The organism is Nonomuraea sp. NPDC048882 (genome assembly GCF_040649755.1).
Lineage (GTDB): Bacteria > Actinomycetota > Actinomycetes > Streptosporangiales > Streptosporangiaceae > Nonomuraea > Nonomuraea maheshkhaliensis.
Window position 1 is genome coordinate 113,253 of the sequence record NZ_JBEZGB010000014.1, and the last position, 54,878, is coordinate 168,130.

Annotated in this window: 61 protein-coding genes (2 of these 61 cut by a window edge); 40 read left to right on the plus strand and 21 right to left on the minus strand. The window is 71.0% G+C overall.

The window, feature by feature from the left end:
• A protein-coding gene (locus AB0C27_RS40180) for a helix-turn-helix domain-containing protein (RefSeq protein ID WP_357855826.1) crosses the window boundary here: on the plus strand, positions 1-188 show its 3' portion. It extends 193 nt beyond the left edge of the window; 188 of the gene's 381 nt are visible here — the last part of the coding sequence; the start codon falls outside the window, past its left edge; the stop codon is at positions 186-188.
• An 88-nt stretch (positions 189-276) separates the two neighbouring features.
• Here the strand turns inward: AB0C27_RS40180 and AB0C27_RS40185 are convergent, their stop codons facing one another.
• From AB0C27_RS40185 to AB0C27_RS40210, 6 genes are read right to left on the minus strand one after another with little or no spacing between them, the layout of a single operon-like run.
• Entirely contained in the window at positions 277-1,908 is a 1,632-nt protein-coding gene (locus AB0C27_RS40185; RefSeq protein WP_357855829.1) for a serine/threonine-protein kinase, read from the minus strand.
• Positions 1,909-1,965: 57 nt separating this feature from the next.
• Positions 1,966-2,622: an HAD family phosphatase gene (locus AB0C27_RS40190; RefSeq protein ID WP_357855832.1), complete on the minus strand. Its 657-nt coding sequence runs from the start codon at positions 2,620-2,622 to the stop codon at positions 1,966-1,968.
• Positions 2,612-3,685, minus strand: a complete 1,074-nt coding sequence (locus AB0C27_RS40195) for an ABC transporter ATP-binding protein (protein WP_357855835.1) — start codon at positions 3,683-3,685, stop codon at positions 2,612-2,614. Before AB0C27_RS40195 ends, AB0C27_RS40190 begins: the two co-directional genes overlap by 11 nt.
• The gene (locus AB0C27_RS40200; protein ID WP_357855838.1) at positions 3,682-4,530 is read right to left on the minus strand and encodes an ABC transporter permease subunit; all 849 of its coding nucleotides are present in this window, start codon (positions 4,528-4,530) and stop codon (positions 3,682-3,684) included. Before AB0C27_RS40200 ends, AB0C27_RS40195 begins: the two co-directional genes overlap by 4 nt.
• A complete protein-coding gene (locus AB0C27_RS40205) occupies positions 4,518-5,342 on the minus strand; it encodes an ABC transporter permease subunit (protein ID WP_357855842.1) in 825 nt (274 codons plus the stop codon). The genes AB0C27_RS40200 and AB0C27_RS40205 overlap by 13 nt, the downstream gene beginning before the upstream one ends.
• A complete protein-coding gene (locus AB0C27_RS40210; RefSeq protein WP_357855845.1) occupies positions 5,339-6,379 on the minus strand; it encodes an extracellular solute-binding protein in 1,041 nt (346 codons plus the stop codon). The genes AB0C27_RS40205 and AB0C27_RS40210 overlap by 4 nt, the downstream gene beginning before the upstream one ends.
• Positions 6,380-6,602: 223 nt before the next feature.
• Between AB0C27_RS40210 and AB0C27_RS40215 the strand changes: the two genes are divergently transcribed.
• From AB0C27_RS40215 to dnaE, 3 genes are read left to right on the plus strand one after another with little or no spacing between them, the layout of a single operon-like run.
• A complete protein-coding gene (locus AB0C27_RS40215; protein WP_357855848.1) occupies positions 6,603-7,370 on the plus strand; it encodes a GntR family transcriptional regulator in 768 nt (255 codons plus the stop codon).
• A gap of 60 nt (positions 7,371-7,430) precedes the next feature.
• Complete coding sequence (locus AB0C27_RS40220) at positions 7,431-7,697, plus strand: DUF6504 family protein (protein ID WP_346105731.1); 267 nt, start codon at positions 7,431-7,433, stop codon at positions 7,695-7,697.
• Entirely contained in the window at positions 7,697-11,353 is a 3,657-nt protein-coding gene (dnaE, locus tag AB0C27_RS40225; RefSeq protein WP_357855852.1) for a DNA polymerase III subunit alpha, read from the plus strand. Before AB0C27_RS40220 ends, dnaE begins: the two co-directional genes overlap by 1 nt.
• Positions 11,354-11,375: 22 nt before the next feature.
• Here dnaE and AB0C27_RS40230 read toward each other — a convergent pair whose 3' ends face one another.
• A complete protein-coding gene (locus tag AB0C27_RS40230) occupies positions 11,376-12,173 on the minus strand; it encodes a DUF4328 domain-containing protein (protein ID WP_357855855.1) in 798 nt (265 codons plus the stop codon).
• 46 nt (positions 12,174-12,219) lie between these two features.
• Positions 12,220-12,867 (minus strand): response regulator transcription factor, encoded by a 648-nt coding sequence (locus AB0C27_RS40235; protein ID WP_346105724.1) that lies wholly within the window; start codon positions 12,865-12,867, stop codon positions 12,220-12,222.
• A gap of 92 nt (positions 12,868-12,959) precedes the next feature.
• Here AB0C27_RS40235 and AB0C27_RS40240 point away from each other — a divergent pair, with 92 nt between their 5' ends.
• The gene (locus AB0C27_RS40240) at positions 12,960-13,637 is read left to right on the plus strand and encodes an ABC transporter ATP-binding protein (protein WP_357855859.1); all 678 of its coding nucleotides are present in this window, start codon (positions 12,960-12,962) and stop codon (positions 13,635-13,637) included.
• 115 nt (positions 13,638-13,752) lie between these two features.
• Complete coding sequence (locus AB0C27_RS40245; protein WP_357855862.1) at positions 13,753-15,693, plus strand: FtsX-like permease family protein; 1,941 nt, start codon at positions 13,753-13,755, stop codon at positions 15,691-15,693.
• A 39-nt stretch (positions 15,694-15,732) separates the two neighbouring features.
• On the opposite strand, the gene AB0C27_RS40250 is transcribed toward AB0C27_RS40245, so the two are convergent.
• The gene (locus AB0C27_RS40250; RefSeq protein ID WP_357855865.1) at positions 15,733-16,734 is read right to left on the minus strand and encodes an LLM class F420-dependent oxidoreductase; all 1,002 of its coding nucleotides are present in this window, start codon (positions 16,732-16,734) and stop codon (positions 15,733-15,735) included.
• Between the two features lie 82 nt (positions 16,735-16,816).
• Here AB0C27_RS40250 and AB0C27_RS40255 point away from each other — a divergent pair, with 82 nt between their 5' ends.
• Positions 16,817-18,247 carry a sulfatase gene (locus tag AB0C27_RS40255; RefSeq protein ID WP_357855868.1) on the plus strand — a complete coding sequence of 477 codons (1,431 nt, stop codon included), beginning with the start codon at positions 16,817-16,819 and terminating at the stop codon, positions 18,245-18,247.
• Between the two features lie 42 nt (positions 18,248-18,289).
• On the opposite strand, the gene AB0C27_RS40260 is transcribed toward AB0C27_RS40255, so the two are convergent.
• Positions 18,290-18,988, minus strand: a complete 699-nt coding sequence (locus tag AB0C27_RS40260) for an FCD domain-containing protein (RefSeq protein ID WP_357855871.1) — start codon at positions 18,986-18,988, stop codon at positions 18,290-18,292.
• A gap of 97 nt (positions 18,989-19,085) precedes the next feature.
• On the opposite strand from AB0C27_RS40260, the gene AB0C27_RS40265 reads away from it, so the two are divergent.
• From AB0C27_RS40265 to AB0C27_RS40275, 3 genes are read left to right on the plus strand one after another with little or no spacing between them, the layout of a single operon-like run.
• Positions 19,086-19,817 carry a (Fe-S)-binding protein gene (locus AB0C27_RS40265; protein ID WP_357855874.1) on the plus strand — a complete coding sequence of 244 codons (732 nt, stop codon included), beginning with the start codon at positions 19,086-19,088 and terminating at the stop codon, positions 19,815-19,817.
• On the plus strand, positions 19,814-21,205 hold the full coding sequence (locus AB0C27_RS40270; protein WP_357855877.1) for a lactate utilization protein B: 1,392 nt from the start codon (positions 19,814-19,816) through the stop codon (positions 21,203-21,205). Before AB0C27_RS40265 ends, AB0C27_RS40270 begins: the two co-directional genes overlap by 4 nt.
• The gene (locus tag AB0C27_RS40275; RefSeq protein ID WP_346105710.1) at positions 21,192-21,749 is read left to right on the plus strand and encodes an LUD domain-containing protein; all 558 of its coding nucleotides are present in this window, start codon (positions 21,192-21,194) and stop codon (positions 21,747-21,749) included. Before AB0C27_RS40270 ends, AB0C27_RS40275 begins: the two co-directional genes overlap by 14 nt.
• Before the next feature lie 62 nt (positions 21,750-21,811).
• On the opposite strand, the gene AB0C27_RS40280 is transcribed toward AB0C27_RS40275, so the two are convergent.
• Positions 21,812-22,822 (minus strand): Vms1/Ankzf1 family peptidyl-tRNA hydrolase, encoded by a 1,011-nt coding sequence (locus AB0C27_RS40280; RefSeq protein ID WP_357855881.1) that lies wholly within the window; start codon positions 22,820-22,822, stop codon positions 21,812-21,814.
• Positions 22,823-23,024: 202 nt separating this feature from the next.
• Between AB0C27_RS40280 and AB0C27_RS40285 the strand changes: the two genes are divergently transcribed.
• The 6 genes from AB0C27_RS40285 (at position 23,025) to cobA (ending at position 29,818) form a co-directional block, all read left to right on the plus strand.
• Positions 23,025-24,104, plus strand: a complete 1,080-nt coding sequence (locus tag AB0C27_RS40285) for a GNAT family N-acetyltransferase (protein WP_357855884.1) — start codon at positions 23,025-23,027, stop codon at positions 24,102-24,104.
• Positions 24,105-24,250: 146 nt separating this feature from the next.
• Positions 24,251-25,426 (plus strand): precorrin-6y C5,15-methyltransferase (decarboxylating) subunit CbiE, encoded by a 1,176-nt coding sequence (cbiE, locus tag AB0C27_RS40290; RefSeq protein WP_357855887.1) that lies wholly within the window; start codon positions 24,251-24,253, stop codon positions 25,424-25,426.
• Between the two features lie 70 nt (positions 25,427-25,496).
• Entirely contained in the window at positions 25,497-26,342 is an 846-nt protein-coding gene (locus AB0C27_RS40295; protein ID WP_357855890.1) for a sirohydrochlorin chelatase, read from the plus strand.
• A gap of 56 nt (positions 26,343-26,398) precedes the next feature.
• Positions 26,399-27,469 carry a nicotinate-nucleotide--dimethylbenzimidazole phosphoribosyltransferase gene (gene cobT / locus AB0C27_RS40300; protein WP_357855894.1) on the plus strand — a complete coding sequence of 357 codons (1,071 nt, stop codon included), beginning with the start codon at positions 26,399-26,401 and terminating at the stop codon, positions 27,467-27,469.
• A 24-nt stretch (positions 27,470-27,493) separates the two neighbouring features.
• A complete protein-coding gene (gene speB, locus AB0C27_RS40305; protein WP_357855897.1) occupies positions 27,494-28,507 on the plus strand; it encodes an agmatinase in 1,014 nt (337 codons plus the stop codon).
• Positions 28,508-28,585: 78 nt separating this feature from the next.
• Entirely contained in the window at positions 28,586-29,818 is a 1,233-nt protein-coding gene (gene cobA / locus AB0C27_RS40310; RefSeq protein WP_357855900.1) for a uroporphyrinogen-III C-methyltransferase, read from the plus strand.
• An 842-nt stretch (positions 29,819-30,660) separates the two neighbouring features.
• Here the strand turns inward: cobA and AB0C27_RS40315 are convergent.
• Complete coding sequence (locus AB0C27_RS40315; RefSeq protein WP_357855903.1) at positions 30,661-31,326, minus strand: hypothetical protein; 666 nt, start codon at positions 31,324-31,326, stop codon at positions 30,661-30,663.
• Between the two features lie 51 nt (positions 31,327-31,377).
• Between AB0C27_RS40315 and AB0C27_RS40320 the strand changes: the two genes are divergently transcribed.
• The 20 genes from AB0C27_RS40320 (at position 31,378) to AB0C27_RS40415 (ending at position 45,799) form a co-directional block, all read left to right on the plus strand.
• The gene (locus tag AB0C27_RS40320; protein ID WP_357855906.1) at positions 31,378-33,327 is read left to right on the plus strand and encodes a dynamin family protein; all 1,950 of its coding nucleotides are present in this window, start codon (positions 31,378-31,380) and stop codon (positions 33,325-33,327) included.
• Between the two features lie 5 nt (positions 33,328-33,332).
• Entirely contained in the window at positions 33,333-34,946 is a 1,614-nt protein-coding gene (locus AB0C27_RS40325) for a YfjP family GTPase (protein WP_357855910.1), read from the plus strand.
• A gap of 872 nt (positions 34,947-35,818) precedes the next feature.
• A complete protein-coding gene (locus AB0C27_RS40330) occupies positions 35,819-36,361 on the plus strand; it encodes a hypothetical protein (protein WP_357855913.1) in 543 nt (180 codons plus the stop codon).
• 225 nt (positions 36,362-36,586) lie between these two features.
• Entirely contained in the window at positions 36,587-36,979 is a 393-nt protein-coding gene (locus AB0C27_RS40335; RefSeq protein WP_357855916.1) for a helix-turn-helix domain-containing protein, read from the plus strand.
• 30 nt (positions 36,980-37,009) lie between these two features.
• Positions 37,010-37,234, plus strand: coding sequence for a hypothetical protein (locus AB0C27_RS40340; RefSeq protein WP_357855919.1), 225 nt, complete (start codon positions 37,010-37,012; stop codon positions 37,232-37,234).
• Positions 37,235-37,255: 21 nt separating this feature from the next.
• Positions 37,256-37,417, plus strand: a complete 162-nt coding sequence (locus AB0C27_RS40345; protein WP_357855922.1) for a hypothetical protein — start codon at positions 37,256-37,258, stop codon at positions 37,415-37,417.
• Positions 37,418-37,505: 88 nt separating this feature from the next.
• Positions 37,506-37,658 (plus strand): hypothetical protein, encoded by a 153-nt coding sequence (locus tag AB0C27_RS40350; RefSeq protein ID WP_357855925.1) that lies wholly within the window; start codon positions 37,506-37,508, stop codon positions 37,656-37,658.
• 140 nt (positions 37,659-37,798) lie between these two features.
• Positions 37,799-37,927 carry a hypothetical protein gene (locus AB0C27_RS40355; protein WP_357855928.1) on the plus strand — a complete coding sequence of 43 codons (129 nt, stop codon included), beginning with the start codon at positions 37,799-37,801 and terminating at the stop codon, positions 37,925-37,927.
• Entirely contained in the window at positions 37,924-39,447 is a 1,524-nt protein-coding gene (locus tag AB0C27_RS40360; protein WP_357855931.1) for a hypothetical protein, read from the plus strand. Before AB0C27_RS40355 ends, AB0C27_RS40360 begins: the two co-directional genes overlap by 4 nt.
• Positions 39,444-39,914 (plus strand): DUF3307 domain-containing protein, encoded by a 471-nt coding sequence (locus AB0C27_RS40365; protein ID WP_357855935.1) that lies wholly within the window; start codon positions 39,444-39,446, stop codon positions 39,912-39,914. Before AB0C27_RS40360 ends, AB0C27_RS40365 begins: the two co-directional genes overlap by 4 nt.
• A complete protein-coding gene (locus AB0C27_RS40370; protein WP_357855938.1) occupies positions 39,914-40,213 on the plus strand; it encodes a hypothetical protein in 300 nt (99 codons plus the stop codon). Before AB0C27_RS40365 ends, AB0C27_RS40370 begins: the two co-directional genes overlap by 1 nt.
• Entirely contained in the window at positions 40,210-42,327 is a 2,118-nt protein-coding gene (locus tag AB0C27_RS40375) for a hypothetical protein (protein ID WP_357855941.1), read from the plus strand. Before AB0C27_RS40370 ends, AB0C27_RS40375 begins: the two co-directional genes overlap by 4 nt.
• Positions 42,328-42,596: 269 nt before the next feature.
• On the plus strand, positions 42,597-42,869 hold the full coding sequence (locus AB0C27_RS40380; protein WP_357855945.1) for a hypothetical protein: 273 nt from the start codon (positions 42,597-42,599) through the stop codon (positions 42,867-42,869).
• A complete protein-coding gene (locus AB0C27_RS40385) occupies positions 42,869-43,081 on the plus strand; it encodes a hypothetical protein (protein ID WP_357855948.1) in 213 nt (70 codons plus the stop codon). The genes AB0C27_RS40380 and AB0C27_RS40385 overlap by 1 nt, the downstream gene beginning before the upstream one ends.
• Positions 43,082-43,165: 84 nt before the next feature.
• Complete coding sequence (locus tag AB0C27_RS40390) at positions 43,166-43,354, plus strand: hypothetical protein (RefSeq protein ID WP_357855951.1); 189 nt, start codon at positions 43,166-43,168, stop codon at positions 43,352-43,354.
• 449 nt (positions 43,355-43,803) lie between these two features.
• Complete coding sequence (locus AB0C27_RS40395; protein WP_357855954.1) at positions 43,804-44,028, plus strand: hypothetical protein; 225 nt, start codon at positions 43,804-43,806, stop codon at positions 44,026-44,028.
• A 13-nt stretch (positions 44,029-44,041) separates the two neighbouring features.
• Positions 44,042-44,203, plus strand: coding sequence for a hypothetical protein (locus AB0C27_RS40400; RefSeq protein ID WP_357855957.1), 162 nt, complete (start codon positions 44,042-44,044; stop codon positions 44,201-44,203).
• Positions 44,204-44,358: 155 nt separating this feature from the next.
• Entirely contained in the window at positions 44,359-45,396 is a 1,038-nt protein-coding gene (locus tag AB0C27_RS40405) for a tyrosine-type recombinase/integrase (protein WP_357855959.1), read from the plus strand.
• Between the two features lie 92 nt (positions 45,397-45,488).
• Positions 45,489-45,644: a hypothetical protein gene (locus tag AB0C27_RS40410; RefSeq protein WP_357855961.1), complete on the plus strand. Its 156-nt coding sequence runs from the start codon at positions 45,489-45,491 to the stop codon at positions 45,642-45,644.
• The gene (locus AB0C27_RS40415; RefSeq protein WP_357855964.1) at positions 45,641-45,799 is read left to right on the plus strand and encodes a hypothetical protein; all 159 of its coding nucleotides are present in this window, start codon (positions 45,641-45,643) and stop codon (positions 45,797-45,799) included. Before AB0C27_RS40410 ends, AB0C27_RS40415 begins: the two co-directional genes overlap by 4 nt.
• A gap of 57 nt (positions 45,800-45,856) precedes the next feature.
• On the opposite strand, the gene AB0C27_RS40420 is transcribed toward AB0C27_RS40415, so the two are convergent.
• The 3 genes from AB0C27_RS40420 to AB0C27_RS40430 form a co-directional block, all read right to left on the minus strand.
• Positions 45,857-46,063, minus strand: coding sequence for a hypothetical protein (locus tag AB0C27_RS40420; protein ID WP_357855967.1), 207 nt, complete (start codon positions 46,061-46,063; stop codon positions 45,857-45,859).
• Positions 46,064-46,113: 50 nt separating this feature from the next.
• Positions 46,114-46,290, minus strand: coding sequence for a hypothetical protein (locus tag AB0C27_RS40425; protein WP_357855970.1), 177 nt, complete (start codon positions 46,288-46,290; stop codon positions 46,114-46,116).
• Positions 46,291-46,499: 209 nt separating this feature from the next.
• Complete coding sequence (locus AB0C27_RS40430) at positions 46,500-47,570, minus strand: hypothetical protein (protein ID WP_357855973.1); 1,071 nt, start codon at positions 47,568-47,570, stop codon at positions 46,500-46,502.
• A 216-nt stretch (positions 47,571-47,786) separates the two neighbouring features.
• On the opposite strand from AB0C27_RS40430, the gene AB0C27_RS40435 reads away from it, so the two are divergent.
• From AB0C27_RS40435 to AB0C27_RS40450, 4 genes are all read left to right on the plus strand, one after another.
• Positions 47,787-48,029, plus strand: coding sequence for a hypothetical protein (locus AB0C27_RS40435; protein WP_357855976.1), 243 nt, complete (start codon positions 47,787-47,789; stop codon positions 48,027-48,029).
• The gene (locus AB0C27_RS40440; protein ID WP_357855979.1) at positions 48,022-48,303 is read left to right on the plus strand and encodes a hypothetical protein; all 282 of its coding nucleotides are present in this window, start codon (positions 48,022-48,024) and stop codon (positions 48,301-48,303) included. Before AB0C27_RS40435 ends, AB0C27_RS40440 begins: the two co-directional genes overlap by 8 nt.
• Before the next feature lie 187 nt (positions 48,304-48,490).
• Positions 48,491-48,727 carry a hypothetical protein gene (locus tag AB0C27_RS40445; RefSeq protein ID WP_357855982.1) on the plus strand — a complete coding sequence of 79 codons (237 nt, stop codon included), beginning with the start codon at positions 48,491-48,493 and terminating at the stop codon, positions 48,725-48,727.
• Positions 48,728-48,946: 219 nt separating this feature from the next.
• Entirely contained in the window at positions 48,947-49,711 is a 765-nt protein-coding gene (locus tag AB0C27_RS40450; RefSeq protein WP_357855985.1) for a DUF3800 domain-containing protein, read from the plus strand.
• Between the two features lie 185 nt (positions 49,712-49,896).
• Here the strand turns inward: AB0C27_RS40450 and AB0C27_RS40455 are convergent, their stop codons facing one another.
• From AB0C27_RS40455 to AB0C27_RS40480, 6 genes are all read right to left on the minus strand, one after another.
• Positions 49,897-50,265 (minus strand): hypothetical protein, encoded by a 369-nt coding sequence (locus AB0C27_RS40455; protein WP_357855988.1) that lies wholly within the window; start codon positions 50,263-50,265, stop codon positions 49,897-49,899.
• Positions 50,266-50,334: 69 nt separating this feature from the next.
• The gene (locus AB0C27_RS40460; protein ID WP_357855991.1) at positions 50,335-51,132 is read right to left on the minus strand and encodes a peptidoglycan recognition family protein; all 798 of its coding nucleotides are present in this window, start codon (positions 51,130-51,132) and stop codon (positions 50,335-50,337) included.
• Positions 51,132-51,437, minus strand: coding sequence for a hypothetical protein (locus tag AB0C27_RS40465; protein ID WP_357855994.1), 306 nt, complete (start codon positions 51,435-51,437; stop codon positions 51,132-51,134). Before AB0C27_RS40465 ends, AB0C27_RS40460 begins: the two co-directional genes overlap by 1 nt.
• Positions 51,434-51,889, minus strand: a complete 456-nt coding sequence (locus tag AB0C27_RS40470; protein WP_357855997.1) for a hypothetical protein — start codon at positions 51,887-51,889, stop codon at positions 51,434-51,436. The genes AB0C27_RS40465 and AB0C27_RS40470 overlap by 4 nt, the downstream gene beginning before the upstream one ends.
• A complete protein-coding gene (locus AB0C27_RS40475) occupies positions 51,886-52,815 on the minus strand; it encodes a hypothetical protein (protein ID WP_357856000.1) in 930 nt (309 codons plus the stop codon). Before AB0C27_RS40475 ends, AB0C27_RS40470 begins: the two co-directional genes overlap by 4 nt.
• A gap of 12 nt (positions 52,816-52,827) precedes the next feature.
• A protein-coding gene (locus tag AB0C27_RS40480) for a hypothetical protein (protein ID WP_357856003.1) crosses the window boundary here: on the minus strand, positions 52,828-54,878 show its 3' portion. Its footprint extends 688 nt past the window's final position; 2,051 of the gene's 2,739 nt are visible here — the last part of the coding sequence; its start codon lies beyond the right edge, outside the window; its stop codon occupies positions 52,828-52,830.

Consider the following 54,878-nt stretch of genomic DNA (forward strand, 5'->3'; position numbering starts at 1 on the left):
AGGCGCACGGACTCGTCCGCCGCCACGCGTACGCGGAGGTGCCGCCCCGGGTCGAGTACGAGCTGACGCCGCTCGGGGCGACACTGATCGAGCCGATCCACGTACTGACCGAGTGGGCGAAGGAGCACGGCGAGGCGGTCCTCGACGCGCTCGACGCCGGCTCTGAGCCGATCGCCCAGCCCAGCTGAACGGCTGACTTCCCGCGCCGATCGCCCAGCTCGGCTGACGGCCCGCAAAATCGGCCGCAAAATCGGCCACCAAAAATCGGGCCGGGGTTCAGGACTCCGGGCGGCCGCGCAGTTCGAAGTCGTCCCACGTCGTCTGCAGCTGCGACCTGCCGTCCTTGACCGTGCGCGCGAACACCCCCAGCGACCCGCTGCCGATCCCGTTCGGGTCCTCCACGTCGTGCACCTGCTTGCCGTTCACCCACATCGTCAGCCGCACCGTCTTCCCCGACTGCTCGCACGACACCGCGATCCGTGCCTTGTCCCCGTGCTTCACCTCCGCGTCCACAGGCTGCGCCACCGTGCCGCCCGCGCCGTTCGAGATGCGCCGGATCTTGGCCTTGCCCGTCGTGTCCAGCGCGAACTCGTAGTACGACTTGTCGTCCTCCGAGTTGTGGCAGTAGATGCCGTAGTCGCCGCTGCCCGAGGACTTCTTGACGTCGGTGGTGACGGAGATGAGCACGGTCGCGGGCAGCATCGGGGTGGGCGTGGCGGAGGGCTCGGGTGTGGCGGTCGGCTTGTGGAAGGTGAAGGGGACGGGCGCCCTGGCCCACTTCTCCTCGTGCCCGGAGCCGACGTCGATCCCGTACGTCCCGTCCGTACGGTATCCGTAGTAGCTCGCGCTCATGGACGGGTCGTACGTGCCGCTCCAGTCGCCCGAGGTGGTGAAGTCCTCCTGGTACAGCACGGGGAGGTCGTCGGGCGGCCCGCCGGGGACGAAGATCATCCAAACACCCACGCCCGCCGCGAGCACGACCGCGCCGGCCGCCGCGAGCGCCGTGTAGAGCCGCCCCCTGCGCGGCGGCCGGGAGCCCGTCGGGACGATCGTGTACGGCGACGTGGCCCGCTGCCAGGCCACCTGTACGGTCTGCGCCGCGTGCTCAGGCCCGGCCGAGCGCCCGATGAGATGGTCGAGCAGCTGCTGGGAGGTGGGCCGCGCGGCCGGGTCCTTGCGCAGGGCGGCGGCGACCAGCTCACGCAGGCCGGGGTCGACGGCCTGGAGGTCGGGCTCGGTGTTGAGCACCTGGTAGACGATCGCCGGCAGCGTCTCCCCGCCGAACGGCGCCCGCCCGCTGGCCGCGTACGCCACCAGGCAGCCCCACGAGAACACGTCGCAGGCCGGTGAGACGGGGTCGCCGCGCAGCACCTCGGGCGACATGTAGCGGGGAGTGCCGACGATCTCGCCGGTGCTCGTGACGCCGCCGAGCGTGTCGAGCGCCCGCGCGATGCCGAAGTCGATCACCCGCGGGCCGACGGGGGAGAGCAGCACGTTGGACGGCTTGAGGTCGCGGTGCACCACCCCGGCCCCGTGGATGGCGGTGAGCGCGGTGGCCACGCTCACGGCCAGCGCCTCCAGGCTGGAGCCGCGCAGGGGACCCGACTGCTGCACGGCCTCTTCGAGGTTGGGCCCCGGCACGTATTCGGTGACCACGTAGAGCTGGTCGCCGTCGAGCGCGGCCTCGATCACGGCGGCGGTGCAGAACCGGCGCACCCGCTGCGCCGCGTCGGCCTCCCTGCGAAAGCGCATGCGGAACTGCTCGTGCTGGCTGAGCTCCGGGTTGATCACCTTGACCGCGACCCGTTGCCCAGCGGCGTCCTCGGCGAGATGGACCGTGCCCATCCCGCCTCGCCCCAGCACGCTAAGTAGCCTGTAGCGCCCGATGTGGGAGGTTTCACCGCTCACGCCGCGCAAGCTTACCGATACAAGGCCTACCGCCGCAGTCGCGCCACACGCGCACCCTCAGCGCTCGTCGCAGGCCCCCTCGGCGTTCCCTTCAGGACGGTCCCCGGGAAAGCAGGTGAACGACTCGCGCAGGCGGTCGAGCGAGGGCAGCCCGTTCTCGGGCCCCGCGACCAGCACCAGGCACCCCGCCGCGCTCGCCGCCGCGATCCCGGCCGGGCTGTCCTCGACGGCCACGCACCGTGACGGCACGGTGCCGAGCCGCCGGGCCGCCTCCAGGTACGGGTCGGGCCACGGCTTGCCCCGCGGCGTGTCCTCGTCCGCGATGACCAGGTCGAACGCGTGCCCCAGCCGCGGCAGCACCAGCTCCACGATGCTCCGGGGCGACGCGCTGACCAGGGCCGTCGGGATGGCGGCCGCGGCCAGCCCGGACAGGAGCTCCGCCGCCCCGGCCACGACCGTCAGGTCACGGGAGACGCGTTCGCCGAACGCCTCGGTGAGCCGGCCGGTGAGCGCCGGCTCACCGAGGTGGCGGGCGACGTCCTCGATCGTGCGCCCGTGCACGTACGGCGTGTCGGCCTCGGTCAGCGGACGGCCCGCGACGGCGGCGACGGCCTGCCACCACAGGCCCTCGGTGTCCACCAGCGTGCCGTCCATGTCCAGCAGGACCGCGTCGGGGCCGCCTCGGCGGGACGGCACGGCGAGCTCAGACCGCATCGGCCGCCACGACGGGCGCGGGAACGGTGACCGTGCGCTCGGCCACCAGCACCGGCCGCTCCACCAGCCGCACCGTGACCCGCGTCCCGGGGCCGAGCTGGGCCGCCTCGTGGCCGGGGACGTCCGCGAGCACCTCCCCGCCCTCCACCGCGAGCCTGAGCCGCACGGAGGCGCCTCTGAACGACGCGGCCACCACCTCGGCCGGCCCGTCGGGGGAGAGGACGACCGTGACCGCCTCAGGACGTACCAGGACGTCCACGGACGGATCCTCAGGTACGGGACCGTCCACGGGCAGGATCTGGCCCAGCACCGTCACCTGGTCCCCGGACACGCGCCCGGCCAGGTGGTTCATGGTGCCGACGAACTCGGCCACGAAGGGCGTGGCGGGCCGGTCGTACACCTCGGCGGGGGCGCCGACCTGTTCCAGCCGCCCGTCGCGCAGCACCGCCACGCGATCGGCGATCGACAGGGCCTCTTCCTGGTCGTGGGTCACGAAGATGGTGGTGATGCCCAGGTCGAGCTGCAGGCGGCGGATCTCCTCGCGCAGGCTCACGCGTACCTTGGCGTCCAGTGCCGACAGCGGCTCGTCCAGCAGCAGGACGCGTGGCTCCAGGGCGAGCGCGCGGGCCAGCGCGACGCGCTGCTGCTGGCCGCCGGACAACTGGTGCGGGTAGCGGTCGGCGTGCGCGGGCAGGCCGACGAGTTCGAGCAGTTCGTCGGCTCTGGAGTGCCTGGTGGCCACCGGGATCTTGCGCACGCGCAGGCCGAAGGCGACGTTGTCGCGGGCGTTCAGGTTGGGGAAGAGGGAGTAGGACTGGAAGACCATGCCCGCGTCCCGCTTGTTGGCCGGGACGTCGGTGACGTCCTTGCCGTCCACGAGCACGGCGCCGGAGTCGGGCCGCTCGAAGCCGGCCACGCAGCGCAGCGCCGTCGTCTTGCCGCAGCCGGAAGGGCCCAGCAGGGCGACGAACTCGCCGGGCGCCACGATCAGGTCCAGCCCGTCGAGCGCGACCGTTCTGCCGTACGCGCGCCGCAGCCCGCGGAACTCCACCGATGCCGTCATTTCTCCCTCTTCCTGCCGAACACCGTGGACACGGCGAGCAGCAACAACCAGATGAGCAGCAGGCTGAGGATCGACACCGCGACGGAGAGCTGCCCCTTGGAGCCCGAGACGGTCACGATCCACACGGCGAACGGCTCGTACCCGAGCAGGCTGGCCACGGTGTACTCGCCCAGCACCAGTGCCAGCGTCAGGAACGACGCGCTGGCCAGGGCCGAGCGCAGGTTGGGCACGATCACCCGCACCAGCACGTACGGCCACGACGCCCCCAGGTTGCGGGCCGCCTCCACCAGCGTGCGCACGTCCATCGTGCGCAGCCCGGCGTCCAGCGACCGGTACACGAACGGCAGCACCAGCACCACGTACGCCAGCACGAGCACGACGGGGAAGGCCGGGTCCTGCACCGCGATGAGCGTGGCCCAGAACGGCGTCGGCGCCAGCACCTCCGTCCCATTGCGCAGCGACGTGCCGATCCCCGCCACGAACGTGATCGGCGGCACCACCAGCGGCAGCGTGCACAGCACCTCCATCACCACCCGCAGCCCCGGCGCGAAGAGCCGTACGGCCAGCATCGCGGGCAGCGCGAGCAGCAGCACCACCGCGATCGTGGCCACGGCCAGCCCGAGCGAGAGCGACAGCGAGCGCGCGAAGCCGTCGGCGGTGAGCAGTTCCCCGTACGCGGAGAACGACACTCCGGTGGTGGGCGTGTAGATCGTGTACCAGACGGAGGTGCCCAGCGGGACCAGGAAGTAGGCCGCGGCCAGCGCGAACACCACGCCGCGCCAGGCCGCCCTCGGTCGCCGCGTGACGGTGCCGGAGACCCGTTCCAGGCCGGTCAGTGCAGCCATCGGGAGGTCCTCCTCTGCAGCGGCAGGTAGATCGCCATCACCAGCCCGGCCACCACGACCATGTCGAGGCTGAGCGCCAGCGCGATGTTCTCGTAGCCGATCAGCACGTCGCCGGTCAGCGCGCTGGCGATCTTCAGCGTGACGAGCGGGACGACGGTGCCGACCATGGCGTTGGCGGTCGCGTACGCGGAGAAGGAGGAGCCGAACAGCAGCACCACGCCGCCCAGCATGGCCGGGGCCAGCACCGGCAGCGCGACGAAGCGCCAGTAGTGCCACGAGGTGGCCCCGCTGCTCGCCGCCGCCTCGCGCCACTGCGGCCGCAGCCCGTCCAGCGCCGGGGCCATGACGAGCACCATGAGCGGGACGGAGAAGTACAGGTAGACCACGACCAGCCCCCAGAACGTGTAGAGGGAGCCCGAGGGCAGCCCGACCAGGCCGCTGATCACGCCGGAGTTGCCGAGCGTGGCGATCCAGAAGAAGGCCAGCGGCACCCCGCCGAAGTTGGCCAGCACGCCGGAGGCGGTCAGCACGGCCTCACGCAGCAGCGTGCCGCGCGAGGCCACGACCGCCTGGGCCAGGAACGTGCCCAGGACCGCGCCGAGCAGCGCGACCACGGCCGACAGCTTGACGCTGCCGATCATGGCGGTGAGGTAGCCGCCCTGCAGGCTCTGTGTCAGGTTGGCCAGGCTCGGCCGCCCCTGCGCCGTGAACGCGCCCACCACCAGCGCGACGGCGGGGACGCCGAACACGAAGGCGAAGAACGCCAGCAGCGGGAGCGCGCCGAGCCAGCCCCTCGAACGGGTGCGGGTCATCCGGAGATCGCGGCGTCCCAGCCGGAGGCCAGCTTGGCCTTGGCCGCGTCCACCTGCTCGGTCGTCGGGAACGTGGGCGTGCCCTCGACCGCGGGCAGCTTGTCCGCCAGCGCCTTGTCCACGGTGCCGTCGGCGGTCATCGCGGGCAGCAGGACGGGGCGGGCGAAGCCCTTGAGGTAGAGGTTCTGGCCCTCGGCGCTGTAGAGGTACTCCTGCCACAGGCGGGCGGCGGCCGGGTGGGGGGCGTCCTTGTTGACGGCCTGGGCGTACATCTGGAAGTACTGGCCGTCGGTGGGGATGTTCACCTTCCAGTCGATGCCGTTGGCCGTCATCTGGGGCGCGTAGGCGGCGTTGTTGTAGTCCCAGTCGATGCTGATCTTGGTCTCGCCCTTCTCGATGGTCGCGGGCGTGGTCTCGACCGGGTTGTAGTTGCCGGCGTCCTTGAGCTTCTTGAAGAACTCGATGCCGGGCTGGATGTCGGCGAAGGAGCCGCCGTTCGCGATGGCGGCCGCGTACACGCCGGCGAAGGCGGAGCCGGCCTCGGTCGGGTTGCCGTTCATCGCGACCTGGCCCTTGTACTCGGGCTTGAGCAGGTCGGCGAAGCTCGTCGGGCAGGTCTTGATCTGCTTGGCGTCGCAGCCGATGGAGACGTAGCCGCCGTAGTCGTTGACCCAGAGCCCGGTGGGCTCCTTCTGGCCCTCGGGGATCTTGTCGAACGTCTGCACCTTGTACGGGGCGAACAGCCCCTCCTTGGCGCCGCTGATCGCGAACGCCTGGCCGAGGTCGAGCACGTCGGGGGCGCGGTCCTGGCCCTTGCGCGTCTTGACCGCGTTGATCTCGTCGGCGCTGGCCGCGTCGGGGGTCTCGCTCTCGATCTTGATGCCGTACTTGGCCTGGAACTTCTCGATGATCTCGCCGTAGTTCGCCCAGTTGGGCGGCAGGGCGATGACGTGCAGGGCGCCTTCCTTCTTGGCCGCGGCGACCAGCTGGTCGAATCCGCCGAAGTCGGCGGCGGACGTGGCCGTGGCCGCGTTCACTCCGCCTTGGGATGCTTGGGTGGTCTGGGAACTCGGGGCGGCGCCGCACGCCGCGGTGACTACGGTCAGGACTGCGACAACGCCGGCCGCGCGGGCGCGAGGTGTGAACACGACGCCTCCACTTTCCAGGGGGTGTGGCAAGAACGTAGGGGAACTTGTACAAACAAGCGAGCACCAGTAAGTCGCATAAGTGTTGCTCTTTCATGAATAGGAAGGGTCGGGGATGGTTGCCCGCTATGAACGGATCGCTGATGAGCTGCGGGACGACATCCTGTCCGGCGCCCATCCGGTCGGTTCGCAGCTTCCGAGCGAGGCGGAGCTGGCCGGGCGTTTCGCCGCGGCCCGCGGCACCGTACGGCAGGCGGTCGCGGTGCTGGCCGCCGAGGGCCTGGTCGGCTCCCGGCAGGGCGCCAGGCGCATCGTGCTCGGCAGGACGCGCAGCCAGAGCTTCGCCGAGCTGCACAGCTTCGCCCAGTGGGCGCGCGCGAACGGCTACCGTTACGGCGGCCGGGTGATCGCCCAGCGCCGCCGGCCCGCGAGCGGCTCGGAGCCCGCGCGGCTCGGCTCCGGCGAGGTGCTGGAGGTGCTCCGGCTGCGCTCGCTGGAGGACGAGCCCGTGCTGCTGGAGCGCACGGTCTACGCCGGATGGGTGGCCGCCGCCGTGGAGAGCCTGCCCGCCGACTGCGGATCGGTCACCGAGGCGCTGTACGAGTCCGTCGGCCTGGTGTTCGCCTACGGCGAGCATCTCATCGACGCGGTCCCCGCAGGCGCCGAGGACGCCCGGCTGCTGGGCGTGCGCAGGGGCAGCCCGCTGCTGCGCCAGCGACGGGTGACGACCACGCACGAGGGCCGGCCGGTGGAGTCGTCGGACGACCGTTACCGGGCGGGCAGCGTGGCCTTCAGCATCCGCAACTCGATCGGGGCCAACCCGCTCGTACGGGAGCCCGGCGACTTGCGTTTCGAGCGCAGAGAACATATGTTCGAGTCGTAAGCGCCCGTCTTCCCCCGGGTGGCTCAGCATAAGGACCAGAGCCTGGCGGGGAGAAGCGTCTTGAGCAGACTCTATGGCGATCCGATAGAGGTGTGGACCCGAGACGGGGAGCCGACCCAGTTCGTCTGGCGTGACCGGCTCTACCTCGTCCGGAGCGTCCTCGACCACTGGGTGGTCGCGCGCGAGTGGTGGAAGACCGGCGAGGGCGATCCGGGCGAACGCCGCTTCTGGCGGGTCGAGGCCAGCCCGGGCCGCGAGTCGGGCTCCTACGAGCTGCGTTACGACACCGCGGGCAACGGCTGGCTGCTGCTGAGGGCGTGGGACTGATGGCGCCCCCGTTTCCGCACCTGCACGTGTCCTCCGCCTACTCCATGCGCTACGGCACCGCCTTCCCGCGCGCCCTGGTGAACCGGGCGGTGGAGCACGGGATGGACATCCTCGCGCTGACCGACCGCGACGGGCTCTACGGCGCGATCAAGCACGTCCAGGCGTGCGCGGAGGCCGGCATCGCGCCGGTGCTCGGCGTGGACCTCGCCCTCGACGTCCCCGCCTCGCCCTTCGCCCCGGTGCCCGGGGCGGCTGCGCGGCGCCCTAAGACCGGCCCGGGAGCCGAGGACCGCGTCACCGTGCTGTCCAGGGGCAAGGGCTGGTCGCGCCTGTGCCGCCTGGTCACGGCCGCCCACCACGCGGGCGAGCGCGGCGCGCCCAAGGTGGCCAGGGAGCTGATCGGCGAATGGGCCGGCGGTCCCGGCGGAGACCACGGGTTCGGCGCTGACGACGGGCTCGTGGTGCTGCTCGGCCCCCGATCCGACGTGGGCCGCGCGGTCGCCGACCGGCGCGATGAGCACGCGAGGACGCTGCTCGGCCTGTGGCGCGCCGCCGTGCCCGGCGTGGTCGTCGAACTGGTCGACCAGTACGGCTTCCGCGACGCCATCACGGCCGTCCGCATGCTCGGCCTGGCCGAGTCCATGGGCGTGCCCGCCGTGCTGACCAACGCGGCGCGCTACCTCGACCCGGCCGACCACCAGGTGGGCGACGTGCTCGACGCGGCCCGCCAGCTCGTCCCGCTGCACCCGCGCCACCTGGAACGCACCACCTCCCACGCCTACCTCAAGAGCACCAAGGAGATGTGGCAGGTGGCGGCCAAGGTGTGCGGCGCCGACCAGCAACGGGTGGCCCGGCTGCTGCACACCACCAGGCGGCTGGCCGAGGCGTGCGCGATGGAACCGCTCGACCTGCTCGCGCTCCGCAACGACCCGCCCGCCCTGCACCTGCCCGAGGTCGGCCGCGACCCGGTGCCGCTGCTGCGCCACCGCGTCGAGGACGGGCTGATCAGGCGCGGCCTCGACCGCTCCGGCGAGGCCAGGGAGCGCCTGCGGGCCGAACTGGCCGTCATCGAGCGCAAGCGCCTGTCCGGATACTTCATCGCCGTGGCCGGCATCACCGACATGATCCGCGGCATGGGCGTCCGCTGCGCCATCCGCGGCTCGGGCGCGGGCAGCCTGGTCAACTACCTCATCGGCATCGGCGAGGTCGATCCGCTCGAACACGGCCTGCTCATGGAGCGCTTCCTGTCCGAGGGCCGCATCGGGCTGCCCGACATCGACGTGGACGTGGAGTCGGCCCGCCGGCTCGACTGCTACCAGGCCATCTTCGAACGCTACGGCGAGGCCCGCGTGGCCTGCGTGTCCATGATGGAGACCTACCGGGCACGCAGCGCCATCCGCGACGTCGCCGGGGCGATGGGCCTGCCGCCGCACGAGATCGACGCCATCGCCAAGGCGTTCCCGCACATCAGGGCCAGGCAGATCACCGCGTCCCTGAGCGACCTGCCCGAGCTGCGCGAGAGCCGGCTCGGAGAGGCGGGCCTGGACCGGGTGTTCCGGCTGGCGGAGAAGCTCGACGGGCTGCCCAGGCACATCGCGCTGCACCCGTGCGGCGTGCTGATCGGCAACAGCGGCCTGCGCGACCGGACGCCGGTCGAGCGCAGCCTGCTGGAGTTCCCCATGTCGCAGTTCGACAAGGACGACGTGGAGGAGGCAGGGCTGCTCAAGCTCGACGTGCTGGGCGTGCGGATGCAGTCCGCGCTGGCGTACGCGCTGAGCGAGGTCAAGCGGGTCGACGACGTCGTGGTCGAGCTGGACACCCAGCGCGGCGACGACCCGGAGGTCCAGTACGTCCCCCACGACGACCAGGACACCTACGACATGATCTGCGCGTCCAGGACCCTCGGCTGCTTCCAGATCGAGTCGCCCGGCCAGCGCGAGCTGGTGGCCAAGCTGGAGCCGCGCAGGATGCACGACCTGATCGTGGACATCTCGCTGTTCCGTCCTGGACCGGTCAACTCCGACATGGTCACGCCCTACCTGGAGGCCAGGCACGGGTGGCGGCAGCCGTACTATCCGCACGAGAGGCTGCGCGAGGCGCTGAAGGAGACGCACGGCGTTGTGGTGTTCCACGAGCAGGTGCTGAAGATCATCTCGGTGATGACCGGGCGCGACCTGTCGTTCGCCGAGAAGCTGCGGCGCACGCTCGACACGCCCGAGGGGCGCGAGCGGGTGCGCAGGACGTTCACGCCCATGGCCAGGGCCAACGGGTTCGGTGACGCGGAGGTGGAGCGGGCCTGGCAGGTGCTGGACGCGTTCGGGGCATTCGGGTTCTGCAAGGCGCACGCGGCCGCGTTCGCGCTGCCCACCTACCAGTCGGCCTGGCTCAAGCGGCACCACGCGGCGGCGTTCTTCGCCGGGGTGCTCACGCACGAGCCCGGCATGTACCCGCCGCGGGTCATCATCGACGAGGCCAGGCAGTGCGGGGTGAAGATCCTGCCGCTGGACATCAACAAGTCGGGCAAGGACTGGCGGGTGGAGCGGCTCGGGCCGCGCGTCCAGGTGCGGGTGCGCCCGGCCGCGCTGGAAGGACCGGCCGCGCCGCGCAGGGAGTTCAGGGCCGGCGACATCGGCAAGGGGTACGCGCTGCGCGTGCCGTTCTCGGCGGTCAAGGGGGTGAGCGAGGCGGAGGTCGAACGCATGGTGGCCGGGCAGCCGTACACGTCGCTGGCCGACTTCTGGGACCGTGCCAGGCCCTCGCGGCCCACGATCGAGCGGATCGTCCAGGTCGGCGGGCTCGACGCGCTGCACGACCTCCACCCGGGCGGGCCCCGCTGGCGGCCGGGCGAGCTGACCAGGCGCGACCTGATCGCCCAGGTCGGAGCGCTCGACCGGACCTCGGCAATCGGCGTGCGGGCCGGGCCGCGCAAGTCGAAGCGCTACAGCTCGCACCTGTCGCACATGGACCTGTCGTCTGCCAGGAACGCGGCTCCTCCGGCGGTCCAGTTGCCGCTGGGGTTCGGCGAGCACCTGCCGCCGGGGGAGCTGCCCGAGATGACCGAGACGGAGATGGTCGAGGCCGAGCTGGAGATCCTCGGCATCGACGTCAGCCGGCACGTCATCAGCTTCCACGACGAGCTGCTCGACGCGCTCGGCGTGGTACGTTCCCGCGACCTGCTCGCCCAGCGCAACGGGGCGGAGATCCTGGTGGCGGGGGTCAAGGTGGCGACCCAGACGCCGGCCGTGCGCTCGGGGCAGCGGGTCATCTTCACCACCCTCGACGACTCGACGGGGCCGATCGACCTGACCTTCTTCGAGTCGGTGCAGGGCCACTGCGCCTCGACCGTGTTCGGCTCGTGGCTCATGCTGGCCAAGGGCGTGGTCAGGCGCACGGGGACGCGGGCGGTGACCATGCGGGCGGTCGACTGCTGGAACCTGGCCGACCTCGACGCGCTCTGGCGCTCCCAGGGCGTCGAGGCGGTGCGCGCCGTCCTCGACCGGACGCCCGAGGACGCGGCGGGCGTCGGAGGACGCGCGATCGAGTACGCCAACGGCTTCCGGCTCTCGCCCTACGCCGACCTCGCCCCCGCTCTCGCGGGCCCGCCCAGGAAGCTCTGGCACGCCAGCCCGGGCAGCTCGGGCCCGACCGCGGCCTGAGCGCGCGTTCTTTCGGGGCCTGTCAGTGGGAGTCGGTCGCCAGCGGCCCCTCGATCACGGCGCTCGGCGAGAACGTGGGAGGCGGTGAGATCACGGACGGCGCCGCAGAGGCCGAGATTGGGGCCGAGATTGGGGCCGAGACTGGGGCCGGGGCCGCGGCGAAGGCGGGCGCCGCGCCCGGCCTGGCGTCGCGGGCCGCGTGCTGCAGCCGGGTCAGCTCACGCACCGTCCCCGCGCACAGCAGGGCCGCCACCAGCGCGCACACCAGCTCAGGCGCCCCCACCCCGGTCAGGCCACCGGCCGAGCTGTCGAGCGGCAGCCGGATCGTCACCAGCGCGAGCGTGGCCAGCCAGCTCAGCCACCATCCGGTCAGCAGCGCCAGCCACCGGCCCCGGCGGCCGGCCGGCGGGCGGGTGCCGCGCCAGACCTCGTCGACCAGCACCGCCGGAGCGAACAGGTTGACGCCGGGCACCAGCCAGGCCGCCGCCACCGGGCCGGTCGCGGCCGAGCGGTCGTTGGCCTGCCTGGCTCGCACGAGCCAGGTCACGTAGGCGGCCGCGGCCGCGATCGAGGTGCCGGCCACGGTCATCATCAGCACCGCGAACGTGGTCACCGCACCCACCACCGCCTCCGCGTCGGCCCCCACGGGACGACCGCCGAAGGCGGCGAGGCGGGCGGCGAGTTCGCGGCCCATGGACTGCTCGAAGATCACGAGGGCGCCGAGGGAGAGGACCTGGGCGGTGAGGGTGACGTAGACGGCGGTGGCGGCTCTGGCGGGCGATGCCTGGGTGTAGCGCACGTTGTTCTCCCCCCGGGCCATGCGCTGAGGTTCTGATTCACTTGTATCCCGCCGGCCCCGCTGTTAATCAGCTCACCACGCCGGATTCCCACGCCCAAGCTGCGATTTCAACCCGATTGCGGACACCGAGCTTGGCGAAGATGCTGCCCAGGTGCGTCTTCACCGTCGACAACGACACGAACAGCTCTGCGGCCACCTCCTGGTTGGTCCGCCCCTTGGCCACCAGGCGCACCACGTCCAGCTCGCGGTCCGTCAGCGGGTCGTCCATCGGCGGTGCGCTGCGCCGGGGCCTGGACAGGTGCTGCAGCAGCCGTACGGTCACCGACGGCGACACCAGCGAGTCGCCCGCCGCGGCGGCCCTGACCGCCTCGATGAGCAGCGTCGGCCCGCTGTCCTTGAGCAGGAAGCCGATGGCGCCGGAGCGCAGGGCTCCGTAGACGTACTCGTCCAGGTCGAACGTGGTGACGATGACCACGCGCAGCGGGTTCTCCACGCCGGGCCCGGCCAGCGCGCGGGTCACCTCCAGCCCGTCGAGCTTGGGCATCCTGATGTCGAGCAGGCACACGTCCGGCCGCAGCCGCCTGGCCTCCGCCACGGCCTCGGCGCCGTCCGCGACCGCGGACACGACCTCCATGTCCGGTTGCGCGTCCAGAATCATCTGAAAGCCGGTTCGTACGAGTTGCTGGTCGTCGGCGATGAGAACCCGAATAGTCACGGCCCCAACTCTAAGGATCGGTCGTTCGGCTGAGGCGGAAATGGACGCACGGCCGATCCGGCGCACCCCCGCCCCCGGCCACGCTGGACGTCATGAACGACGTGCTTGTTGGACGGGCCCTGGCCAAACGGTTCGGGCAGACGGTCGCCCTCGGTGGCGTGGACATCGCGGTACGGGCCGGCGAAGCGGTGGCGATCATGGGGCCGAGCGGTTCCGGCAAGTCGACCCTGCTGCACTGCCTGGCCGGCATCATGAAGCCGGACGGCGGTGAGGTGCACCTGCTCGGCCAGCGCATCGACGCGCTCGGCGAGCGGCGGCGCAGCGCGCTGCGCCGCACCCGCTTCGGCTTCGTCTTCCAGTTCGGCCAGCTCCTGCCCGAGCTGCCCGCCGACGAGAACGTGGCGCTCCCGCTCATGCTGGGCGGCGTGCCGAGGACCCAGGCGGTACGGCAGGCGCGCGAGTGGTTCGGGCCCCTCGGCCTGCACTCCATGGAGACGCGGCGGCCCGGCGAGCTGTCCGGCGGTCAGGCGCAGCGGGTGGCCATCGCCAGGGCGCTGGTGAGCAAGCCGGCCGTGGTGTTCGCCGACGAGCCCACGGGGGCGCTCGACCAGCAGACGGGGCAGGAGACGATGCGGCTGTTGGTGGAGGCGACCAAGCACAACGGCGCGTGCCTGATCGTCGTCACCCACGATCCGAACGTGGCCGCCTGGTGCGACCGCACGGTCGAGGTCCGCGACGGCCGGCTCCTGACGAGCGGGGCGATGGCGTGAACCCCGTCCTGATCTCGAATGCGCGCATGAACCTTGACCTGACCTGGCACCCGCAGGCGAACGCGCGCACGAACCTTGCCCCGACCTGGCCGCTGCTCAAGGGCGGGGTGCGCCCGTGAACCTCGACCTGACCTGGCGGCTGCTCAAGGGCGGCGGGCGCAGGGGGCTGTTGGGCGCCTGGCTGACGCTGGGCGCCGTCGCCGTGGCCACGGCGCTGCTGCTGTTCGCGGTGGCCGCGAACTCCGCCTTCCAGGCCAGGGCCGAGCGCGGCGCCTGGCGCAACCCGGTCCCGGCCACGTCCGGCGCCGTGGCGATCGAGGCGTCGCGCTTCGACTTCGTCCGCGACCGGACCGTCACCGTCGTCGACCTGGCCGCGCTGGACGGCAGGACCCCGGCCCCGCCGCCCGGTATGCCGCGCTTCCCCGCGCCCGGCGAGGTGTGGCTGTCGCCCGCCCTGGCCGAGCTGGCCAGGGAACTGCCCGCCGACCAGCTCGCCGCCCGCTACCCCGCGCCCAAGGGGGTGCTCGGCGACGCGGCCCTCGTCCATCCGGACGAGCTCGTCGCCGTCGTCGGCCGGCAGGCGGACTCGCCCGAGATGACCGCCGCCCGCTCCGACGACTGGCTGCTCGGCAAGCCGCCGGTCAAGGTCGCGAGCCTGGCGGGAACGCCGAGCGAGGACGCGGAGGCGTACCGGATGCTCTCGCTCGTCGCCAGCGTGCTGATGGCGGTGCCGCTGCTCGTCTTCGGGGGCGCGGCGGCCCGGCTCACGGTGGCCAGGCGCGATCAGCGGCTGGCGGCTCTGCGGCTGATCGGGGCGACGCCGGGCCAGGTCGTGGGCATGACCGTGACCGAGGCGGTGATCGTCGCGCTGGCCGGTGCGCTCGTGGGCGCCGCTGTCTTCGCCCTGGCCGTGCCGCTGCTGGCCGGGATCGAGATGCAGGGCGGGCGGTGGTTCGCCGCCGACCTGTTCCCCGGACCGCTGGTGCTGGCCGGGGTGCTGGTCGCGGTGCCGCTGCTGGTCGGGCTGTCGGCGGTGGCCGGTCTGCGGCGGGTCGTGGTGAGCCCGCTCGGCGTGGCCAAGCGCGAGACGCCGCCCGCCATGCGGTTCGTACGGGTGCTCGCCCTGCTGGCGGTGCTGGCCGTGTTCCCGATGCTGACCAGGGGCACCAGCGTCTCGATCATCGCGGTGGCGCTGGCTCTCGCCTTCCTCTGCGTCAACCTGGTGGGCCCGTGGGTGGTCGGCCTGATCGGCCGGATCACGGCGGCGACGGCGCGCGGCCCGGCCCGGCTGCTCGCGGGCCGCCGGCTGGTGGACGACCCGCGCTCGGCCTGGCGGACGGTGAGCGGGGTGGCGCTGACCGGGTTTGTGGCGGGCTTCCTCGGCCTGCTCAGCCCGGCGACGTTCGACCAGGACCCCGGAGGACCGCCCCAGCTGCGGATCACCGCGCCCGCCGGGCAGGCGGAGCAGGTGGTGCGGCAGGCCCGCGAGCGGCTGCGCGAGGCGGGGGTGACGGCCGAGGTGAAGCCGGTGAAGAACGTCGTGGTCGCGGCCCTGGGTAGCGCGGCGGGTGAGGCGGACGTGGACAGGGCCCGTACGGCGCTGGCCGGGCTCGTGCCGGGACGCACGCCCACCACGGAGGCCGACGACGAGCGCTTCGGCGTCGAGATCCTCGCCGACGTGCGGGTGGGCACGATCGTGGTGCTGTCGGTGTCGTTCCTGGTGGCCATCGCCAGCTCGGGGATCACCGCCATGTCGTCGGTGCTGGACCGGCGGCAGACGTACGGGCTGCTGCGCCTGGCGGGCACGCCGCTGTCGGTGCTGGACCGGGCCCGCCGGTCCGAGACGCTCATCCCGCTGGCGGTGATGGGCGGGGGAGCGATCCTGGTGGGGGCGTTCTGCGCGCTGCCGTTCATGATCGGCGGGGTCAACGCGGCCGGGGCGATCACGCTGGCGGGATGCGTCGTCGTGGGCTTCGCCGGCGTGATCGGGGCGGGCGCCCTGAGCCGCCCGCTGCTCCGCTCGGTCACCGCCGACCCGGCCCCGCGCCCGGACTGACATCCACCGGGCGGGCGCCCAGGCAGAGGCCAGAGGGCCTCAGCCGAGGACGAGGTCGCGGACGAGCTTCAGCGAGGGCTCGTCGCGCGGCCCCATCACGAGCAGGCTCGTCACCGGGCTGCGGTGCCACAGCTCCAGGCGTTCCTTGATCCGGCCGGGCGGGCCGACGAGCGAGATGCCGTCGGCCAGCTCGTCCGGGATCGCCCGGAACGCCTCGTCCTTGCGCCCCGCCAAGTAGAGCGACTGGATGTGCTCCGCGGCCTCGGCGTAGCCCATCCGGCCGATGATGTCGGCGTGGAAGTTGCGCTGCTTGGCGCCCATGCCGCCGATGTAGAGCGTGAGCATCATCTTCACGCCGTCGAGCGCCGCCTTGACGTCGTCGGAGATGATCACCATCACCATGGCCGCCACGTCGAAGCCGGGCCGGGCGCCCGACAGCGCCTCGCCGTACATCTGCTCGATCTTCTCAGGGAACGCGAACAGCGGCAGCCAGCCCTGCCCGAGTTCGGCGGCCAGCGCGACGTTCTTCGGCCCCTCCGCCCCGAGATAGACGGGGATGTCGGGGCGGAGCGGATGAGTGATGGACTTGAGCGGTTTGCCCAGCCCGCCCGGCAGCGGCAGCGGGTAGTGGGGCCCGTCGGACGTGACCGGCTCCTCGCGCCGCCAGACCTTGCGCATGATCTCGATGTACTCGCGCGTCCTGGCCAGCGGGCGGGCGAACGGCTGGCCGTACCAGCCCTCCACGACCTGCGGGCCCGAGGCGCCCACCCCCAGCAGCAGCCGGCCGCCGGTGAGAGCGTCGAGCGTCATCGCGGTCATCGCGGTCGTGACCGGCGGCCTGGCCGACAGCTGGGCGATCGAGGTGCCCAGCTTGATGCGGGTCGTCCGCGCGCCGTACCAGGCCAGCGGCGTGAACACGTCGCTGCCGTACGCCTCCGCCGTCCACACCGAGTCGTAGCCGAGCCGCTCGGCGGCGAGCACCGATTCTGTCGCGTCGTCGGCGTTGCGCTGCCAGTAGCCGAGGTTCAGGCCGAGCTTCATAAGACACCTCCGGAATTAAGTTCTATTACGGCGGTGGGCGGTCTGCGTGTCAATGGCGGAAGATCCTGGGTAGTCACACTCTGTGCTCAAGGGTTTGTGCCGTCTCGTCGCCTGCCTGCTGCTTCTGCTGCCGGCGGCGGGGCCGACGATGGCCGAGGGCGGCTCCCGGCCGAACATCGTCCTGATCCTGGCCGACGACCTGGAGAACGGCACGCTGCCGTACTTTCCGAACATCACCCAGCACCTGGTCAGGCAGGGCACCTCGTTCGACCGCTTCTTCGTCACCAACTCCTGGTGCTGCCCGTCCAGGGCCTCGATCCTGCGCTCCCAGCACGTCCACAGCCACGGCGTCCTGACCAACACGGCGCCGGAAGGCGGCTTCGCCCGCTTCCACGAGCAGAATCTGGAACGTTCCACGATCGGCACCTGGATGCAGGAGGCCGGCTACCGCACGGCGCTCATGGGCAAGTTCCTCAACCACTATCCGGGCAACTCGGCTCCTGAGGCGTACGTGCCGCCAGGCTGGGACGAGTGGGACGTGCCGGTGCGCCAGCTCTACCAGGAGTACGGCTACCGGCTCAACGAGAACGGCGGCCTGTTCGACTACGGCTGGTCGGAGCAGGACTACCTGGCCGACGTGCTGGCCGGTAAGGCGCGCGACTTCATCGCCGGGTCCGACGAGCCGTTCTTCCTCTATCTCGCGCCCATCGGCCCGCACAACCCGGCCAACCCCGCCTACCGGCACGCCGACGCGTTCCCGCTGGCCATGGCGCCGCGCACGCCCTCGTTCAACCAGCCCGACGTCTCCGCCGAACCGCTCTGGCTGCGCGAGCGGCCGCCGTTCACGCCGGAGACCGTGGCCGAGATCGACGAGCGATATCGCACCAGGCTGCGCTCCATGCTCGGCGTCGACGACCTCGTCGGCACGGTGGTCCAGGCGCTCCAGGACACCGGCAAGCTCGACAACACCTACATCTTCTTCACCTCCGACAACGGCTTCCATCTCGGCACGCACCGGCTCAAGCAGGGCAAGACCACGCCGTTCGAGGAGGCCATCCACATCCCCCTCGTCGTCAGGGGTCCCGGCGTGCCGGTAGCGTCGGCGGTCACGCAGATGGGGGCCACGATCGACCTGGCGCCGACGTTCGCCGAGCTCGGCGGGGCCACGGTGCCGCCGTTCGCGGAGGGGCGCTCGCTCGTGCCGATGCTGCGCGGCCGGTCGCTGGGAGAGTGGCGCAAGCACGTGCTGGTCGAGTTCAACCGGCCGCTCAACCGGTCGTCGGCGGCCCAGACGCCGGTGCCGGCCTATCGGGCGTTGCGCACTGATCAGTACACCTATGTCCGGTACGAGACCGGGGAGCTGCAGCTCTACGACCTGCACGCCGATCCCTACCAGTTGCACAACCTGGCGGCGAGCGCCGATCCGGCGCTCATGGCCCGGCTGGACGCGCTCCTGCACGGGATGGTGCGGTGCGCGGGGGCCGGCTGCCGCGAGGCCGACCGGCAGCAGTGACGGCCCGGGGCCGGTTGTGACTCTCCAGAGCTCCGGGCCGGCTCAGGTGAACAGCGAGGGGTACGCGTGCGCCAGATGCTCCGAGACGGCCGCGACGGCTTCGTCCGCCTCGCCGCGTTCGAGGGCCTCCAGGATGCGGACGTGGTCGGCGCGCAGGATCGACGTGTCCCCGAGGCGTCGTACCGCCTCGACCGAGTACTTCCGCATCGAGTCGCGCAGCGACCGCATGATGGCGGCGATGAGCCGGTTGCCCGAGGCATCAGCGATGGCGCAGTGGAAGGCCGTGTCGTGCTCGACGAACTCCTCGGCCGAGCCCGCCGCATCCATCTCGGCCAGGGCGGCGGCGAGCGCGGAGGTGTCGGCGCGGGCGGTGGCCGCCTGGGCCGCCGCCCACTGCTCGATCATGTGCCGGGTTCCGATGACCTCGCGCATCTCCAGGCTTGCCAGGCCCAGGTGCAGCCGGAGCAGGTCGGTCAGCGCCGAGTCCGGCCGTGAGGTGAGCACGGCGCCGGCGTCGGGGCCCCGGCCCACCTGGGAGGAGACCACGCCGAGGGTCTCCAGCACGCGCATGGCCTCGCGTACCGACGATCGGCTCACGCCGAGCTGCTCGGCGAGCTGGCGTTCGGCGGGCAGCCGGTCGCCCACGGTGAGGCCGTCCTCGGTGATGCGCCGCTCGATCTGAGCGAGTACGTCCTCGAACGTCCGCGTTCGCTTGACGGGACGCCAGCCGGTGCCGTCCAACGAAGCCTCCTGGTGCCGGGATGGATGCTGGCCGGATTCGTGATGGTTCGATATGGTCTGACCATACTGTGGTCAGACCATTAGCGGAAGGAGAGCCGTGCGCGTTGCCCTGTTCATCACGTGCGTGAACGACACGCTCTTCCCCGGCACCGGCAAGGCCGTCGTGTCGCTCCTGCGCAGGCTCGGCTGTGAGGTCGACTTCCCCGCCGCGCAGACGTGCTGCGGGCAGATGCACGTCAACACCGGTTACCGGGAGGACGGCGTACGGCTGGCCCGCCACTTCACCGAGGTGTTCGCCGGTTACGACGCCGTCGTCGCGCCCTCGGGGTCGTGCGCGGCCATGGTGCGCGAGCAGTACCCGAAGCTGGCCAAACCGGGCAGCAGGGGAGCGGCGGCCATCGCCGAGGTCGCGCCGAAGGTGTACGAACTGTCCGAGTTCCTGATCGACGTCCTGAAGGTCGAGGACGTCGGCGCATATTTCCCGCACCGGGTGACATATCACCCGACGTGCCACTCGCTCCGCGGCCTGCACCTGGGCGACCGGCCCGCCCGGCTGCTGCGCAACGTCCGCGGCCTGGAGTTGGTGCCGCTGCCCGGCTCGGAGGAGTGCTGCGGCTTCGGCGGCACGTTCGCGGTGAAGAACCCCGCCGTCTCGGCCGCGATGGGCGCCGACAAGGTCCGCCACATCCAGGACACCGGCGCCGAGGTGCTCTGCGCGGCCGACAACTCGTGCCTGATGCACATCGGCGGCACCCTGCGCCGCCAGAAGACCGGCGTCAGGACCATGCACCTGGCCGAAATCCTCGCATCGACGGAGGAGGGCCCATGAGCGCCACCTTTCTCGGCATGCCCGGGAGTTTCCCGGAGAACTCCCGCAAGGCCGTCCAGGACTCCCAGCTCCGCTTCAACCTCCGCAAGGCGACGCACACGATCCGCGGCAAGCGCGCGGGCGTCGTCGCCGAGCTGCCCGACTGGCAGGAGCTCAGGGCCGCCGGCAAGGCGATCAAGGATCACACCCTGCGCCACCTCGACCGCTACCTCGTGCAGCTCGAAACGGCCGTGACCGGGGCGGGCGGCACCGTCCACTGGGCCAGGGACGCCGCCGAGGCCAACCGCATCGTGACCGGCCTGGTCAAGGCCACCGGCGAGCGCGAGGTGGTCAAGGTCAAGTCGATGGCCACCCAGGAGATCCAGCTCAACGAGGCGCTGGCCGAGCACGGCATCACCGCGTACGAGACCGACCTGGCGGAGCTGATCGTCCAGCTCGGCGACGACTTCCCCAGCCACATCCTGGTCCCGGCGATCCACCGCAACCGGTCGGAGATCCGCGAGATCTTCCTCGACAAGATGCCGGATGTCTCGCCCGACCTCACCGACGACCCGCCCGCGCTGACCGAGGCGGCCCGGCTGCACCTGCGCGAACGTTTCCTCAAGGCCAAGGTCGCGATCTCCGGCGCGAACTTCATGGTGGCCGAGACCGGCACGCTGGTGGTGCTGGAGTCGGAGGGCAACGGCCGGATGTGCCTGACCCTGCCCGAGACCCTCATCAGCGTCGTCGGGATCGAGAAGCTGCTGCCCTCCTGGCGGGATCTGGAGGTGTTCCTCCAGCTCCTGCCCAGAAGCTCCACGGGTGAGCGGATGAATCCGTACACGAGCATGTGGACGGGCGCGGTCGAGGGCCAGGACTTCCACCTCGTGCTGCTCGACAACGGCCGCACCGACGTGCTCGCCGACGAGGTGGGCCGCCAGGCGCTGCGCTGCATCCGCTGCTCGGCCTGCCTGAACGTCTGCCCGGTCTACGAGCGCGCGGGCGGCCACGCGTACGGCTCGGTCTATCCAGGGCCGATCGGCGCGATCCTCACCCCGCAGCTCAGAGGCATGTCCTCCGAGCTCGACGCCTCGCTGCCGTTCGCCTCCAGCCTCTGCGGGGCCTGCTACGAGGCGTGCCCGGTGGCCATCGACATCCCGGAGGTGCTGGTCGACCTGCGGGCCAAGGCGCCGCACGCGGCGGCGGAGCAGGTGGGCATGAAGGTGGCCGGCTGGATCCTGAGCGACCACGAGCGGCTGGCCAAGGCCCAGCGGGCGGCCGGACGGCTGCGCAAGCTGGTGCCGAAGCGGTTGCCCGGCCCGCTGTCGGCCTGGACCGACACCCGGGATCTGCCCGACATTCCCGAAGAATCGTTCAGAGACTGGTGGGAGCGGAATGAGCGCGCGTGAGGAGATCCTCGCCCGGATCGGCCGGGCCGTCGCCGGCGGCGCGGAGGTGGAGATCCCCCGCCACTACCGGACGGAACGGCAGGTGGAGGACCTCGTCGGGCTGTTCGCCGAGCGGGTCGACGACTACCGGGCGATCGTCCACGTGGTGCCGGCGGCGGACGTGCCCGCCAAGCTCGACGAATGCCTGGGCGAGCGCCGCATGATCGTCCCGGACGGCTTCGACCGGCCGGGCGGCTGGAGCGACCTCAAGACCGCCGACGGCGTGGTGACGAACTGCGCCGTGGCCATCGCCGAGACCGGCACCATCGTGCTCGACCACGGGCCGGGCCAGGGCACGCGGGCGCAGACGCTGGTCCCCGACTACCACCTGTGCGTGGTGCGGGCCGACCAGATCGTGGCCGGCGTCCCCGAGGCCGTCGCCCGGCTCGACCCGGCCCGTCCGCTCACCTGGATCAGTGGTCCCTCGGCCACGAGTGACATCGAGCTCAACCGGGTCGAGGGCGTGCACGGCCCCCGTACCCTGGAAGTGATCATCAGCACGTGATCACCGGATCTGAGAGCGGTCGTCAGCGCGTGATCGCCGGCGCCCGGCCCTGAGCGCGGTCGTCAGTACCTGAGCACCGCGGCGACGTCGTCGACCGCGTCGCTGAACCACAGCTCCGCGTCCGTCATCGCCGCGGCCCTGGCCAGTGCGGAGTCCGAGCGCTCCTGGATCGGCTCGGCCACGCCCCACCGGTGCAGCTCCTCCCGGTCGGTGCACAGCTGCGTGCCGCCCTCGCCGATCCAGACCGGCTTCGGCATCTCGCCGGGCACCAGCAGGGCGTGCACCCGGCCCTCGCGCAGGGCCTTCGAGACCCGGGCCATGCCGGTGGGCCCCGAGGACTCCTGGTGCCGTTCCAGCAGCTCGGCGCGCCGCTGGTCGAGCCAGTCGTCCAGGGCCCGCTCCACGTCCTCCTCGAACCTGCCGTGGTTCTCACGGCTGCCGTGCTCGACCATGGTCACCCGGTCGGCGGCCTTGGTGCCGAGGTGGCGCATTAGGTAGGAGCGCGACTTCGGCTCGCCGGCGATCAGCACCAGCTCCGCGCCGATGCGGCGTACCTGCTCGTCGATCTCGTGGGCCACGGCGACCGCGTTCTTCTCCCAGGTCTCGTCCACGGCCTGCTCGTAGCGCTTCTGCGACCAGCCTCCCTGCGCGGTCTTCTGCAGCGGCCAGGAGGCGGCCTGCACGGTGGTCGTCCGCGGTGACCCGCCCGCGAACACGGTCACCTCGGCCCCCGCGTGGTCCACGATGACCCGGATGTGCGGCACGTTCTCGCCGCGCAGCATCAGCATGGGCGTGACGTGCGGCAGCGGCGTCCACATGGTCATCTCGTCGGGCTGGCGGTCGAGCGACTCGGCCAGCACGACGTCACCGTCCGTGGCGAACAGCGCCCGCCCGGCGGCGGGCCGCAGGGCCTCCTCCTCCAGCGCGTCCAGGGTCGTCTCGGTGAGCCGGCCGAGCCGGTCACGCGCGCCGCGCCAGTGGGCCCGGCGTTCGGGGCCGGTGAAGGCACCGAGGTAGACCGACGCGTACGGTCCTGGCCGCTCGTACAGGCGCCTGATGAAGTCAAGCCGCACCCGTCACCACCTCCGCCTCTCCACACCGATGCCGAGCGCCTTGGCGTGATCGGCCATGCCCTCGGTCTCGTGCTTCTGCTGCTCGTCCAGACGGGGGCCGTGCTTGTCGCTCCCACGTCGCATGGTTCTCTCACTCCTCTCCCAAGCGCCCCCTTACCCCCGCTTTCGTGGGCAAACATCGCGACTGTGTACCCTGCCCAGCGTGTTCGATCCCGACGTGAGCATCGCCACCGCACGGCTGACGCTCCGCCCCTTCGGCCCCGGGGACGCCGCGCGGATCAGGTCCGTCGTGCAGTCCGGCGTCCGTTTCCTCCCGCCGGGCGCGCCCACCAGGACCTCCGGCATCGCGCGCTGGCTCACGCACGGCGTGCACGAGCTGCGCCGCTCAGGACAGGGCGTCCACCTGGCCATGGCCGACGCCGACGGGGTCGTCGTAGGGGCCATCAGCCTGTTCAAGACCTCGTGGGAGGCCGGAACGACCGAGGTCGGGTACGGCGTGCACCCCCTCTACCGCCGCCGCGGCTTGGCCACCGAGGCCGTACGCGGGCTGACGGGCTGGGTGTTCGACACCACGCGGCTGCGCAGGATCGACCTGACGGCCAACCTGGACAACCCGGCCTCGCTCAGCGTTGCGCTCAAATCGGGCTTCACCTGGGAGGGCGTGCTGCGCTCGGCCGTGCTCGACGAGGACGGGACGCACGACCTGGTCATGTTCGGCCTCCTGCGCGAGGACGGCCGCCTGCCCGCCGACGCCCTGCCCAGGACCGAGTTGCACACAGCGCGCCTGCTGCTGCGCCATCCGTCCCCCGGCGACGTCCGCGACCTGGCCGCCACCGGCGCCGACGCGCTCACCCAGGCCATGACGGGCGTGCCGCGCGGCTACAGCGAGGAGCACGCGCTGGCCTACGTCGAAGGCTCGGAGCGGACCAGGATCAGGGGCGCCGGCATCACCTGGACGGCGGAGGAGCTGGAGACGGGCCGCTTCGCCGTCAACGTGTCCCTGCGCGACGTCGACTGGAGCAGCCGCACGGCCGAGGTCGGCTACATGACCGCCCCCTGGGCCAGGGGCAAGGGGTACGCGGGTGAGTCCGTGCTGGCCATCGCCCGCTGGCTGTTCGAGCGGCAGGGCTTCAGCCGGCTCCAGTTGCGCGCCTCGCCCGGCAACACCGCGTCGCAGCGGGTCGCGGAGAAGGCCGGCTTCGTCCGGGAGGGCGTCGCCCGCGCTTCGCTCGGCGGTGAGGACCTGGTCGTCTACAGCCTCATCCCGTCCGACCTGGCCTGAGGAGACCCGGCGCCGGCCTGAGGAGACCCGTCCCTGGCCTGCGGCAAGTCGGCCCGCCTGGCCCGGGGGCACGCCGGACTGACCTTGTCACCCTTTGTGAAACACCTCCGCACCCGTCACCCTTGAGGTGAGGACGGTGAGGCGCAATGATCACGGTGGTCGGCTGGGACGGGTCCGAGCTCTCGGCCAGGGCGGTGGGCAAACTGCAGGAGGCCGGGCTCGTGGTGGCGCCCGCGGCCGTGCTCGGAAGGCTCCAGCTCAACGCGAAGACCGCGGTGGACGGGTCGCTGCTCGAAGCCATCGACGACCATCTCGAACACGGCCAGGGCCCCGCGGTCGTGCTCGCGGAGGGCGATCCCGGCTTCTTCGGCGTCGTCCGCACCCTGCGCGAACACGGGCTCAAGCCGGACGTGTTACCGGCCGTCTCGCTCGTCGGCCGCGCCTTCGCCCGCGCCGGGCTCAACTGGGAGGACGCCCTGGTCGTCGCCCCTTCCGGCCCCGCCCAGCTCAACCGGGTGGTCAACGCCTGCCGCGCCCATCCCAAGGTCGCGCTGCTCGTCGCGCCCGGCGTCGGCCCCGGCGAGATCGCCAGGGAGCTGGCCCCCACGACGCCACGCGCGCTGATCGTCTGTGAGGACCTGGGCGGGCCCGACGAGCGGGTCACCCACAGCCGGATGGGCGAGGCCACCACCAGGCCGTGGAAGGACCCCGACGTGGTCCTCGTCATCGACCCGCTGCACCAGCCCAAGGAGCCGAGCTGGGTGGCGGGGGCGCGGCCTGGCCCGGCCGAGTGGGCGCTGCCGTACGAGGGCGGGCTGCCGCCGGAGGTGCGGGCGTACGTGCTGGCCAAGCTGGGCCCCCGGCTCGGGGACCTGGTGTGGGACGTGGGCGCGGGTACCGGCAGGATCGCCGTCGAGTGCGCCCGGCTGGGCGCCGCCGTCGTGGCCGTCGAGCGAGACGAGGGCCGCTGCGCCGAACTGCGCGCCAACGTGCTCGAACACGGCGTCAAAGTGGCTCTGACCAGAGGACAGGCGCCGCCCGCGCTGGAGCCGCTGCCCGACCCCGACGCGGTCTTCGTGGGCGGCGGCGGCCTCGACGTGGTGATGGCCTGCGCCGCCAGGCGCCCCCGTGCGCTCGTGTGCGCGCTGAGCAAGGTCGAGCAGGTCGCGGCCGTGCTCGACCGGCTGCGCGAGCAGGGCTACCATGGCGAGGGCACCCAGATCATGGCCTCGAAACTGACCCTCGACCCCGACGGCTCACACCGCCTGACCGCCTCCGACCCCGTCTTCGTGGTCCACGCGACGCCCGCACACACAGGGTGACCTGTTCCGTACCGGTGCGCATCGGTTATCCTCGCGTGACTTTGTCTACCGCACCGGAGAATCCCTCACAATGAAGCCGCCGCTCCTGCTGATCGGGCAGGGCTCACAGGATGACGCCTACGCCGCGGAGTTCGGCAGGTTCGTCCACCGCCTCCGCTGCCGCCTCGACCAGACGGGCGCCGACGTGTCAGGGGGTTACCTGGAGCGGGCCACTCCCCGGCTGAGCGACTCGGTGGCCTCCCTCGTCGCCAGGGGCCACCACCGGCTGGTCGCGCTGCCGCTGAGCCTCAGCAGGGTGAGCGAGGAGTTCCCGGCCGCGATGGCGCTGGAGCAGCAGCGCCACCCCACCCTCATGTACGACTACGGCCGCCCCCTCGGCCCCGACCCCCGCGTGCTGTCGCTGCTGGCCGAGCGGCTCAACGAGGCCGCCGCCGAGCTCTCCAAGCCGCGCGCACTCGAACTGGTCGGCGCCAGGCCGAGGCTCCGCTCCGTGGACGCGCCGCCGTCCGACGACTTCCACGCGCACGTCGAGCCGGGCGAGACCGCCGTCGTCCTGGTCGGCGAGGGCTCCACGGACGCGACCGCGAACGCCGAGGTGCACCGCGTCTCGCGGCTGTTCTGGGAGACGTACGCCTACGACTACATGACCGTCGAGACCGCCTTCGTGTCGGTCACCCCGCCCGGAGTGCCCGGCGGGCTCGAACGCTGCCGGCGGCTCGGGGCCAAGCGGGTGATCGTGGTGCCGTACCTGCTGTTCGCGGGCGGCATGCTGGAGCGCGTGTGGGCGCAGGCGCTCGCGTACGGGGCGGGGCATCCCGACCTCGACATCCGCTGCGCCGAGGTGATCGGCGACTGCGAGATCCTGGCCGACGTCGTGATCGACCGCTACGAGGAAGCCCTCCAGCTCGTCCCCTAGACCTTCCAGCTCGTCCCCTAGATCCTCCAGCTCGTCCCCTAGACCGGAGGTTTGCCGTGCTCGCCGAGACGCTCGCCGCGATCCGTCCCGCAGACCCGCGGGCGCTCGCCGAGGCCCGAGCCCATCAGGACCGCCTCACCAAGCCGCGCGGCTCGCTCGGCGTACTGGAGGACGTCGCCGTCCGGCTCGCGGGCGCCGCGGGGGTCAGCCCGCCGCCCATGCCCGAGCCGGCGGCGCTGGCCATCTTCGCCGCCGACCACGGCGTGCACGCGCGCGGCGTCACACCGTGGCCGCAGGAGGTCACCGTGCAGATGGTGGGCAACTTCCTGGCCGGCGGCGCGGTCGCCAACGCCTTCGCCGCGCAGGCGGGCGCGACGGTGACCGTCGTGGACGTCGGCGTCGCCGCCGACCTGCCCGACGCGCCGCAGCTGATCAGGCACAAGATCGCGTACGGCACCGCGGACCTGTCGCGGGGCCCCGCCATGACCGTCGACCAGGCCGTCAGAGCGCTGGAGGCCGGCATCCTCGTCGGCGAGGAGCTCATCGCCGCGGGCGCGCGCTGCCTGATCACCGGCGACATGGGCATCGCCAACACCACCGCGTCGGCGGCGCTGATCTCCGCCTTCACCGGCATGGACCCGGCGGAGGTGACCGGCAGGGGCACGGGGATCGACGACGAGACGTACGAGCGCAAGGTCGGCCTCGTCCGCTCGGCCCTGCGCGTGAACGCGGTGTCGGACGTCTCCTCCTCGCCCAGCGAGGCGCTGCGGGCCCTGGCCGCCGTCGGCGGGTTCGAGCACGCGGCCATCGCCGGGCTCATCCTGTGCGGCGCCGCGGAGCGCGTGCCGGTGATCCTCGACGGCGTCATCGCCGGCGCCGCCGCCCTCGTGGCCGCCGCGCTCGACCCCGCGGCGATCGACCACTGCGTGGCGGGCCACCGCTCGGCCGAGCCCGGCCACACCGCCGCGCTCGCCCACCTCGGGCTGCGCCCGCTGGTGGAGCTGGAGCTGCGGCTCGGCGAGGGCACCGGCGGTCTGCTCGCGCATCCGATGGTCTGCGCCGCGGTACGCGTCATGCACGACGTGGCCACGTTCGACTCCGCGGGGGTGACCGAGAAACCCGTGTGATGATGGGGGCGGGAGGTGCAGGCCATGGCGCGTTACGGACCCATGTACGGGCCCGACATCACGTTCCTCGGCGTCGGCCGGTGCGACGTGGGCGATCCGGCGACCTACGCCGACGCGGACGTGGTGATCATCGGAGCTCCGTTCGACGGCGGCACCTCCAACAGGCCCGGCGCCAGGTTCGGGCCGATGGCACTGCGCCAGGCCTGCTACCTGCCCCACGACGGCTCCAGGCCCAGCCTGGCCCTGCGCGTGGACGCCCTGCGGGACCTGAGAGTGCTGGACGCCGGCGACGTCGAGTGCTACTCCGGCGACGTCGAGGGCTCGCTGGCGGCCATCGAGGAGACGGTGCACCGGGTGGCCGCGTCGGGCGCGATCCCGCTGGTGCTCGGCGGCGACCACACCGTGGCGCTGCCGGACGCGCGGGGCACCGCCCGGGCCCACGCGCCCGGGCGCACCTCGATGATCCACTTCGACGCCCACGCCGACACCGGCGACATCTCCTTCGGCCACTTGTACGGCCACGGCCAGCCCATGCGGCGGCTGATCGAGTCGGGGGCGATCCGCGGCGACCGGTTCCTGCAGCTCGGGCTGCGCGGCTACTGGCCCGAGCCGGAGACGCTCGGCTGGATGGCCGCCCAGAACATGCGCTCCTACGAGATGACCGAGATCGTGGCCCGCGGGCTCGACGAGTGCCTGACGGAGTCGTTCGGCATCGCGCTCGACGAGTGTGACCAGGTCTTCCTCTCGGTCGACATCGACGTGTGCGACCCCGGCCACGCCCCCGGCACCGGCACGCCCGAGCCGGGCGGGCTGACGGCCAGGCAGCTCCTCGACGCCGTCCGCAGGATCTGTTACGAGCTGCCCGTAGCGGGAATGGAGGTGGTCGAGGTGGCGCCGCCGTACGATCATGCCGACATCACCGCCTACCTCGGGAACCGGGTTATCCTTGAGGCCTTGTCAGCGATGGCCAGACGCCGTAAGGACGATGAGGGCGGGCCTCGCTGGGATCCCCGGCAGCCTCTTCTCGACGGTCGTTGACCGGTCGCAGCAAATGACACATGCGAAGCCGGTAGGTTTACCACTCAACACAACGTTCGCGAACGGGAGATTCCCCCCATGGGCCCCTACCTCCTCGGCCTGCGGCTTTCCGGCCGCCGGGTGCTCGTCGTGGGCGGCGGCCGCGTCGCCCAGCGACGGGTTCCCGCGCTGCTAGAGGCCGGTGCGGAGGTCACCGTCGTGTCGCCGTCGGTCACGCCGGCGCTCGACGACCTGATCGCCGCCGGCAGGGTCACCTGGCACGCCCGGCCCTACGAGGTCGGCGACTGCGACGGAGCCTGGCTCGTCCAGGCCTGCACCGACGACAGATCCGTCAACACCGCGGTCGCCGCCGAGGCGGAGGCCAAGCGCGTCTGGTGCGTGCGCGCCGACGACAAAGACGCCTCCGCCGCCTGGACCCCGGCCAGCGGCCGGGTCGACGAGATCAGCGTGGCCGTCACCGCGGGCGGCGACCCGCGCCGGGCCGCGGGCATCCGCGACGCGGTCGTCGGGGCGCTGCGCGACGGCACCGTCGACGCCCGGCGCAACCGCACCAAGCCGGTCGGCGTGGCCCTCGTCGGCGGCGGCCCTGGCGACCCCGGCCTCATCACGGTGCGCGGGCGCCAGCTCCTCGCCCAGGCCGACGTGGTCGTCGCCGACCGCCTCGCGCCCCGGGGGCTGCTCGACGAGCTCGCCCCCGACGTGGAGCTGATCGACGCCGCCAAGGTGCCCTACGGCCGCTCGCTGTCCCAGGAGACGATCAACGAGCTCATGGTGGACCGCGCCAGACAGGGCAAGTTCGTGGTCCGGCTCAAGGGCGGCGACCCGTTCGTGTTCGGGCGCGGCGGCGAGGAGATGATCGCCTGCGCCCACGCCGGCATCCCCGTCCTCGTCGTCCCCGGCATCACCAGCGCCGTCGCGGTGCCCGCCGCGGCAGGGGTGCCGGTGACCCATCGCGGGGTGAGTCAGGAATTTCATGTCATCTCCGTGCACGTGGCTCCCGACGACCCCAAATCCACCGTTGACTGGCCTGGCCTGGCGCGTTCCCAGGGCACCCTGGTGCTGCTGATGGCTGTCGAGCGGCTGGCGAAGGTGGCCGAGGCGCTCCTTCGCGACGGACGTGCTCCGGACACTCCCGCAATGGTGGTGCAGGACGGTACCCTTCCGACCCAGCGGGCGGTTATCGCTTCCCTTGCCACCGTGGCCGACCGCGTGTCCGCGGCTGGGATACGGCCGCCGGCGATCGTCATCGTCGGCGATGTCGTGAGGGTCGGCCAGGAGGTCGCAATGGTTCGAGCGGAGCGCTTGCCGTGAACACGGCCAGGGATGACGGACGGCACGAGTCAGCCGGAGAGCAGACGTTGAGCTTCCGCGCGCTGACCGACGAGGCCCTTGACCAGGGCCTTGACCACAGCCATGAGCAGGGCCATGAGCAGGGCCGGGGCGACGACGCCCACAACGGCGCCGACACCCGCGACACCCCGGACCGCGCTGGCGGCCCCGGCCGAGCGGACCGTTCCGCGCCGGGCGGCGGCGACGGGCCACGCGGCTCCGGCCGGAGGGCCGATGCCGCAGCGGGCGGCGATGCGGCGCGCGGCGGCTCCGCTTCGGGCGGAGGTGCTGGGGCGCGCGGCGGTTCCGGTCGTCCGGATCGTTCCGTTCCGGCCGGTGACGATTCGGATGGCGGCTCCGGCGTCGCAAATCGCCCCGTTTCGGGCGGCGGGTCCGGTGTCGCAGGCCGTCCCGCTTCGGGTGGCGGCTCCGGTGTGACTGGTCGTCCCGCCTCGGGTGGTGGGTCCGCTTCGGCCGGTGGCTTCGGCGGGAGCGAGCCCCGTGAAGGGTCTCGTGAGGGGTCCGGTACGGAACCGGGCGGGCGGTTGCCCGTTCGCAAGCCACGCAGGCCCTCCTTCCGCGAGCCGGCCGCCGAGCCCCCTGTGCGGGAGAGCGGGAGCGACAGCCGGGAGCCCGGCCAGTGGTTCCGCGACACGCCCGCTCCGACGCAGGTCCCTTCGCAGGCACCTCCCGAGGCGCCCAGCGGCAGGCCCTCCCTGTTCGAGAAGCCTGCCGCGCTACGACGCCCCACGACGCCCCAGGACCTTGAGGCCCTGCGACCGCCGGCCGGCTTCGACGACCCTGAGCCCCCCTCGGGGCGGCCCTCACTCTTCGTCAAGCCCGCCTCCCACGGCGGCCCTGGCGCCCAGCCCGCCCCTCCCGCCGAGCCCGTCCGGGAACAGGGCGAGAGCCTGTGGGTCAGAAAGCCCGCAGACACCGCCCGCCCCGCCGAGCCCTCGACCACGGGAGACCGCGGCATCGCCGGGTCGGACTCCGACGCGGAAACCGCCAGGCGGAAGGACACCGCCGGCCCTGCCGAGTTCCCGACCACGGGAGGCCGCGACACCGCCGCCGGGCTTGACGCCGACACGGAAGCCGCCGAGCTGGCTGATGCCGAGCCAGTCGCCACCGAGCCAGTCGCCACCGAGCCCGCTGATGCCGCGCAGGCCGGTGAACTCGTACCGGAAGCCGGCGAAGCTCGGGTAGAGGAGCCGGACGCTCAGCCATCCGCTGATGAGGCACTCACGGACGCGCGGCCGTCGGCTGATGACGCGCACGCGGACGCACAGACAGCGACGGGCGACGCGCTCGCGGCAGCGGAACCCGGCGACGTGCTCGCTGGTGAGGGCGCTGAGACCGGTGACGCGCTCGCGGACGCCGACAAGGCACGTACCGACGCCGACGGAGCGCGTACCAAGGTGGGCAAGGCGGGTACCGACGCCGGAGATGAGCTCGCCGACGGCGGCGACGCACATGTGGATGCCCTGCACGAGGCGTCTGAGGCTGACCCTGCGGATGCCCGTGGCGACTCCGCGAGCGCGTTGACTGCCGAGGACGCTGAGGGCGCTGTAGACACGGATTCCGGTGAAGTCGGCTCTGCGGAGGCCGAGAGCGGCGACGCGGCCGTGGAGGCGGCCGACGACCAGCCCGCGCCTCGCGACGCCGACCAGTCCGTGGCACCGTCCGACGATTCCGACCAGCTCTCGGCCACGTCCAGTGACGCCGACCAGCCCGCGTCCACGTCCGACGATTCCGACCAGCCCGCCACCACGTCCGGTGACTCGGGCCGGTCCACTCCCACCCCAGGCACCTCCGAAGCCCCTCTCCGCAAGGGGGAGCGGCTGGAGGACCTGCCCCCCGAGGCCGTCCAGGCGCTCACGACGGCGCTCGACGCGTTGCGCGCCAGCATCGCCGACCTGCGCTTCGGCCTCGATCTCCCCGGTTCCGCCGAAGCCAAGCGCACGCAGGCCGACCTCCTGGCCCAGCTCGACAACTACGTCCTGCCCCGGATCAGGACCCGCACCGCCCCGGCCCTCATCGTGATCGCCGGTTCGACCGGAGCAGGCAAGTCCACGCTGGTCAACAGCCTGGCCGAGAAGAACGTCTCGCGTACGGGCGTCCGGCGTCCCACCACCGGCACCCCGGTCCTGGCTTGTCACCCCGAGGACCACAAGTGGTTCGCGGAAGGCGAGCTGCTCGGCGCGCTCCAGCGCCTCGACAAGCCGACCCAGGAAGCCGCGATGGCCGGCCTGGTCATCGTCCCGACCGAGAAGCTGCCGCAGGGCGTCGCGCTGCTCGACACCCCCGACATCGACTCGGTGGTCGAGGAGCACCACGAGATCGCGCACCGCATGCTCGACGCCGCCGACCTGTGGATCTTCGTGACGACGGCGGCCCGCTACGCCGACGCCCCCGCCTGGAACCTGCTGCGGCTGGCCAAGGAGCGCGGCGCCCGCCTGGCGATCGTGCTGTCGCGGGTGCAGCAGAAGTCCGCCGACGTGGTGCTCAAGCACTTCGGGCGGATGCTGAGCGAATACGGGCTGGGCGACATCGACCGGTTCGTCATCCACGAGGCGGAGGTGGCCGACGGCAGGCTGCCCGACAACGAGATGACCGACCTGCGGCTCTGGCTCGCGGAGCTGTCCGTGGACGAGGATCGGCGGGCGCAGGCCGTACGCGACACGCTGAACGGCGTGCTCAACAGCTTCCGCACCCGCGTGCCCGCGCTGGCCCGGCACCTGGAGTCGCAGGTCGCGTTCCGGGCCGAGCTGCGCAGCGACGTGGAGGCGGCGTACCTGAGCGCCCTCAGCACGATCGACAAGGCCTCCAAGAACGGCTCGCTGCTGCACGGCGAGGTGCTGGCCCGCTGGCAGGACTTCGCCGGCTCCGGCGACCTCATGCGTTCGCTGCAGCTGCGCAGGCGCGGCCGGGCGGCCAAGCAGGCGCCCGAGCGGGTGCTGGCGTTCAAGGCGGCGGTCCGTACCGGGCTCGAATCGGTCATCGTCGCCGCCGCCAACCGGGCCTCCGAGGAGGTGGCGGCGCGCTGGCGGCACCGTTCCGAGCTGGGCGCCAAGCTCGGGGAGAACCTCGACCGGCCGTCCGACAACCTCGTCCGACACACCGGCAGGGCCATCGCGTCCTGGCAGGACCACCTGGGCGAGCTCGTACGCACGGAGGGGGTGGCCAAACGGTCGGTGTCGAAGCTCGTCTCGTTCGATCCCGAGTCGCTCTCACTGATCTTCATGGTCGCCATGTTCAGCGGAAGCAACGGCGAAGGGGTGCCCCACCGGCTGGTCAACGCCCTGCTCGGCGCGGAGTCGCTGCGCGGCATCGGCGCCAAGGCGCTCAGTGACCTGCGGGCAAGGATCGGCATGTTGTTCGACGAGGAGGCCATGCGTTACGTGCAAGCGCTCGATTCCGCCGGCATTCCCGACGAATCCGTCGCCACCCGCCTCTATCAGGCTACGTACAACCTTGAGGTCGCGCGATGACCACCATGACCACGAGACCCGGGCTCGCACCGCGGTTGGCCGCGCTCACCAAGGTGGTGGAGCTGGGCCCGGGGCGGCTGGACAAGAAGCTGCTCGACGAGGCCGCCGGGCTGCTGAAGCGGGCCGGTGACCGGCTCAAGCTGTCGTCGGAACACACCGTCGTCGCTCTCGCGGGCGGCACGGGCAGCGGCAAGTCGTCGCTGTTCAACGCGCTGTCCGGGCTGGAGCTCTCGCCCACAGGCGTACGCCGGCCGACCACCGCCCGTACCCACGCCTGCGTGTGGGGGCTGGAGGGCGCGGGTCCGCTGCTCGACTGGCTGCAGATCCAGTGGCGGCACCGCTTCTCCCGGGCCAGCGCGCTCGACAAGGGCGACAGCCAGCTGCACGGGCTGATCCTGCTCGACCTGCCCGACCACGACTCGATCAGGGCACTCACCGACACGGAGGCCGACCGGCTCATCGGGCTGGCCGACCTGGTCGTGTGGGTGCTCGACCCGCAGAAGTACGCCGACGCCTCCACTCACCGGCGCTACGTGACGGAGCTGGCCGGGCACGACGCGGTGACCGTGTTCGCGCTCAACCAGGCCGACCGGCTCACCACCGAGGAGCTGGCCGAGCTGGTCATCGACCTCAACGACCTGCTGCGCAGGGAAGGCGTGGAGCATCCCAGCGTCGTACCCACCTCGGCGGTCACCGGTCGCGGCGTCGAGAGCCTCAGGAGCGTCATCGCCACCGCGGTCAGCCGCCGGCGCGCGGCCATCCAGAAGCTCGAGGCCGACCTGCACCGGCTGGAGCAGAAGCTCAGCGAGGCCATGCCGATGGGCGAGGCGCTGTCCGCGCCGTCCACGGTCGACGAGGCCCGCAGGATGGGGCTGACCGACGCGCTGTGTGACGCGGTGGGCGTTCCGGCCGTGGGCGAGGCCATGGAGAACGTGTACGCGGAGCGGTCCGACCAGTGGGTCGGGTGGCCGTACCCGAGGTGGATCGGGAAGTTCCGTACCGACCCGCTGAAGAGCCTGCGGCTGGACGACGTCGGCCAGGAGATCCGCGGCATCACGACCACCTCGGTGAGCGCCCAGTCGGCCGAGGTCGCCAACGCGGTGCAGGCGCTGGCCGACGGGCTGTCCATGGGCATGCACCCGGTGTGGCGCACGGCGGTGCACCAGGCGGCCCGGTCCCGTTCGAGCCAGTTGCCGCAGGCCCTGACGGAGGACCTCACGGAGGTGGCGCCGCAGCTGGACCGCGTACCGGGATGGTGGCGGGCGCTGAAGGTGTGGCAGTACTTCCTGGTCCTGGCGTTCGTGGCCGGGCTGGCCTGGCTGGTGGTGGGCCTGCTCATGCCCGGCCAGCTCCCGCCCGCCTTCGAACTGCTGGGCGAGAGCGCGACGCTGCCGTGGGTGGGGTTGATGATGGCCTCCGTACTGGGGCTCGGGGCACTGTCGGGCATCGCGTCCCGCAACTTCGTGGAGCTCGGGGCGTCCAGGGAGAGGGAGCGGCTCGAACGGGAGATGAGGCGCAGGGTCGCGGCGGTGTCGACGACCATGGTGGTGGAGCCGGTGGAGCGGGAGCTGGGCCGCCATCACGCGTTTTACACGGCTATGCGGGACTTGTCCGTCTGACCCTTCCCGAGAGAACCCAAGCCTGAGCCGACTGCGCTTCGCAGAACGCTCAGGCCCCGAACGGCCTTACCTCGAACGACCTTGCGCCACAACGGCCTTTCACCAGGCCAGAACGGCCCTGCCCCAGAACGCCTCTTCCCGGGGCGGCTCCGGGACGACGTGGTGCGAGCCGATGTGGCGCGAGTCGATGTGGCGCGAGTCGACGTAGCGCGAGACGAACGATGATGGCGGGCTCCCTCGGGGCCCGCCATTCTCATGCCAAACACCTCCCAGGAACCCGGGGAGGTGTTTGGCGAGTCACACGGCCTCAGCCCTTGCCCTGACCAGGGCTATACAGCCGCACTCGCCCGCGAAACCCCCGCTCACCCGCCCCAGACTGCCAAAGCCGCAGACCGCCAAGGGTCGCAGACGGCCAAAGCCCGAGACCACCAAGCCGCAGCCGACGCGGTCATCCACAGCCCCAACCCTCCCAAGCCCTTCATCCACAGCCCCAACCTCCCCCAACCCCTTCATCCACAGAACCCCGTTCGGCACCCCCTCCCCCCACCCGCACACGGCACCGTGTTCCCAGATCGCGGGCAGCCGGCCCGCCGCACTGGGAGGCATGAGATGAACGACATCTCTTACCTGGGGTTTCGCGACCTGCTGATCAACGCGTCGAACATGCTCTGACCTGCTCGAACGCTGTTGTGTAGTGATGGGTTGTGTTGGGCTCGATTCGGCTGTCTGGCGGCCCACAGGCGGCCCAGAGGCTCCGCGACAGGATGCCGACGCCCCTCTTGAACCGATCCGGTAGACCGGCATTTCGCCGCCACCTAGCGTGTCTGATACACGACACATCGTGATCAGAATCGTTCCCCCCAGGAGCACCCATGCGTAACACCGTCGGCCTCGCGCTCGCCACCCTCATGCTCGCCGGATGCGCCGCAGCCTCCCCCGCCAGCGTCCCCGTGGAACGCTCCAGCGCGCCCCCCACGCCCACGCCCTCGACATCTGCGAAGCGGCAAGTCGGCAGCAGCCAGGAGTCGATCGACGCGGACTCCACGGTGGCCGTGACGGCGCTCAGGCTGCGAACCCCGTTCGAGGGCCGGTTCAAGCCGGACCGGAAGGGCTTCGTGTACGCCGGCCTGGAGGTGAAGCTGTGCGTTACCCGCGACGACCAGCCGGAACCGGTCGCGGTGTCGTGGGCGCCGTGGTCGCTCTCGTACGAATCGGGGGTCGTGGTGCAGGCGGCGAGCTCCTACTCGCCGGCCTGGTGGGATGAGCCGCTGTATCCGCAGGACCACATCGTTCGCGAGGGCAGGTGTGTGCGCGGCTGGATCCCGTTCGAGGTGCGGCTGGGTGATGGCCGGCCGAGCGTGGTCGCCTACCAGCCGGGTGCCGGGTCGCCTCTGGAGTGGACGGTCGCCAAGTAGACGCAACCTCGGTGTGACGGGGCCCTGACGCTGCCGCGTCGGGGCCCTTTGCGCTGCCGCCGGGTCGTTGTCCTGCGACTTTGCTGTGTTGAGGGTTGCGAGCCCATGTTGCATGTTGTAGCGTGTTGTTGCACGCAAGGAATGCAACAACAAACGGGCCCGCCAGGTGCGCTAACACCTGACAGGCCCTTGATTCACCACCTGCGCTAACAGGAGGAGAACCCAGTGCTCAACCCTATCGGCATCACCGCCCGCGAAGCGGCGAACGCCTACAACGTCTCGCCCCGCACCATCCGCCGCTGGGCCCAGACCGGCCGCCTCGACGCCGCCAAGGACGCCTCCGGCCACTGGGTGATCACCCTCGACACTCCCTCCCTGGACGGCTTCAAGCCCGCCCAGGTTGAGCGCGCCCGCGAACTCATCGCCCAGGGCGGCATCGTCCCCGTCCGTGGCCGCCGCATCTTCCTGGCGGTCAGCAACGACGGCGACCGCACCTACCTCACCGCGCCGCAGGCATGCAACTGCAAGGCGGGCATCAAGGGCCGCTACCCCTGCTTCCACCGCATCGCCGCCGTCATCATGTCGGCCGCTACCGCGCCCGTCCGCCGCGCCGCCTGACCCATCCCAACCTTCGCACCGGGGGAAACCATGGCCTCGCCCGACTACCAGCCCCGCGCCGGCGACCGCATCCGCGTCACCCGCCGCCGCAACGGCCGCACCCACTTCGTCAAGACCGGCGTCGTCACCGAGGTCTGCCTGCCGCACGGCTACCGGTGGACGGAGGACGAGGGCGGGCGCCGGTTCTTCCTGGCCACCTCCGAGCAGGTCGCCACGATGCCCGGCTACAGCCAAACGATCGAACGCATTTCCTAACCCATCACGAAAGGAACGATCATGCGCAGTAAGAAGAACTGGATCATCGGGCTGGCGGTCGCCTTCGCCCTCTTCTACCTGCTCTCGCGGCCCGCGCAGGCAGCCGAGGCAGTCAACGGCGTCATCGCGGGCGTCATCAACAGCGCCGACCAGTTGGCCGTCTTCCTCAACCACCTGGGCTGATCGCTGAGGCTGCAGGTCCCCGCCCGACCAGTACGGGCGGGGTGCCTGGAGCAGAGCGCTCCGCCCAACCAGAGCGAGGGAGACACCGTTGAAGACCGCCGACGAGAAGCAGGCCGCCAAGTCCGCCGCCGCCCGCCACCGCGCCGCCAAGCACAAGCGGACCGCCGAGCAGGACCGCCGCGACGGCGAAACCTACATGAGGCTCATCCGCGCCGTCTCGCGCGGCGTCACCTGGACCTGACCGCCGAGCTGGTCCCCGGCGAGGCGACTCGACCGCCCCGCCGGGGACCGAACCCAGACCCCGCCCCTGACTCGACCAGGAGAAGGATCAATGTCACACCCTGTCACAACGCCCGGCCAGGTGCACCCGGCGGTGATCGCATGACCTCCGAGGAGATCGAAGCCACCCTCGACGCGGTCCAGCAGATGGCCCGCCCGGACAGGCCCACCGTCGCCACCAGCTCCTGCACCGACCCGAACTGCGCCGGCTGCAAGGCAGGCGCCCGATGAACCTCGACCAGCTCGTGACGCTCCTCAAAGAGGCCATCGCCAGCGTCCCCGACACCGTCTGGCCCGCAGCCGGGTTCGGGGCCACGCTGTTCTTGCTCTGGCAAGCCAAGCGCGCCGCCGCCCGCGCCGCCACGCCCGGTGCCGACCTGCTCACCTACGCCGCCGCCGCCATCGCGACCGGCGTCTCCATGCAAGGCATGTGGCACTTCTTCGAGGTCGTGTTCCCCGGCCTGCCCGTCCCGCTGCGCATCGCACTGTTCGCGTTCATCGAGATCGGCATGCTCGCCAGCGCCGTCCGGGCCCGCCACAACATGCGAGACTCCGCCGAGCGCGCCAAGGCCGACCCCTTCGTCCGCCCGTCCGCTGGCGTCGACGGCACCGCCGTATGGGCCCTAACGGCCCTCACCGCTGTCCTGTCGTCCCTTGAAGCCGCCTCCATGCCCGAGTTCATCTTTCGGCTCGCTGCCCCTCTCGTGGCCGCGTGGCTGTGGGAGCGCGGCATGGCGATCGAACGGCAGCGCATCACCGGCCGGACCAGAATCAACTGGCGGATCACCCCGGAACGGATCCTGGTCCGTCTCGGCCTGGCCGAAGCGAACGATCGCACCACCTCCGAGGTGGACGCGCACCGCAGGCTGACCAGGGTCGCGCTGGCCGCCAAGAAGGCCAAGGCGCTGCGCGACGGCGGCGCGAAACCGACGAGCCTGGCCCGCGCGCTGGCCAGGCTCGACAAAGCGATGGATAAGGCCGTCGAGCACACCGCGCTCAGCCGCGACCGAGTGGTCCAGGCCGCGCTGCTCGACCAGGTGTCCACCCTGTACGGCGCCCCTCGGCTGCTCGACCTCACCGGCCAGGCCCCGTGGGAGCACCTCGACCACCCTGCGGTGACCGGCCTCATCCGAGACAGCGAGGCCGTCATCCTGGCTGCCGCGCTCGACCGGAACACCGCACTGCGCGGCGAGGTCTACCCCATGGCAGTCGTGGCCGGCGACCGGTCGGCGACCACCGCCGCGACCGGTCGCAGTTCGGAGACACTGCCCGTGCCGGTCTCCGATGACGCGCCGCCGATCTCCGGCGAGGGACGGTCCTGGCTGGCCAATCTTGTGCCCTGGTCGCGTCCGGAGCCGCGACCGGTCGCCGACGACGCCCCCGATCACCGGTCGGTCGCGGAAGCGGTCACGGAACCGGTCGCCGACGACGGCCCGGACGCGGAGGCGGTCGCGACCGAACCGCGACCGGTCGCCGACCAGAAGAGGCCCGATGAGCAGGACCGACGCAGGGCGATCCGCTTCTACATCGGCCGTGCGAAGAAGCTCAACCCGCCGTCCAAGCGGACCCTCGCGGACTGGACCGGGTTCTCCGAGACCTGGGCGCTGAGCTGCATCCAGGAAGCCCGCCAAACCATGATCACCGAGGGCTGGAGCTTCGACGACAAGGGCACCCCGATCGCCCCGCGACCGGTCGCAGAACCGGTCGCGACCACCCCACCCATCACGTCCGTGAACGGAGCCCAGAAGTGACCGGGTACACGCTCGTGAAGCTCGCTGTCTTCGCCGCCGTCTTCTGCACCCTGTACGCGGCCCACACGTTCGGCGACCACTGGGTGCAAACCCACCACCAGGCGTGCGGCAAGAGCGCCCCCGGCTGGGCTGGCCGGGTCTGGTGCGCCCGCCACGTCATCAGCCTCACCATCACCAAGCTGGTCGCGCTGCTTGCGCTTGCCGTGGTGACCGGCCTCGACCTGCACCCGGCCTGGATGGCGGCGGGGCTGGCGGTGGACGCGGTGTCGCACTACTGGGCGGACCGGCGCACCACCCTGGCCAAGCTCGCCGAGCGGCTCGGCAAGCAGGACTTTTACCGGATGGGCCAGCCCCGCGAGGGGACTGACGACCAGCCCCACCTAGGGACGGGCGCCTACGCCCTCGACCAGTCCTGGCACGTGGCCTGGCTGTTCGTTGCCACTCTCATCATGGCCGGAGGCGCGTGATGTCGGACTTCCTGATCGGCGCCATCGTGCTGCTGTCCTTCGTCTTGCTCTCCCTCCGGCCGCTCACGGCCGACACCCGCACATGGACCGACATCCGTGCCCGCGCCCGGCGGGCCGGCTGGGGCCGAGTCTTCGTCGGCGTCCTGCGCGTCGTCATCGTGACCAGCCTGCTCGTCCTCGTCCGCGCGTGCCATATGTGCTGGCGCGTTGCCGCGGTAGTCGGCTCCGCGCTCACCCTCGCCGCTCTCATCGTCGAGGCAATGTCGAGCCCGGCCCCCAGTCGAGTGGAGGCGTCGTGACCAGGCCCTTTCGCATCGTTCCTAGCCCGCCCGACGACGAGTCTGAGGAGCCCATGCAGGTCACCGAGCACGACGTCGAGACTGGCCGCGAGGTCGAGCTGCCGCAGGAAAAAGACGCTGAGGTGGCCGTCGAGGAAACCCTCACCGGTCCCCCCGTCGACCTGCCCGCCGAGCCGGAGCCGCCGAAGGTGTTCGCCACCATCACCGGCCGCGCCCTGGTCGAGCGGCAGCCGATCGTGCCCGCCTGGGCGCGCTCCAGGCAGGATTTGAAGGCGGCGGCCCGCTACGTCGCAGGTCAGGCCGGATACCGGGTCGCGTTCCAAGCCAGCCGCACCCCCGTCTACGTGGGGCGTGCGCTGCGGTGGGCACCCGTCGGCGGCGGCCGGCTCATCGCCCGCGGATGGCGGTGGACGTGGGACGTGGAAACCACGCCCGCCCGGAAGAGTGCACTGGCCAGCGGAAACGTGGACGAGTACGAGCGGCTGCTCGCCAAGCGGAAGGAGAACGTCAAGAGCCGGGTGCCGCTCGCCGGCGGCGCGATCGTCGCGACGGCCAGTGGCGGCGCGGTGGCGTGGCTGACGCTGCCGTGGTGGGCTCAACTCCCGCTGTGGGGGAGCGTCCTGTTCGGGCTAGCTCGCGTGGGCCGCCCGGTGGACAAGCCTCTGACCAGCCCCGCCGTGCAGGTGACCCGGTTTGAGCGGTTGACGGCGGAGAAGGTGCGGGAGGCGCTGTGCTCGATCGGCGTGGCCGGGCTGAAGGACCCGAAGAAGATCACGTTCCCCGCACAGATCCACCGTGACGGGCCAGGCCAACTCGCCCGCTGCAACCTGCCGATCGGTGTCGAGGCGGTGGACGTGTGCGAGAAGCGCGGCAAGCTGTCCAGCGCGCTGCGTCTGCCGATCGACCAGGTGTGGCCCACCGCAGGCCCCGACCACGCTGGCCAGTTGGACCTGTGGGTCGGCTACCAGCCCGCCTCGAAGATGAAGCCGCCACGCTGGTCCATCGCCGAGGACGGTTCTCGTGCCAGCGTGTTCGAGCCGGTGGACTTCGGCGCTGACCAGCGGCAACGCGCCGTCGCCGCTCCGCTGTTCGCCCGGAACTGGCTGATCGGAGGCATGCCAGGCAGCGGCAAGTCGTACGCGGCCCGCGCGTTGGCGCTGGTCGCCGCGTTGGACCCGTACGTCGAGTTCAAGATTGCCGAGTACAAGGGGACGGGCGACTTCACCGACTTCTACGACGCCGGCCTGTGCTCGGTGTACGTGTGCGGCGTCGATGACGAGGCGATCGAGGACGGCGAGCGCATCGTCGACTGGGCGCTGGTGGAGGCCGAACGTCGCGGCAAGCTCATCAAGAAGTTCCGCGCGGAGGGCCGGGCCCCGGAGGGCAAGGTGACGCCTGAGTTGGCCGCGGCCGGTGTCGGCTTGCACCCGGTGGTCATCGTGCTGGACGAGGTGCACGAGCTGTTCGGCGCCAGCAAGGAGGCCGCTGACAAGGCGGAACGCGCCATCAAGCGTGGCCGGGCGCTCGGCATCATCTTCATCCTGGCCACGCAGATCCCGGACAAGGACAGCTTGCCGCCTGGCATCACGCGCTGCGTGAATATGCGCTGGTGTCTGGCGGTGCAGGACCACATCGCGAACGACATGATCCTCGGCACCGGCTCGTATAAGCGGGGCATCACGGGCACGTCGTTCCGTCCGGAGATTGACGCCGGCTGGGGGATGGTGACCGGGCTCGCTTCGCCGACTGCCGTGCGCAGCCAGTACCCGGACGAGAAGACCACGAAGAAGATCCTGGAGCGTGCGATTCACCTGCGTGGCGGGCGTCCTGCCTGGGCGGATGAGGAGGAGACGCCGCGCGTGGACGTGCTTATGGACGTTCGGCGGGTCTGGCCGAACGGGAAGCCCGGCGCCCAGTGGCAGACCCTGCACGGGCGGCTGGTCGAGAGCCGGCCGGAGCTGTACGCGGACATGACGCCGGAGGCGTTGAGCAAGCTGCTGGTCGGTCTGGGCGTCCCGAGCGTGGACGTGAAGGCGGACGGCAGGGCGCTGAAGGGGTGCCGCTGGGAGGCCCTCACGGGGGCGTTGGAGGCCAGGGAGTTGCCGCGTGGGTAGCGCGGCCTCGAACCCCCCCCGCAGAGCGCCTCTCAGGGCCGTTTTCGGGGACCTGGGAGGGGCGCGCGACCCGCGACCTTCCGGCGTTTTCCCAGTTCAGATAGGTCGCGCGGCTAGGTAGCGGTTCCGCGACCCTCTTCGGGGTCGCGACCCTCCGCGCGACCCCGCGAGCGGGAGGTTGCGGGCGCTCTCTCACCCCTTTCGGGAGGGCCGCCCGGAGCAGCCGCTCCAGTATTCCCTACACAGCCGATCAAGAAAGTAGGAAATCTATGCCGAAGTTCCTCGACAGGCTCGCCAACGCCGCCGATCGGCTCGCAGGAGCCGGTGCCAAGAGCCGAATGCCCGACGAACTGGCCGCCAAGTACAACCGCGCATCCTCGGCCGTCAATCAGGCGATCGAGCTCTCGCAGGTGGCCGTCAACCTCGGTGCCACCCGCGTGGCGAGGAAGCAGGCGGAGAGGCAGCTCGTCGACGCGGTCGGTGAGGCCGAGGCGGCGCGGCTGATGAAGCAGTCCGCCAAGAAGATCCGGGACTCGTTCTGATGTCCGCCTTCTCGAAGAAGACCGTGCTCGACCGCTATCGGGTCATCGTCAACGGTCACTCCGCCAAGAGCGCCATCACCAAGCGCACCGCGGAGTCGTACGCCGAGCTGGCCCGCGGCAACGGGCTGCAGGCGCACGTCGAGCCGACTCAGGTGTGCGAGGTGTGCGGGCTGCACCGGTGTGGCGGCGCGGCGACCTGCCCGGACGCGTAGGCGCTGGCGTTGCGGATCGCGCCCGACTTGCGCGGGCGCGTGTCCGGAGCAGCCAGCTCCACTCCAACGACGAAAGGACCACCAGTGCGACTGCTCAAGAAGACGCCCAAGACGGTCGAGCCGCAGGTGATCAAGCGGCACTGCCGGCCGTGCAACGGCGTCGGCAACAAGGAGTTCACCGACTACACGCAGAAGCCCAACGAGCAGGGCGCGTACCCGGTCGTGGCGCGGCGGTGCAGGGACTGCAACGGCCAGGGCTGGACAGCGGCCTGATGACGACCAGGCAGGAGGCTCAGCGCGGACTGTGCCGCGCCCTGTAGCGCTCATTGCGGATCCCCGCCCGCACAGGCCGGGCGGGGTGTCCGGAGCAGAGCGCTCCCAGCACGTCACGAGACGAAGGAGGCCCGAAGTGGGTGTCGCCAAGAACGTCAACTTCAACGTCGAGATCGATCCGGAGGGCGGATACAAGGGCACCCTGCCTTGTCCCGCGCCCGGATGCGGCGCGGACGCGGAGATCAAGAGCAGTCGCGAGGAGGGGCCCTACAGCGGGTCCTGCAGAAGCGGCCACAGGCTGGAGTGCCCGGCTGCGAAGCCGGGTTGCGCCCCGTCGTCGTAGCCGCGTTGCGGGTGCTCGCCCGGTCGGCTCCCCGGGCCGGTCGGGCGCCCGTCTCCGCTACCTGACCCGCGGGCAGCCCCGTTTCTCGATCAGAGAGGACACGTGCATGTTCAAGAAGAGGAAGCCCGTCGAGGAGCCAGTGCGGCACGACCAGATCATGCGCCTGATCAAGCTCGGCATGGAAGAGACCGACGCCGCTGACCGCGACATCGACGAAACCCCCAGCCCGCTCTTCGACGCGGCGAAAGCGCGGATGGACGCCGAGCTGCTCAAGAGCACGAAGGCCGAGATCCGCGCCGCGTACGACGCTCTCAACCGGCACGGCTACTGACGAAAGAGATTCGATGCCTCAGGTCAAGTACTTCGTGATGATCTACGACGGCCGTCCATTCGGCGGCACCCCTCACGCCGTCTACAGCGACGCCGAACTTGAGCGGCTGAAAAGGGAGGCCAAGGAGGCGGGCGTACGGATCAGCGTCCGCGAGGCGACGGACGACGACCGCTGAACCGCGCACCCTCGTGCGGGCCGCCCGAGACGCTATCCCGATCTACTGAGGAGGTTGCATCCGTGACTTCGGAGACCGTCGCCGAATCCGGTTCGGTTGATCCCCAAGTCCCCCCACCGGGACTACATGACAATGTCCGTTATCATGCACCGGCCGTGATCTTGGGGGAGTGGGCGCCCGCCATCCCCCAAACCGAACCCGACTCCAACCCGCCGCTCAACCTGACCGGCCGGCCACCCGCCCGCACCGTCCACGAACTCGCCCACCTCCTCCGCACCATCGCCGCGCCGCCCGCCGTTATGGAAGCCACCGCCGCATGGCTGTCCGGAGAACGCCGAGCCGCACCCGCCACCATCCGCGGCTACGTGCGCGACGCCTCCTGGTGGATCGCCTACGCCACCAGCCGCGGACTCGACCTCACCAACTCCGACCCCATCGAAGCCGACCTGTACGCCGCGGCGCTCCGCAGCGCAGGCCACTCCGACGCCACCAGGGCACGCCGCATCTCCGCAGCCTCCTCCTGGTACACCTATCTCGTCCGTGCAGGCCGGGCCGCCGCCAACCCCTTCGGAGCCGGGATGGAGAGGCCCCGCCTGCCGGACGTCTCAGCCACGCGCGGCATGAGCGGAGACGAGCTGGAACGGACGCTCGCCTACGCCCGCGAACGAGAATCGGCCCGCACCTTCGCCATCCTCGCCGTCATGGTGGCCACCGCGTGCCGTGATGGATCCATCATCGCCGCCCCGCTCGACGCGCTCGGCCACGACCGCGGCCACCGCGTCATCGACCTGCCCACCAAGGGCGGCAAGACGAAACGCCTGATCCTCCCGCCGCTCGCCGCCGAAGCTGCCGCCCGCTACCTCACCGAACGCGGCAGCGCGCCGGGCCGGCTGTTCATCACCTCGACCGGGCGGCCGATCGACCAGCCCTACCTGTACCGGCTCGTCAAGCGCGTCACCAGGGCGGCCGGGGTGGCGGAGGTGTCGCCGCACGGCATCCGCCACTCGGTGCTCACCCTGCTGCTCGACAAGGGCTACCCGCTCCACGTCGTGCAGGACCTGGCCGGGCACGCGGACCCGCGCACTACCCGCCGCTATGACCGGGCGCGCGAATCGCTCGACCGGTCGCCCGCCTACGAGCTGGGCCAGCTGCTGGCGGCCGGCGTGGAGCGTCATGCCGGGCGCTGGTCGTAGCCCGGCCGTCCGGGGTGCCTCATCCGGCGGCGTGCCGGGTGGGGCGCCCGGGGCGGCCGGACCCGGCCAAGACCCCGCAGCAAGAAGGCGAGGTGCTGATGTACGACGACGACCCGAAGTACCAGAGGCTGCGCAGGATCCGCGAGGAGGAAGGCTACGACGGTCCCCTCAACCAAGACGACCTGAAAGTGGGGCCGCTCGACCCGCGCGCCCAGGTGCTGGACGCGCTGCGCCGGACGGGGGCGTGACGGACCGACCGGACCACGACATCCGGGCCAGCCTCTACACCACGATCGAAAACGACCACTCAGACCACTGGGCCAGCCAGGAGCCGTGCGACTGCGAGTCCGGCGGCACCATGTGGGAGAGAAACGGCAAGGCGTGGCGGCCGAATAAACGCTGACCGCATACGAGAGCCCCGGTCCGCTTCCCCACGGGCCGGGGCTCTCGCACATCCACGCTACTCGCCGTAGAGAATCGCCCGCAGCTCACGCCAGCGCGCATCCGAGGGATGCCAGAACCCGATCTCGCCGTAGGCGCGGGCCTGGGCCTCGGTGCCCCGGTAGCGGGCTTGGCGGACGAAGACGCCCGTCTCGGGGTGGAACACGTTGACGATCTGGCGGCCGACGCCGGGAACGACGCGCTCGGCGGGGATGGGACTGGCCATGCGGATCTCCTCTCGGTTCAGGTGCGTGCGCTCGACGTCGGCGGCGGCCTTCACTCGTCCACCCTTAGGGCCTTGCCCAGGTCTTTGATCGCCTGGCGGGCGACCTTGGCCGTCATCTCCGCGGCCTCGTTGTGCCGGCGGTCGGCGGTGTGCGTGGCGGACTTGCCCACCTCGTCGGCGACGGCGAGACGGTTGCGGGCGTCCCCGGCGTTCTTGCTGGTGCTCATGTGGCGGCTCCTGGTGCTGGTCGGCGTCGACAGGCGGTTGCTGTCCCCCACACCGACACGAGCATGCTACAACATGCAACAACAAGCATCAAGAAGCAACGTGGCCGGGAACGTCGGCCGGACATGCGAAAGCCCCAGACCGCTTCCCCACGGCCCAGGGCCCTCACGCGTGATACCCGCACGCTCGCGGCGTGCACCCCGCCCCTACATCAGCTTTCGATCGCCGCCCGATACGCCTCGCCGAGCTCCCCCGCCTCCGGCAGGCCGCGCCGCTCCACCGCAGCCACCAACTCCGCCACGCGCCACCAGCTCGACGGCACGATCTCCCCGCTCCCCACAGCCGCCAACGCGATGTGCGCCGCCTCCTCCGGCTGATCCGTGGCCAGCAGCGCCAACGCCAAATCGAGTCGAGCGAGAGCCGCCCTGCGCGGCCGCGGTGGCCCCTCCGCGGGAGTCTCCATCCGGGCCAGCACCTGCCGGGCGTAACCCACCGCGGCCGGATCCCCCACCCACGAGAGCGTCGTCGCCGTGTACGCCTCGCTTTTGGCGGGGTCGTACTGGTAGTGGTGTTCGGGACGGTCTGGCATCCGCAGCGGAGACACCAGCCGATGAACGCGGGCCAGCACAGCCCGCGTCGCCGCTCCATCGCCGAGCCGCGCCCACGCCCGCCCCTCCTGCGCGGTCGCCTGGATGTACACCGAGCTGTCGCGCGGGGCCAGCAACTGCGCGCCCTGAGACAAGGTCAACGCTTCCCCGTAGCGGCTCTCGATGAGGGCCTGCCACGCCCGCGTCTCCACACACCAGGCGGCCAGCTCGGCATGCTCGGCATGGCCGGCCAACTGCGCCGCCGTACGCAGCCGTGCCGCCGCCAGCGTGTACTGGCGCAGATCGATGTGGCAGGTGGCGCCCAGCAGCGACAGCCAGCCGCCGGCCACCAGCAGCCGACGATGTTCAGTGAGCGTCTTGCGCCCGTCCATGAGCAGGGTCACGTAGTCGAGATGCCGCCGCACGCGGCCGAGAAGCTGCGCCGGCGGGCTGCTGGGGTAGGCCGACGCCAGATCGTCCACCGCGAGCTCCAGCCGCTCCAGGGTCTCCTTCCCGACGTCGCTGGCTGCTGCGCGGCGGGCGAGCTCCAAGGCGGAGATCTCGTCATCGGGGTTCGACTCGGCATCGTCGAACAGGATGCGCTCGCTCAGCCCGTACACGCGGCAGTACAGCTCGGTGTACTCGTCGTCAGGTCGGTGTTTGCCGCTCTCGTGGTCCCGGATTCTGCGGATCATGCTCTCGGGCTCTGGCATGGGTCTGTCGGCAACGCCAGCCAGTTGCAGTGCGAGATCTCGTTGTGACCATCCTCGCCCGGCCCGCTCCGCGCGCAACCGGCTAGCCCAGGCGGAAGCTTCGCTCATCTCGGCAACCTCCAGGGGACACAGGCGGACAGGGGCTGCGCCTCCATTGTCCTCTACCTTGGGCCTGCTGGCTGTGGCTCTGATGGAACCGTGCAACAACGTGATGCAGCCTTCTACTCGTGGAGCGCCCGCAACGGCAGCGGCGACGGCTCGTGCGGCGTCACATCCGATCCCGGCCGCGCCGTCACGCTGCTGCTTACGGCATTGCAGAAGCTGGCGCCGGGGGCATCCGGCCGAGTGGCGATCGTACGGCTGGAGCGGCATGTGTGGCCGCCCTCCTACCTGTACGGCGCCCCGCTGGTGGTCAACCGCAGGAGGGTGACCGATGGATGACATCGCCTTGGAGGCCGGCCTGCGGACCGCCCAGCAGCTTGGAGTCCTGTCCGCCACCTACCCGGCCTGGGATGTCGACCTCTCCCGCGACGAGGCCGGACGCGTCTGGTGGGTGGCCAAGCTGCGCCGGCCGATCACTCAGGCGATGCAGGCGGGCGGCGTGGTCGAACGCGTCCGCCAGGGCGACGCGATAGCCCTCGCCGCAACACTGGCATGGCAGTCGTCTCTCATCCACAACACGCGGGCGTACGAGTTCTTCAACCCGCCGCGTTGACCGATCTCCCCGGTTCCGCCTGCGCTATCAGGCGGAACCGGGGTACTTTCCGGCAGCCCACACCCATGGTCCTGCCGGGCGCGGCCCCCGTTCGGCCTGGAGGCGGGGCGGGCGGGGGCCGCACATTCCGGCCGTCAGCGTTGGAGGATGAGTGAGCGGCGCAGCTGAGCACGGAGCATACGGCCCCATGGGCGATGTTGCTACTGCGGCCGTGGTCTGCGCGGCGGGGGTTGTAGCGTGGCGTCAGCCGTGGGTCGCCGCCATGGTGGGGGACTGGCCGGCATGGCTGGTGGTGGCCGCGGCGTTCGTGTCTGCCCTGTTGTCGAGCGTCTATGCGAGGCGGTTGGGTGCGCTGCACCCGTCCGCGGTGCCGCTGCTGGTGGCGTGCTCGGTAGGGGCGGCCATCGCCGTCACTGTTGCCTGACCCAGAGCGTTAACACGACAGCATTTCGTGAGGTTGTGCCCGATTTCGAGGCCATGCATAGAGGTGCGACCAACGATCTTACGGCTGGCGATCCCGTCAGGGATGTCAGATGGGTTCGTTGTGCCGCGCGGCCCCGTACGAGCGGGTGTAACCGAAACCTGACGCTGCTCGTGCCGAATTTGCCGCGCGGGAGCAGATCCGTTACGGGAAGATGGCCCCGTGTTCATCGCGTACATCGACGAGTCGGGAAACACCGGCGAGATCGCCAAAGGCGGTACCAACACGTACACGCTCGGCTGTGTCACGCTCGAAGCGCAGAAGTGGCCTCAGGCGGCTGATCAGTTTGGCGCGTTCCGTGACCGGATCGCCAAGCACTTCGGTGTACCGGAGCCGGCCGAGATCAAGGCCAACTACCTGATCCACAATGGCGGCGACCTTCGACCCATCGGGTTGAACCCGAATGATCGATATGTGCTCTATCGTGCGCACATGCGCATTCTCCACGACTTGGAGATGCAGGCCTTCGCCGTCGTCATCGACAAGCGTAAGCGGAACCTCCATGGCCAAGAGGTATTCGACCTTGCCTGGGAAACCCTGCTTCAGAGGCTAGAGCGCAAGTCGTACTACGAAAGCACCCCATTTCTGATTTTTCATGACGAAGGGGAAGCTGCTGAGGTGCGGAGGTGGTGTCGCTACGCACGTAAGAACCTTACGGCTGGAAGCAAGTACGGTTACTCGCTCAACGTTGCCGCAACGAAGCTGATCGAAGATCCCATTCCGAGCAACTCTCGTGAGTGCAAGTTCATCCAACTTGCAGACCTTGTGGCTTACGCAGGGTTCCGCAAGCACATCCCGCCTGGGCCTAACGCGGCGGGCACGGTGTGTCCGGCCACTATGTGGGACGAGATCGGTCAGGCCATCAACGGCAAGGTGAACCTGTGGTCTGGCGGACCCGCGGCAGGAATCGTCGTCCGTCGTCAATGAGGGAGCCCCCGGCTTTGCCGGGGGCCCGGGGAGTGCCGGTACGAGCCTTCCGCTCGCCCAGCCCTCATGATGAAGACTACCCATCGTTCCCTGCCTTGGCATAGGAACAGACGGATACAATCGGATATCTTTTCGAATGCATTGTCGGTTATGTCTAAGGATGACTCTGCGTGATGCGTGGTCAACTACACGCTGGCCGAATCTTGGCGCACCCGTGGCTTGTCCAGTCGCACAGGTGCAGGCGAGACATGCATGCGCAGAATGAACCCCACCAGACCGGCCACCGCTGCGCTCACCAACCCGACCTGCTCCGGCGATAGCGCCAGCCCGAACCCAACCGCGAGCACGAGCATGGCCTGGATGGTGCCCATCAGCAGCGGCACGGGGAACGGCCGGACGGCCAAGGCGGCGACGAGCGCGAGCACCGCAGAGGCGGCGGCGTTGATGAGACCGACTTGTTCGCCAGTGATGGTCAGGCCGAAGCCGATGGCGAGTGCAACGGTGGTTTGGATGAGGGTGAGCCAGAGTGCAGGCTCACGGCCGAGTATTTGCATTGCCCCTCCTAGGAGACGTCCGGCCCTTAAACGAAGCCGGATCTTGGACTTGCCGGTAGGTATGCCAGGTCAGGCGCTGTTGGCCACGTCGAGCCGCACCGTGATGCCTTCGATCGCCGACTCGATCCGCCCCACCAGGGCATCGACGTCAATCGCCTGGTCCCGCTGCGCGAGCACGGCCACCAGCTCGCGGATCGTCGCCCCCTGCGCGGCCAGCTCAGCGAGGATCTTCCGCAGCTGCACGCCGTGGTCGACCAGCACGCTGCGGGGCTTCCACTCCAGGTTCGTCGGGCTGCCGTAGGAGACCGGCATCCGGTCCTGCTCCCACGCACCCTCGTAGATCTCCTTCGCGGACATGTCTTCCTCCTGTTGGTTGGGCGCCCCACTGAAGGTGCCGTTCTTGACGAGCGCGTAGGCGCGGTCTCCCGGGCAGGTCGTGGACACGAAGTCGCGGTGGCCGCGCACTTGGCCGCCGAGACCTTTGCCGATCAACCACATCCGCAGTTGGCGGACGGCGTCGATCTGGGCGTCGGTCGGCTGCTCGCCCGGCCCCGACATGAGGGTGACGCTGTACCAGGTGGTGTTGCCGCCGGGTTGGGCGGCTTGCTCCCGGCCCAGCCCGCGGCCCTCGAACACGGACCCGTGCGGGCAGGCGCCGAAGCTGTATCCGATGTCCAGCCACTCGCGGTCCGGGTCCGTCATGTGGAAGACCCGGGTGCGCTGCCAGTACGCGATGCACGCTGTGTGTGCTTTCGCGGCGAGCCCCAGGTTGGAGCCGTCGTAGTGGATGACGATCCCCTTGCTGGGGTGCGCGGCGCGGGCATCGGTGGGGCCCCACCCGAACGCCTCCCGCGGGGTGATGTTCATCAGTCCTCCAGGTTGTCGAGGTGGGTGGTGAGCGTGGCTTCGATCCGCTTCACCGCGTCCTTCAGGGAGCTGCCGTCGTTGGTGACGACCTCGTGCTCGATGACGGCGAGGCGCTCCAGTACGCCGGGCCGTGCTTCGACGCCGGGCCGGGCGGGTTGGCCGCGCCAGTCGTCGAGGAAGTCGTCGAGGGATTGAAAGAGCAGCCAGCAGCGGCGCCACATCTTGCCGACCACCACGAGCAGGCCGAGCCCGCCGGCGACGATGCCCATCACCACGAATGCGTCCAGGACGGGGTTGCCGGTCATGGCATCGGGATCGCGATCAGGTCCCGCGCGGCGATGTCGGCGCTGTCGGGATCCGTGCCGGGCGTGGCCAGGTGGGCGGTGCGCAGGTAGTAGAGCTGGCCCGGCGTCAGGCCCTCAATCATGCTGACCCTGCTGCCGTACTGGAATTCGGTGTCCTGGGCGACCGACAGATACCCGCGGAACGTCACCGACGGCGCCAGCACCTGCGTGCCTGCCGAGTTCTCCAGGAACAGTTCTGGGCTGAGGAAGATGCGGTCGGCGCTCGCGCCGTTGTCTCTGAAGCCGCCGCCGATCGTCAACCGGACCCGGCCGGACGGCGGCCCGATGAAGTACACGCCGACCTCCGGCGAACCGGGCGCGTACGAGGTGTGGCCGATGTTGGCCACCATGGTGTCGTCGTGCACGAACGCTGTCGGGCTGAGGGTGCGCACGAGGTCCCCGGCGGCCGTCATGGCAGGCTCGCAACAATGATTTCGCGGCAGGAGATGTCGGCCGTGGACGATCCGGAGTCGCCGGTGGCGACCGCGTACTGCACGGCCGCGTAATAGATCTGGCCCGGCGTGAGCCCTTCCAGCACGCTCTCCCTGCTGCCGAAGTGAGGGCCCACAGAGCAGTTGTCGGAGCCGAACCCGCGATTGGTGACGCTCGCGGTGAGGACGACGGCCCCGGAGGAGTTGGTTTCGCGCACGATCGGGCTGAGGAAGATGCGGTCGGCTCCGGCCGCGTTGCCGAGCCCTCCCCCGACGATGATGAGCACCCGCCCGCTGGTGGGCGCGATGAACGTCACCTCGACCGCCGGGCTGCCGGTGGCGTAGGAGCTGTTGGACGGGTTGTTGATCGCCGTCGCATCCTGGGCCCACACCGCTGGCGGATAGTCGAGCGCGCGGACTGGCTGGCCGGCGAACGAGCCGCCGAGCGGGGTAGGCACGACGACGATCTCGCGGACGGACAGGTCCGCGGTTCCGGTGCCGGTCGCCCGGTGCATCGTCCGCCCGTAGTAGGTGGCGCCCGGGGTCAGTCCGGTGAGCAGGGTGGTCCTGGATCTGTGCGCGTTGGCGGTGGCCTGGCCCGGGACGGCGCACCCGCGCAGCACCTCCGTGGTGGTGTTCGCGGCGAGCACCACGCTGCCGCTGACGTCGTTCTCCCGAATCTCCGGCGTGATGATGACGCGCTGGCCGCCCGCGTCGCCGGACGCGCCCAGGCCGACGCTGAGCAGCACCGAGCCGGACTTGGGTGCGATAAACGTGCACTCGCAGGACGGCGATCCGGCGATGAAGGTGGTGGACGGGATGTTGGTGTGGGACGTACCTTCGGACCCCCACACCGCCCGCGGCAGGTCATCAGCGGATATGGGGTCTCCGACCAGGATGTCAGGCACTCTGGCCTCCTCTCATAGCGCGTAGATGGCTGGCCGGAACATGCGAACCTCCGCGCCGGACTGGTGGGCTTTGACGATGCCGTTGACGGAGCGGACGACGGTCAAGGTCTGGGCCGTGCCGGTGGCGGCGCCGACGGCGGACACGGTCATCCGCTCGCCGCCGATCATCACGTCGAAGCCGGACGCCAACGTCGACCAGAGCGGCCCGGTCGGGGTGTCGATATCGACGGCCGTCTCGGTGCTGTCTAGGGCTTCGGCGGTGACCGTGCCGTACGACTCGTACCGGCCCTGCACGTCGTACACGGCCACCTCGTACGGCGACGCCGGCGAGCAGTTGAGCACCATGGAGTGCTCAAAGTTGCCGAGCTCCTCCACGCACCCTTGGACGAGTTGCGAGATCGCCTCCGGAGGCATCTCGGGAGGCAGGTTGGCCACCGTGACCCGGTCGCCCACCTCCAGCAGCAGCGCGTCATCGGTCAAACCTGTGTCGCCGGCGAACGACTCGTGCGCGAAGTTGATGGCGAGCTGCGGATACCGCGCCTCATCGACGGTGCCGACGTGCAACCTCCATGCGGCCTGGTCGAACAAGTCCAGGTCGTACTCGACCGCCAGCGTCATCTCCTGCGGGTACCGGCCCACCCCGGCCGGAGGCGGCTGCACGGACAGCGCGCCCGTCTCCTGCACAGCCCGCGCGCTGGAGCCGCCTTCTCTGGTGGCAGTAACGTCGTTGACGATCGACTGATCGTCGTCCACCGGGGCGAGCGCCTCCGCCAGCTCGTGCTGCTCGTAGTCGAGGGCGAGCCGGGAGACCTGGTTGTAGAGGCTCTCGCGGGTGCGGTAGCCGAGGCCGAGCACGTCCCTGGGCTCGAACAACATGCCCGCATCGGTATCGGCTGCCGCCCGCAGCAGCGCGATCAGTGTGTCCGGCCGCTGCGCGCCCAGGCGGGCCGTGGCATCCAAGTCACCGACCGCGCGGAAGCCAAGCCCCTCCTCCTCGCACAGGCGTTGGATCCGGCGGCCGGCCGCCTCGGACCGCCACCCGTTCAGCTGCGACCCCAGATCGAAAACCGTGGTGAGCGCGTTCTGCACGGACAGGTGACCGACCGTCGTCCCTGTCAGCCCGCCCGCCGGATTCACGATGATCGACCCCACTTTGCCCACGGTGTGGGAGGCGAGGGTCCCCGAGGTTGACGATCCGACCGTCGCGCCCTCCTCGACCGTGACCAACACATAGTCGATGTCCGCGCCGTCCTGGACCAGCTCGACCGCTACGAGCAGCCGCTGCCCGTCCACGGCGAACGCGATGTCGCCGGTGTCGGCCAGGGTGGTGCCGTCGCCGGCCACCGCCCTCAACCCGAGAGTGCCGCCGGTACCGTAGTGCACCTCCCACCGCCGGACAGAGCCGGTCGTATACACGGTGACGACGCCCTGATCGTTGCCGTCGCCGGCTGCGGGCACCGCGAGCAGGAACCGGATCTGGGTCACGCCCGTGTCGGTGTAGGCGGGCACGTTGCCGCGCAGTTCGGCATCGCCCAGGACCGGGAGCGGGCTCGAAGCGACGAACGCGTCGAAGGCTGCGAGCTCCAGGCCGCTGCCGATGATGGAGAGCGGACCGTGCGCCATCGCGGGGGCGAGAGACGTGGATCCCTGCACGTCTTCCATCGGCCAGTAGGCGATCAGGCCGGGCGCGTTGATGATGCCGCGGTAGAGGGCGGAGCCGAGGACGGTACCGTCGCGGCTGACCCTGCGCAGCACCCCGGCCACCTCGATCGGCACATGCGCGTCCTGGCCGGTCAGGTCCCAGCGGGGCGGCCAGGATGAGACTTCGCCGTGGAAGCGCCAGCGGCGGTTGCTGATGCTGGTGCCGCCTTCAAGCGTCCACGTGTTCGGACTGGACGCTGTGTCCGCGAAGCTGGTCGCGCCGGGCGTTTGGATGCGAAGGTCAGGGTTGGCGACCACGGTGCCGCCGATGCCCGATCGGAGCTCGAAGGCGTGCAGTTTGCCCGCTGTGGCGTCGCCGGCGAAGACCGCGATGTCGCCTACTTCCAACCCTGCCAAGCTGT

Excerpts from the sequence above, each read along its gene's own strand:
- speB (WP_357855897.1), top strand. The coding sequence starts at position 27,494 with ATGGCGCGTTACGGACCCATGTACGGGCCCGACATCACGTTCCTCGGC.
- AB0C27_RS40330 (WP_357855913.1), top strand. The coding sequence starts at position 35,819 with ATGCGTAACACCGTCGGCCTCGCGCTCGCCACCCTCATGCTCGCCGGA.
- AB0C27_RS40400 (WP_357855957.1), top strand. The coding sequence starts at position 44,042 with ATGCCTCAGGTCAAGTACTTCGTGATGATCTACGACGGCCGTCCATTC.
- AB0C27_RS40470 (WP_357855997.1), bottom strand. The coding sequence starts at position 51,889 with ATGACGGCCGCCGGGGACCTCGTGCGCACCCTCAGCCCGACAGCGTTC.
- AB0C27_RS40340 (WP_357855919.1), top strand. The coding sequence starts at position 37,010 with ATGGCCTCGCCCGACTACCAGCCCCGCGCCGGCGACCGCATCCGCGTC.
- AB0C27_RS40270 (WP_357855877.1), top strand. The coding sequence starts at position 19,814 with ATGAGCGCCACCTTTCTCGGCATGCCCGGGAGTTTCCCGGAGAACTCC.
- AB0C27_RS40360 (WP_357855931.1), top strand. The coding sequence starts at position 37,924 with ATGAACCTCGACCAGCTCGTGACGCTCCTCAAAGAGGCCATCGCCAGC.
- cbiE (WP_357855887.1), top strand. The coding sequence starts at position 24,251 with ATGATCACGGTGGTCGGCTGGGACGGGTCCGAGCTCTCGGCCAGGGCG.
- AB0C27_RS40465 (WP_357855994.1), bottom strand. The coding sequence starts at position 51,437 with ATGACCGGCAACCCCGTCCTGGACGCATTCGTGGTGATGGGCATCGTC.
- AB0C27_RS40295 (WP_357855890.1), top strand. The coding sequence starts at position 25,497 with ATGAAGCCGCCGCTCCTGCTGATCGGGCAGGGCTCACAGGATGACGCC.
- AB0C27_RS40275 (WP_346105710.1), top strand. The coding sequence starts at position 21,192 with ATGAGCGCGCGTGAGGAGATCCTCGCCCGGATCGGCCGGGCCGTCGCC.
- AB0C27_RS40460 (WP_357855991.1), bottom strand. The coding sequence starts at position 51,132 with ATGAACATCACCCCGCGGGAGGCGTTCGGGTGGGGCCCCACCGATGCC.
- AB0C27_RS40420 (WP_357855967.1), bottom strand. The coding sequence starts at position 46,063 with ATGGCCAGTCCCATCCCCGCCGAGCGCGTCGTTCCCGGCGTCGGCCGC.
- AB0C27_RS40425 (WP_357855970.1), bottom strand. The coding sequence starts at position 46,290 with ATGAGCACCAGCAAGAACGCCGGGGACGCCCGCAACCGTCTCGCCGTC.
- AB0C27_RS40345 (WP_357855922.1), top strand. The coding sequence starts at position 37,256 with ATGCGCAGTAAGAAGAACTGGATCATCGGGCTGGCGGTCGCCTTCGCC.
- cobA (WP_357855900.1), top strand. The coding sequence starts at position 28,586 with ATGGGCCCCTACCTCCTCGGCCTGCGGCTTTCCGGCCGCCGGGTGCTC.
- AB0C27_RS40325 (WP_357855910.1), top strand. The coding sequence starts at position 33,333 with ATGACCACGAGACCCGGGCTCGCACCGCGGTTGGCCGCGCTCACCAAG.
- AB0C27_RS40440 (WP_357855979.1), top strand. The coding sequence starts at position 48,022 with ATGGATGACATCGCCTTGGAGGCCGGCCTGCGGACCGCCCAGCAGCTT.
- AB0C27_RS40190 (WP_357855832.1), bottom strand. The coding sequence starts at position 2,622 with ATGCGGTCTGAGCTCGCCGTGCCGTCCCGCCGAGGCGGCCCCGACGCG.
- AB0C27_RS40430 (WP_357855973.1), bottom strand. The coding sequence starts at position 47,570 with ATGATCCGCAGAATCCGGGACCACGAGAGCGGCAAACACCGACCTGAC.
- AB0C27_RS40385 (WP_357855948.1), top strand. The coding sequence starts at position 42,869 with ATGTCCGCCTTCTCGAAGAAGACCGTGCTCGACCGCTATCGGGTCATC.
- AB0C27_RS40230 (WP_357855855.1), bottom strand. The coding sequence starts at position 12,173 with ATGGCCCGGGGGGAGAACAACGTGCGCTACACCCAGGCATCGCCCGCC.
- AB0C27_RS40395 (WP_357855954.1), top strand. The coding sequence starts at position 43,804 with ATGTTCAAGAAGAGGAAGCCCGTCGAGGAGCCAGTGCGGCACGACCAG.
- AB0C27_RS40240 (WP_357855859.1), top strand. The coding sequence starts at position 12,960 with ATGAACGACGTGCTTGTTGGACGGGCCCTGGCCAAACGGTTCGGGCAG.
- AB0C27_RS40205 (WP_357855842.1), bottom strand. The coding sequence starts at position 5,342 with ATGACCCGCACCCGTTCGAGGGGCTGGCTCGGCGCGCTCCCGCTGCTG.
- AB0C27_RS40200 (WP_357855838.1), bottom strand. The coding sequence starts at position 4,530 with ATGGCTGCACTGACCGGCCTGGAACGGGTCTCCGGCACCGTCACGCGG.
- AB0C27_RS40355 (WP_357855928.1), top strand. The coding sequence starts at position 37,799 with ATGACCTCCGAGGAGATCGAAGCCACCCTCGACGCGGTCCAGCAGATG.
- AB0C27_RS40455 (WP_357855988.1), bottom strand. The coding sequence starts at position 50,265 with ATGCAAATACTCGGCCGTGAGCCTGCACTCTGGCTCACCCTCATCCAA.
- AB0C27_RS40445 (WP_357855982.1), top strand. The coding sequence starts at position 48,491 with ATGGGCGATGTTGCTACTGCGGCCGTGGTCTGCGCGGCGGGGGTTGTA.
- dnaE (WP_357855852.1), top strand. The coding sequence starts at position 7,697 with ATGGCGCCCCCGTTTCCGCACCTGCACGTGTCCTCCGCCTACTCCATG.
- AB0C27_RS40370 (WP_357855938.1), top strand. The coding sequence starts at position 39,914 with ATGTCGGACTTCCTGATCGGCGCCATCGTGCTGCTGTCCTTCGTCTTG.
- AB0C27_RS40250 (WP_357855865.1), bottom strand. The coding sequence starts at position 16,734 with ATGAAGCTCGGCCTGAACCTCGGCTACTGGCAGCGCAACGCCGACGAC.
- AB0C27_RS40215 (WP_357855848.1), top strand. The coding sequence starts at position 6,603 with ATGGTTGCCCGCTATGAACGGATCGCTGATGAGCTGCGGGACGACATC.
- AB0C27_RS40195 (WP_357855835.1), bottom strand. The coding sequence starts at position 3,685 with ATGACGGCATCGGTGGAGTTCCGCGGGCTGCGGCGCGCGTACGGCAGA.
- AB0C27_RS40380 (WP_357855945.1), top strand. The coding sequence starts at position 42,597 with ATGCCGAAGTTCCTCGACAGGCTCGCCAACGCCGCCGATCGGCTCGCA.